Below are 56332 nucleotides of genomic sequence, written 5' to 3' on the forward strand. Positions count from 1 at the left end.
AAGGCGATATCCCAACGCAGGTAGTCCGGCGCCTTGAGTGTCAGGCGCACCACCCCCGGCCGCACCAGGCCGCGGGCCACCACGCTGGGCAGCAACACCACGCCTTGTCCCGCGGCCACCAGCGCCGCGAGAAAATCCGCCTGACCACTGCGCCCGCCCTCCTTGGGGGTGAAGCCCACCTGCTGGCAGGCCTGGAGCAAGCGGTCGTTGAGCACAAAGCTGCGCTGATAGAGGAGGAAGGGGGTATCCGCCAGTTCCTCCAGGCGCACCTGGGCGTTCATCGCCAGGGGATGATCGGCGGGCAGCAGGGCATCCAGCGGTTCATCGCAAAAGGGCTGATAGGCAAACGCCGGGTCCTTGGGGGTCAGGCTGCCGCCCAGTTCCAGTTCGCCATTGCGCACCGCCTGCTCGACATTCAGGCTGCCGCCTTCGAGCAGGTGCACCTGAATGTTCGGATAGCGCCGGCGGTACTCGGCAATGCGGCTGGCGAACAGCGCGTCGCTGCCCAGCAACGGCAGGCCCAGGCGCAGTTCGCCCCGGGCCAGTTGACTCAGGTCGTCCAGTTCGCTGAGCAGTTCATGGCGCAGGCGCAGCATGCCCTCGGCCCGTTGCAGCACCACCTGGCCGGCGGCGGTGAGGTGAATGTGCGAGCCCTGGCGCTCCAGCAGGGGCGTGCCCAGGCTCTGTTCCAGCTGAGCGATCTGTTTGCTGACGGCGGACTGGCTGATGTGCAGGGTCTTGGCCGCCTGGGTGAAACCGCCCTGGCGCATCACTTCGACGAAGCTGCGCAGTTGTTTGAAATCCATGGTGGTGATTCCAGATTGGAATGGTTTCGAGTCTAACAATTCGCTTCGGTGATGCGGGGGCTTTTCATAAAATAGCCCCCTGAGAGGACCTGACCCCATGAACATTTCCACCTGTAAACGCCTGAGCCGCCTGATTTACGAACTGGCAGTGCTGCTGGCCATCTATTTTCTCGGTTGCCAACTGGCCACCTGGCTGCCCTGGCCGATTCCCGGCGGGGTCATCGGCCTTGGCCTGTTGCTGCTGGCCTTCGCCCTGGGCTGGGTCAAGCCGGCGGCGCTGCAACTGGGGGCTGGCCTGCTGATGGCAGAGATGCTGCTGTTTTTCATCCCGGCGCTGATGAGCCTGCTGGATTACGGCAGCCTGCTGCGTGAGGACGGTTGGCGGATCCTGCTGGTGATCGGCGTCAGCACCTTGCTGGTGATGCTGGTGACCGCACTGACCGTGGAGTGGGTGTGCCGCTGGAGAATGCGCCATGAGGCTTGAGCTGATGCCGATGTTCTGGCTGGCCCTGACCCTGGGGGCCTATCTGTTCAGCCGCTGGATCTATCGGCGCACCGGGCGCTACCTGCTGTCGCCGCTGATCCTGGTGCCGGCCCTGTTGCTGGCGATCGCCGTACCGCTGCACACCGCCTACGCCGAATACGCCGCCAACACCCATTGGCTGATGCTGGTGCTGGGGCCGGTGACCGTGGCCTTTGCGATTCCCATCTGGCAGCAGCGGCAACTGCTGATGCGCCACTGGTCGGCCCTGCTGCTGGGCATGCTGGCGGGCAGCGCCGCGTCCATCGGCAGTTCCTTCGGTCTGGCGAGGATGCTGGCCCTGGACAGCTCGGTGACGCTGTCCCTGGTGCCACGTTCCATTACCACGCCGTTCGCCATGCCCCTGGCCCATGACCTGGGCGGCGTGCCCGAACTGACGGCGGTGTTCGTGATGTTCACCGGGGTGTTCGGCGCCATGCTTGGCGGTGTGCTGCTGCGCTGGCTGCCCTTGCGCAGTGCCCTGGCCCGGGGCGCCCTGTTTGGGGTGGGGGCCCACGGTGCCGGGGTCAGCCGGGCCCATGAAGTCGGCGGCGAGGAGGGCTCCGTGGCCGGGCTGGTGATGGTGCTGACCGGGCTGTTGAACCTGTTCGCCGCCCCTTTGCTGGCGTCGGTGCTTTGACGTGAAAACCGCGGGCCAGAGCCTTTTTTCTGGCTGACCCGCTCGGTCATCAAGCTGGCTGGCAATGCAACTCCGCCAGCGCTCCGGGCTGTCTAGACTCTGAGGGTCCTCTTCCTCCAATAAGAACTGTCACCGAGGTCCTTGCCGTGAGCCCAGCCCCCGTTCAATCGACAGCGAGTGTGAAAAACCAGGTCAGCGCTATCGAGTGGCAAACCCGCCTGGACCTGGCCGCCTGCTACCGCCTGGTGGCGATGCATGGCTGGGACGACCTGATCTTCACCCACATTTCCGCCAAGGTGCCGGGCACCGAAGATTTTCTGATCAACCCGTTCGGCATGATGTTCCACGAGATCACCGCCTCCAGCCTGGTGAAGGTCGATCAGGCCGGCAACAAGTTGATGGACAGCCCCTACGAGATCAACCCGGCCGGCTACACCATTCACAGTGCCGTGCATGCGGTGCGCCACGATGCGCTCTGTGTGCTGCATACCCATACCGCTGCCGGGGTCGCCGTGTCGGCGCAGAAGCAGGGCGTGCTGCCCATCAGTCAGCAGTCGCTGTTTGTCCTGTCGAGCCTGGGCCATCACCCCTATGAAGGGGTGGCCCTGAACCCCGAGGAAAAGGTCCGGCTGCAGGCCGATCTGGGAGACAACAACTTTCTGCTGCTGCACAACCATGGCTTGCTGACCTGCGGCGCCAGCATCGCCGACACCTTTCTGATGATGTTCATCTTCCAGCGTGCCTGTGAGATCCAGGTGCTGGCGCAAAGTGGCGGCGCCGAGCTGATGGTCATTTCCCCAGCGATCCTGAGCGGTGCCAAGGCGATGATCGCCGGGGTCACCCGCAGTGCCCAGGGCATGGGCGGGGTGCTGGCCTGGCCGGCCCTGCTGCGCAAACTCGATCAACTCGACCCGGGTTATAACGTCTGATGCCTATTGCCGAGATTCCTCTTTCTGTCTGGCGCAAGCACGGCAAGGACTTCGAGTTCCGCGGCCAGCGCATTCGCTACTGGGTGGCGGGGCATGGCGAGCCGCTGCTGTTGATCCATGGTTTTCCAACGGCCAGCTGGGACTGGCATTACCTGTGGCAACCCCTGGCGCGGCGTTATCAGCTGATCGCCTGCGACATGCTCGGCTTCGGCGACTCGGACAAGCCCCTGGAGCATGAGTACAGCCTGCTGGAACAGGCGGACTTGCAGCAGGCGCTGCTGGCTCATTTGCAGGTTCGCCAGGCGGTGCACCTGCTGGCCCATGACTATGGCGACAGCGTCGCCCAGGAACTGCTGGCCCGGCACTATGAACAGCGAATCGCCATTGCCAGCTGCGTGTTTCTCAATGGCGGCCTGTTTCCGGAAACCCATCGCCCGGTGCTGACCCAGAAGCTCCTGCTCAGCCCACTGGGCTGGATGCTTGGGCGGGCCTTCAGCCGTCATGGCCTGGCGAACAGCTTCCGGCAGATCTTCGGCCCCCAGACCCGGCCCAGCGAGTCGGTCCTGGACGACTTCTGGAGCCTGGTGCACAGCAACAACGGGCCGCGCATCCTGCACAAGTTGATCGCCTATATCCCCGAGCGGCGGCTGCAGCGCGAGCGTTGGGTCAGTGCCATGCAACGCGGCGAGGTGCCGCTGCGGGTGATCGACGGCGCCCAGGACCCGATTTCCGGCGCGCACATGGTGGAGCGCTATTGCCAGCTGATCCCCGAGCCGGACACCGTGCTGCTGCCAGGCATCGGCCATTACCCGCAGATCGAGGCGCCGCTGCCGGTGCTCAAGCATTACCTGGGCTTTCGCGACAGGCTGCCTTCACCATCGCGTCAGGCCGTGGGCTCCTGAGCGCCAGGGCCGCGCCGTGGTCCCTTGGCGCAGCCCGCTCTTGAGCGCTCGGGGCAATTATCCCGCTGTCTTATTGCGCACCATTCAGGTCCGGACGCTTTTATTGTGACCGCCGCCCGGCTGCCTGACACTCGACCCATAGTCCATTGGCCCAGCTGGAGTTCGGTATGAGTGAATCTGTGCGCTTGCAAGACAAAGTAGTGATCATTACCGGAGCCGGCGGCGGCCTGGGTCGGGCCCATGCATTGCTGTTCGCCAGGCACGGGGCCAAGGTGCTGGTCAACGACCTGGGAGGCTCGGCCCAGGGAGAAGGCGCCAGCGCCTCGGCGGCCGATAAGGTGGTGGCGCAGATCCGCGAGGCCGGGGGCATCGCCGAGGCCAACCACGACTCGGTCACCGATGGCGACAAGATCGTGCAGAACGCTCTGGATGTGTTCGGCCGGGTCGATGTGCTGGTCAACAACGCCGGCATCCTGCGGGACAAGACCTTCCACAAGATGGACGACAGCGATTGGGACCTGGTGTACCGGGTGCATGTCGAAGGGGCCTACAAGGTCACCCGTGCCGCCTGGCCGCACCTGCGGGACCAGGCCTACGGGCGGGTGATCTTCACCAGCTCCACATCGGGCATCTACGGCAACTTCGGCCAGTCCAACTACGGCATGGCCAAGCTCGGCCTGTACGGCCTGACCCGGACCCTGGCCATCGAAGGGCGCAAGAACAACATCCTGGTCAACGCCATTGCCCCCACCGGTGGCACGCGGATGACCGAGGGGCTGATCCCGCCGCAAGTGTTCGAGCAGCTCAAGCCGGAACTGGTGAGCCCGCTGGTGGTGTACCTGGGCAGCGAGCAATGCCAGGAAACCTCCGGCCTGTTCGAAGTGGGCGGCGGCTGGATCGGCAAGGTGCGTTGGGAGCGCAGCCTGGGCGTCGGTTTCGATCCGCGCCAGGGTTTTTCGCCCGACGATGTGGCGGCGCACTGGCAGCAGATCTGCGATTTCGAAGGGGCGGCCCATCCCAACGACAACATCGAGGCGCTTAAGCAGATGATGCAGAATCTGCAAAAGTACGCCCTCTGACGCTGCGCGAAGCTGGGTGGTCCGGCGGGCACTCTTTCCAGGCTTGAAAGCAGCCATTCAATGATCCGCCGGAGCCTGGGCTGCGGCGGTTTTACTCCTGTGGCGTTCGTCTCTATGCTCGACGGTTGGCGAACGCACAAGGAGCGCTTGAGATGTATGAATCAAAGGATCAGCCGGTACTGTCGCGACTGCTGTTCATCCGCCGGCTGTGTGTTCACGGCCTGGTGGTTCTGGCCCTGATCAGCTTTTCGGTGTTGCTGGGCATCAGCGGCCTGCTGTACTTCGAGCAGGACATTTCCTTTCACGACGCCCTGTATGACGCGGCCATGATCCTCGGCGGCATCGGGCCCATCAACATGCCGCAAACCCCTGGCGGCAAGCTGTTTTTTGCTACCTACGGGCTTTACACCAACCTGGTTTTCGCCGCCACGCTGGGCTTGATCCTGTCACCGGTGGCGCATCGCCTGTTGCACAAATTTCATTACGACGAAGGTGATGACGACAGGTTGTAAGTTCCGCCTGGCCGTTGTCTTGCGCGCATAAAAAAGGCCGCTGCAAGCGCAGCGGCCAAAGCAAGACGTTAGATCAAGGAGCTACAAAATCAACGTCGGTGAACCTGGTGTCGCGACCTGAATTCAAACCCTTCAAGCCGCCTGGAAACTGATTCGGGGAACCCGGGTGCCGGGCACTTCCCATGGCAGTGGCGTGGCGCTGTTTGCCGTGACTGCGAAGCAAGAATAAGCCCTGGCCCGCCTGGGAAAAATAGCGATTCAGGACAAGGACTGTTACAGCCTGAGCAACAGTTCGAAGTGGTCGCCCGGGAACTGGATCGACGCCCCTGATGAGGCCGTATCCAGCCCATGGATAGGCCGCTGAAGCGCCCCTGAGGCAAGGGCATTCATCCTTTCGAGCGACAACGCGAATACCTCCTTGGTGCGCTTATCGGCCGAGGTACCCCGGCAGTAGGGTGACTTCTCCTGTCATTCACCGGGGAAGACGCATGACAAAAATAACAATGCGCGCCATCTTCACACCGCAGGCGTTGGCCGCCGCGGTGGCGCTGGGCTGCTGCAGCCAGGTGCAAGCGGTTTCGTTCAACATCGGGGAAATCGAAGGGCAGTTCGACTCGTCGCTATCGGTCGGCGCCAGCTGGGGCATGCGTGATGCCGACCGGGCGTTCGTCGGTACGGTCAACGGCGGCACCGCGCAGTCTTCAACCGGCGACGATGGCCGCCTGAACTTCAAGAAGGGCGAAACCTTCTCGAAGATCTTCAAGGGCCTGCATGACCTGGAGCTCAAGTACGGCGACACCGGGGTCTTCGTGCGCGGCAAGTACTGGTACGACTTCGAACTCAAGGACGAAGACCGCGAGTTCAAGCCCATCAGCGACCACAACCGCAAGGAAGGCGCCAAGTCCTCGGGGGCGCAGATTCTCGACGCCTTCGTCTACCACAACTATTCCATCGCCGACCTGCCAGGCACCGTGCGCGCCGGCAAGCAGGTGGTCAGCTGGGGCGAGAGCACCTTCATCGGCAACTCCATCAACAGCATCAACCCGGTGGACGTCTCGGCCTTTCGCCGCCCTGGCGCCGAGATCAAGGAAGGCCTAGTGCCGGTGAACATGCTGTTCGCTTCCCAGAGCCTGACCAACCAGCTGACCGTCGAGGGCTTCTATCAGCTGGAGTGGGACCAGACCGTGGTGGACAACTGCGGCACCTTCTTCGGCAACGATGTGGTAGCCGATGGCTGCACCACCGGCTACACCGTCGGCAACCCGGCGATCGCGCCCCTGCAACCGGTCGCCGCGGCGTTTGGCCAGGGCTTCCAGGTGTCCCGCGAGGGGGTGATCCTGCCCCGCGGCGGCGACCGCGATGCCCGTGATTCCGGGCAGTGGGGCGCCGCCTTGCGCTGGCTCGGCGACGACACCGAGTACGGCCTGTACTTCATGAACTACCACGCTCGCAGCCCGGTGGTCAGCACCACCACGGCCAATGTGCGTCCGGCGACCCTGGGCGCCATTGCCGGGGCTGCCAACGGCATCGTTCCCGGCTCTGGCAGCGGCCTGGTGCAAAGCGTGATGCTCGGCCGTGGCCAGTACTACCTCGAATACCCCGAAGACATCCGCCTGTATGGCGCCAGCTTCTCCACCACGCTGCCCACCGGCACCGCCTGGACCGGCGAGATCAGCTACCGTCCCAACGCCCCGGTGCAGGTCAACACCAACGACCTGACCCTGGCCCTGCTCAATCCGATTGCCGGCGGCGCGGCGTCGCCGATCAAGACCGCCCTGGGCGCCGACAACACCGGCTACCGGCGCAAGGAAATCACCCAGATCCAGAGCACCATGACCCAGTTCTTCGATCAGGTGCTGGGGGCCGATCGCCTGACCCTGGTGGGCGAAGCGGCGGTCGTCCACGTCGGCGGCCTGGAAGACAAGAGCAAGCTGCGCTACGGCCGTGACTCGGTCTACGGCCAGTACGGCTATGGCGGCGATACCGGCGGTTTCGTCACCGCCACCTCCTGGGGCTATCGGGCCCGGGCGATCCTCGACTACAGCAACCTGATCGGCGGGATCAACTTCAAGCCCAACCTGTCCTGGTCCCATGACGTCAACGGCTACGGTCCCAATGGCCTGTTCAACCAGGGGGCCAAGGCCCTGAGCGTCGGGGTCGATGCCGACTACCGCAATACCTACACCGCCAGCCTCAGCTACACCGACTTCTTTGGCGGGCGCTACAACACCCTCACCGACCGGGATTTCCTCGCGTTGAGCTTTGGCGTGAACTTCTGAACCGGCACAAGAAGGAGCACTTGAATGCGCAACATGATTCTGCAATGCAGCGCCCTGGCACTGGGCCTGTGGGCGGCCAACCTGATGGCCGCGGTGAGCCCGGAAGAAGCCGCCCAACTGGGCACCAGCCTGACTCCCATAGGGGCGCAAAAGGCCGGTAATGCCGATGGCTCGATCCCGGCCTGGAACGGAGGCATCCCGAAGAACGCCGGAGCGGTGGACAGCAAGGGCTTTCTCGCCGACCCGTTCGCCAATGAAAAGCCGCTGTTCATTATCACCGCGGCCACGGCGGACAAGTACAAGGACAAGCTATCTGCAGGGCAGTTGGCGATGTTCAAGCGTTACCCCGACAGTTACCGGATCCCGGTCTACCCGACCCATCGCAGCGTCGGCCTGCCGCCGGAGATCTACGAGTCGGCCAAGCGCAGCGCGCTGAACGTGACCACCACCAATGACGGCAACGGCCTGGCCAACTTCACCGGCAACCGCTACTACGCCTTCCCGATTCCGAAGAACGGCATCGAGGTGCTGTGGAACCACCTGACCCGCTATCACGGCGGCAACCAGAAACGCATCATCACCCAGGTCACCCCGCAGACCAACGGCAGCTACACCTCGATCCGTTTCGAGGAAGAGATCGCGGCGCCGCCGATGATCCCCGATCTGGATCCGGCCAAAGCCGCCAACGTGCTGAACTTCTTCAAGCAGTCGGTGACCGCCCCGGCGCGGCTGGCGGGCAACGTGCTGCTGGTCCACGAGACTCTGGACCAGGTCAAGGAGCCACGTTCGGCGTGGATCTACAACGCCGGCCAGCGCCGCGTGCGGCGGGCTCCGCAAGTCGCCTACGACGGTCCGGGCACCGCCTCCGATGGGATGCGCACCTCGGACAACTTCGACATGTTCTCCGGCGCGCCCGATCGTTACGACTGGAAGCTGGTGGGCAAGAAGGAGATGTACATCCCCTACAACAGCTACAAGCTGGACTCCCCGAGCCTCAAGTACGACGACATCGTCAAGGCCGGGCATATCAACCAGGACCTGACCCGTTACGAGCTGCACCGGGTCTGGGAAGTGGTGGGCACGGTCAAGCCGAACCAGAGGCATATCTACGCCACCCGGCACATGTACATCGACGAGGACAGCTGGCAGGTGGCCCTGGTGGATCACTACGACGGTCGTGGCCAACTGTGGCGGGTCGCCGAAGGGCACGCGCAGTACTACTACGACCACCAGGTTCCGGCCTACACCCTGGAAGCCCTGTATGACCTCAACGCCGGTCGCTACCTGGCCCTGGGCATGAAGAACGAGGAAAAGCACAGCCTGGAATTCGGCTTCGCCGCCAAGGCCGCCGACTACACCCCGGCCGCCTTGCGCGCCAGCGGGGTACGCTAGGCACGGGTGACGCACGAGGTTGAAAGGCGACCGCCCGGTCGCCTTTTTTATGGCAGGGGATCAGCCCGCTGAATACTTCTTCAACAGGTCGGGAGCTCGGGGCTAGGGTGGGGGCACGCTGGCTAAAACTATAAAAAGGCTCGCCGCAATGACTGCCATGACTCGTTGTCCAGAGCGTCCCGGGTTCATGCCCCGTTTGTCTTCCCATCATTCTCCACGCCGCCATTTGAGTGCGCCCCTGCTGCTCTCCAGCGCGCGGGTCAAGTTGTTGTGCGCCCCCGCCGGCAGCGGCAAGACCGCGCTGCTCAGCGAATGCCTGCAGCAGGCCCCGGAGGGCTGCCGAGTCATCTGGTTGCCCCTGGGCGGCGCGCGGCAGACGCCCGAGGAGTTGTGTCGCGCCCTGGCCTCGGCCCTGGGCCTGGCCGCGGCCGAGCCGGCTGCGCTGCTGGCTCATCTGGCCCATTTGCCGGCCTCGACCTGGCTGTGCATCGATGACTATTGCCGGTTGCCGGCGGCCGATCTGGACCTGCTGCTGGACCGTTTGCTGAGCGTCGACAACCCCGGGCTCACCTGGTGGATCGGCAGCCGCCGCCGGCCTCAATGCAACTGGCCACGACTGTTGCTGGACGACCAGCTCTACGAATTGGACGGCGGCGCCCTGGCGTTCAGCCAGGACGATATCGAGCGCTTGCTGCAACGCCTGCCGCAGCCTTTGTGCGCCCAGACCGCCAGCCGCGTCCTGCAGCGCAGCGGTGGCTGGTGCGCGGGGGTACGTATCGCCTTGCTCGACGGCAGCGAGTGGGTCAGCCAACCCTGCAAGCCCGGGCGCCCCAACACCTTGCTCGAATACCTGGAGCACGAGCTGTTCAGCGTGCTGCCGGCGGAACTGGCGGAAGTCTGGCAAGTGCTGGCCCATATGCCGCGGTTCAATGCCGAGCTGTGCGAGCACCTGTTTGGCGCCGGAGAAGGGGCCCAGTACCTGCGTACCCTGCAGGACCTGGGCTGCTTTATCGAACCCTGGGAAGGCGGTGGCGACTGGCTGCAGGTGTTCGCGCCCCTGGCCCGGCTGATGCGCGACGAGGCCTGGCCCACGGCACGCTCCTGGCATCGCCGGGCCTGCCAGTGGTTTACCGTGCAGGAGGATTGGCAGTCGGCCTTTGAGCAGGCGCTGTTGGCGCAGGAGTTTGAAGTGGCGGTCAGCCTGCTGGAGCACTTCAACTTCGAGTTTCTGTTCCAGCGCCACAATGGCTTGCTGTTGTTGCAACTGCACGAGCGCCAGGGCGCCGAGCTGTTGCTGGGCAGTCCGCAGTTACTGGGGCTCTTGGCGGCGGCCATGCTGTTTGCCGGGCGTTTCGAGCAGGCCGGGCAGTGCATGGCGCAGATGGCTCGTTTCACGCCGCAAGCGTCGGCGGCCGAACAGCGGCAGTTGCTGGCCCGCTGGCAAGCGCAGCAGGGCTGGCTGTTGCATCTGGGCGGGCGCATGGAGGCTGCGCGGCAGCACTTTCGCGAAGCCTTGAACGAATTGGACGACAGCGCCTGGACCATCCGCTTGCTGTGTCTGTCCGGCCTGACCCAGCAAGCGTTGCTGTGTGGCGAGCTGGACGTGGCTCAGTCCCTCAATCGGCAAGCCCTGTGCCTGGCTCGGGCCCAGGATGCGCTGTTGTTCGAGGGCCTGCTGGAACTCGACCATGCCCAACTGCTGGAACAGCGCGGCGCGCCGCATCGGGCGCAGAGCCTGCTGGAGCAGGTGCTCGAGCGCTTGTCCGGGCAAGCGCTGCGGGCCACGCCCTTGCTGGGGCGCCTGGCCTTGCGCCTGGGGCGTCTGGCCTTGCGCCAGGGACAGGACCCGCAAGCGGCCGGGTATTTTCGCCGGGGTCTTGAGGATTGCCTGGTCAGTCATGACAAGTGCGCCTTGTATGGCTTTCTCGGTGAGGCGCAGTTGGCGGCCAATCAGGGCGACTACGCCCAGGCCTTCGTGCGCCTGCGAGACGCCGAGCGGCTGATGCAGCAACGGCAGATCCCGGACAGCGTCTACCGTGGTGTGCTGTTGCAGGTCAGCAGTCAACTCTGGCTGCAGCAGGGGCGGGCGGATCTGGCGCACGAAGCCCTGAGTCGGGTGCTCCGGCATTATCGCGGTCCCCAGGCACTGCAGGCGCCACCGGCCAGTCTGGAGCTGATCCCGAGTATCGAATGCCTGCTGGTGCTGGCCGAGGTGCATCTGGGACGGCCCCAGGCAGCGGTGGCCACGTTGCAGGAGCTGCTGGCCCGGGCCCGGCGCCACGGCATGCTGGGCCTGGAGGTCCAGGTGCAGCTGGTTTTGGCCGAGGTGGCCTTCAGGCTCGGCGATCAGGTTCTGGCGGCCCAGGCCCTGCAGGCCGGGCAGGCATTGGCGGCGCGCTGCAATCTGCCTCATGCGCTGCACGAGTTGCGCCTGCGGCAGCCCGGCTTGTTGCCGCCAGCCGACAGCCCGCCGGCCATGGCGGCCCAGGCGCCGCCTGAAAGTCACGAGAACCTGCTCAGCCTGCGGGAGCTGCAGGTGCTGCAATTGATTGCCCAGGGCTGCTCCAACCAACAGATTGCCGAGCAGTTGTTCATCTCTCTGCACACGGTGAAGACCCACGGTCGCAGGATCCACAGCAAGCTGGGGGTGGAGCGGCGCACCCAGGCCGTGGCCAAGGCCCAGGCCCTGGGGCTGATGAGCTGAGGGAGCCGCTTACTCGGGCTGGGCCTGATAACCCATGCGCCAGCTCACGGCGGCGCTGGCCGCCAGCAGGCGCTGGGCCGCCGGTCCATGTTCATCGGCGTGAAACAGCGAAGTCGGTCCCACCACGGTCAGCACGGCGGCGATCTTGCCGGTGGCATCGAATACCGGGGCCGACAGCGCATCGACCCCGGGCATGAGCAGGCCGTGGACATGGTGCAGGCCGCGCTGGCGAATCTGTTGTGCCAGTGCATCGTGAACCTGGGGATCGGCCAGTGCATGGGGCCCGCCGCTGGCCAGTTCCTGCTGACGCAGATCGAGGGTTTCCCGTTGTGGCAGGTAGGCGTTGAACACCAGGCCGGTGGATGAACTGAGCAGCGGCAGCACTGAACCCAGTTGAGTGACCACGGTCACCGCCCGTACTGCCGGTTCGATGTGCACCACGGTCGCACCCTGATTGCCCCACACCGCGAGGAAACAGGTTTCGTTCAGTTCATCGCGCAGTTCCGCCAGGGGCAGGGCGCCGACCTTCAGCACATCCATGCTGCCCAGGGCCGCCAGGCCGACCCGCAGGGCCTCGCGACCCAGGCCGTAATGATTGGTGGCGGTGTTCTGCTCGGCAAAACCGCTGGCGATCAACGCCTGCAGATAACGGTGGACCTTGCTCGCCGGCATCTGCACATGTTCGGCCAGGCGCGAAAGAGAAGTGGCCGGTGACAGTTCCGCCAGGGCCTTGAGGATGTCGGTGCCGACTTCGGCCGAGCGGACTTTCTGTTTACCGGTGCTGTCGCTGGTGCTGCGCGGCTTTTCCATGGAGGTGTCGGGGTCCCGTGACAAGTGGCGGTCTTTATAGCTTGACGCTCATAGGCAATCAAATTACGTTATGCGTAATTGGATTACGATAAAAACAACCCAGGCGTGCCGATAACTCTTGCGAAGGAGTGGTGGGCCCCTGCCTATTCCAACTTCCAGGAGGCTCCATGAACCTCGATTCTTCGGCGTCGGCCCTTCGCTACCAATCGGGCTTCGGCAATGAATTTGCCAGCGAGGCCCTGCCGGGCGCACTGCCCGTTGGCCAGAACTCCCCGCAAAAAGCCCCTTATGGCCTGTACGCCGAACTGTTTTCCGGCACCGCCTTCACCATGACCCGCAGCGAAGCCCGACGCACCTGGATGTACCGCATCCAGCCTTCGGCCAAGCACCCGGCTTTCGCCAAGCTGGCGCGGCAACTGGCAGGCGGCCCGCTGGGTGAGGTCACGCCGAACCGCCTGCGCTGGAGCCCCCTGCAGATTCCAGGCGAGCCCACCGACTTCATCGACGGCCTGGTGGCCATGGTGGCCAACTCGGCGGCGCAGCATCCGGCCGGTATCAGCGTCTATCACTATCGCGCCAACCGCTCGATGGAACGGGTGTTCTTCAACGCCGATGGCGAACTGCTGCTGGTGCCGGAACTGGGCCGCCTGCGCATCGTCACCGAGTTGGGCGTGCTGGAGCTGGAACCGCTGGAAATCGCCGTGCTGCCTCGCGGCCTGAAATTCCGCGTCGAGCTGCTGGATCCGCAAGCCCGTGGCTACGTCGCCGAGAACCATGGCGCGCCACTGCGCTTGCCGGACCTCGGGCCGATTGGCAGCAACGGCCTGGCCAACCCCCGCGACTTCCTGACGCCAGTGGCTCATTACGAAGACCTGCGCCAGCCCACTACGCTGGTCCAGAAGTACCTGGGCGAGCTCTGGGGCTGCGAGCTCGACCACTCGCCGCTGAACGTTGTCGCCTGGCACGGCAACAACGTGCCGTACAAATACGACCTGCGTCGTTTCAACACCATCGGCACGGTCAGCTTCGACCACCCGGACCCGTCGATCTTCACCGTATTGACCTCGCCCACCAGCGTACCGGGCCTGGCCAACCTGGATTTCGTGATCTTCCCGCCGCGCTGGATGGTGGCCGAGAACACCTTCCGTCCACCATGGTTCCACCGCAACCTGATGAACGAGTTCATGGGCCTGATCCAGGGTGCCTACGATGCCAAGGCCGAAGGCTTCCTGCCTGGCGGCGCGTCGCTGCACAGCTGCATGAGCGCCCACGGCCCAGACGGCGAAACCTGCACCAAGGCGATCAACGTCGAGCTGCAGCCGGCAAAGATCGACAACACCATGGCCTTCATGTTCGAAACCAGCCAGGTGCTGCGCCCGAGCCAGTTCGCCCTGGAATGCCCGGAACTGCAGAACGACTACGATGCTTGCTGGGCCTCGCTGCCCGTCACCTTCAACCCGAATCGGAGATAACCCATGACCTTGCCCACCATCACCCGTAGCTGGGTCGAGTCCGCCAACGGTCACCCCGACTTCCCGTTGCAGAACCTGCCGCTGGGCGTCTTCAGCACCCAGGGCTCGGCGCCCCGCTGCGGTGTGGCCATCGGCGAACAGATTTTCGACCTGGAAGCGGCGCTGGATGCCGGGCTGTTCGAGGGCCCGGCCAAGGCCGCGGCGCAAGCCACCCGCGGTGGCCAGTTGAACGCGTTCTTCGAACTCGGCCGCCCGGCTCGTGTAGCTCTGCGTGAACGCCTGCTGGAACTGCTGGGCGAAGGCAGCAGCCTGCGCGCCAAGGTCGAAGCCCTGGGCTCGAAGCTGCTGCCGCTGGCGGCCGATTGCCAGATGCACCTGCCGGCCAAGATCAGCGACTACACCGACTTCTATGTGGGCATCGAGCATGCGCAGAACGTCGGCAAGCTGTTCCGCCCGGACAACCCCCTGCTGCCCAACTACAAGTACGTGCCCATCGGTTATCACGGCCGGGCCTCGACCATTCGGGTTTCCGGTGCCGACGTGCGTCGGCCCAAGGGCCAGACCCTGCCGGCCGGGCAGACCGAGCCGAGCTTCGGCCCCTGCGCCCGTCTGGACTACGAGCTGGAGCTGGGGATCTGGATCGGCCAGGGCAACCAGATGGGCGAACCGATCGCGATTGGCGATGCCGCCGAGCACATCGCCGGTTTCTGCCTGCTCAACGACTGGTCGGCGCGGGATATCCAGGCCTGGGAATACCAGCCGCTGGGCCCGTTCCTGTCGAAAAGCTTCATCACCAGCATTTCGCCCTGGGTGGTGACCGCTGAAGCCCTGGAGCCGTTCCGCCAGGCCCAGGCGCCGCGTCCGGAAGGCGACCCGCAACCGCTGCCATACCTGCTGGACAAGCGCGATCAGGCTGCTGGCGGCTTCGATATCGAACTGGAAGTGCTGCTGATCACTCAGGCCATGCGCGAGCAAGGCTTGCCGGCCCACCGCCTGACCCTGAGCAACACCCAGTACATGTACTGGACCGTGGCGCAGATGGTCGCGCACCACAGCGTCAACGGCTGCCAGTTGCAGGCGGGCGACCTGTTTGGTTCGGGCACCTTGTCCGGTCCGCAGAGCGGTCAGTTCGGCAGCCTGCTGGAGATCACCGAAGGCGGCAAGAAACCCATCGAGCTGGCCTCCGGCGAGGTGCGCAAGTTCCTCGAAGACGGCGATGAAATCATCCTGCGCGGGCGCTGCCGCCGCGAGGGCTTCGCCTCCATCGGCTTCGGCGAATGCCGGGGCACGGTCCAACCGGCGCGCTAAGGGAGAGCCCCATGCAGCTCTATACCTACTACCGTTCCACCGCGTCCTACCGGGTGCGCATTGCCCTGGCCCTCAAGGGCCTGGAGTTCCAGGCGATTCCGGTCAACCTGCTGGTACCCAAGGGCGGCGCCAACCGCCAGCCGGAATACCTGGAGATCAACCCCCAGGGGCGGGTGCCGGCCCTGCGCACCGACGACGGCGACCTGCTGATCCAGTCCCTGGCGATCATCGAGTACCTGGAAGAGCGTTATCCACAGGTGCCGCTGCTGTCCGAGGACCTGGCCAGTCGTGCCCGGGAACGGGCGGTGGCGGCGATCATCGGTTGCGACGTCCATCCGCTGCACAACTCCAGCACCCTCAACCTGCTGCGCGAATGGGGGCATGAGGAAGAGCAGTTGCTGGTGTGGATCGACCACTGGATCAGCCAGGGCCTGGCGGCTCTGGAACAGCTGATCGGCGATCAGGGCTTCTGCTTTGGCGAGCAGCCGGGGCTGGCCGATGTGTTCCTGATTCCCCAGCTGTACGCGGCGGAGCGTTTCAAGGTGTCCCTGGAGAACTACCCGCGGATTCTCCGGGTCGCGGCCCTGGCTGCCGAACACCCGGCGTTCCAGGCCGCGCACCCGGCCAACCAGCCGGACACCCCGGCCTGAGCCTGCGCGCGGCCCCGGCATACGGGGCCGCGCGGCATCTGCATCACCCAGGCCCCGCAATGAGGCCTGAGCGGTCACCACCGGTGACCTGGGCAACACCGCAGTCCATAACCATAAAAAACCGAACAGGTACCTTGCGATGCAAAATCAGCTTGCCAGCTTTCGTGCTGCACTCGACGCCCGCCCGGTGTCCCGCTACCAGTGGTTGCTCCTGTTGCTGCTCGCCTTGCTGTTGGTCACCGACGGCTACGATGCCCAGGTCCTGGGGTATGTGGTGCCGGCTCTGGCCCAGGACTGGGGCCTGGAAAAGGCCGCCTTCGGCCCGGTATTCAGCGCCAACCTGCTGGGCCTGACCCTGGGCTCCCTGGCGGTAACGCCCCTGGCGGACCGTTTTGGCGTGCGCCGCATCCTGCTCTGTTGCGTGCTGATCTACGCCAGCCTGACGGTGCTGATGGTGTTCACCCGTTCCCTGGAAAGCCTGATGGCGGCGCGTTTTATCTGCGGCATCGGCATGGGCGGGGCGATGCCCAGCGCCATGGCGCTGATGTCGGAATATTCACCGCCACGCCTGCGCACCCTGATGGTCACCCTGGCGGCTTGCGGTTTCTCCTTTGGCGGTGCTGCCGGTGGTTTTGTGGCCGCCGGCTTTATCGAACGCTTCGGTTGGCAGGCGGTGTTCCTCGCCGGTGGCATCACGCCTTTGCTGTTGTTTCCTTTCCTGCTCTGGCGCTTGCCCGAATCGCTGCCGCGCCTGCTGCGGGATGCGCCGCCCTATGCGCGCCTGCGCAAGCTCACCGCGCAAATGCTTCCGGGCTGGCAGCCGCCGGCTGCCGAGTTGGGCCGCGACGAAGCGCAGGCGGACAGCCAGCTCACGGTGTTGGAACTGTTTCGCCACGGCTATGCGCGGCCGACCCTGCTGATCTGGTCGACCTTTTTCGTCAGCCTGATCCTGCTGTACTTCATGATCAGCTGGCTGCCGACGCTGCTGCTGGAGAGTGGCCTGGCCCTGAAGCAGGCCAACCTGGTGACCTCGATGTTCCTCTTCGCAGGCACCCTCGGCGCGATCTGCATGGCCTGGGTCGCCGACCGCCTGAAACGCAAGGTGCGCCTGCTGGCGGCGGTGCTCGCGGCGGCTGCGCTGTGCACCGTGCTGTTGGGGCTGAACCACGACAATCCGCGCTACCTGGTGCTGTTCGTGTTTGCTGCGGGCTTTTGCATCATTGGCGGCCAGCTGACCCTGAACGCCTTTGCCAGCAACTTCTACCCGGCCCAGGTGCGCGCTACCGGCACCGGCTGGGCCTTGGGCGTCGGGCGTTTCGGGTCGATCCTCGGCCCGCTGTTCGGCAGCATGCTGCTGGCGATGCAGGTTCCGGTGCAGCAGATTTTCTTCTTCTGTGGGATTCCGGCGCTGCTCGCGGCGCTGCTGATCATGCAGGTGCGTTCGCCGCAGGCGCCGGACTCTGGCGAAGCGGGGCCGGCCGCGCCACGCTCTGCGCCACTCAAGTCCTGAAGCCGCTCAGCGTGCCAGATGCTTGATCATCGGCACGCACGCCAGGGTCAGGCCCCGGGGCGATTGGTACTGGGCGATGCGCTCGCCGACGAAACCGCAGCGACGATAGAAGTCGGCGGCATTGAGGGTCGAGTCCAGGATCAGGTGCGACAGGCCGGCTTGCAGGGCCTGTTGTTCGAGGTAGTCCATCATCCGGCGGCCGATTCCGCGGCCCATGCAGGCCGGGTCGACGAACACCGCGTCGACCTGTCCGGTCTCCAGGTCGAGCAGGCCGCTGGCGGTCACCTGGTTGTCGATGACCGCGACATGGCCGGTGTTCGCCACCACCTCGATGAAGTAGTCCGACAGTTCGCCACGGGTCCAGACCGCCAGGTCCGCTTCGGGATAGTGGCCGACGCACTGGTGGTTGATGGCCTGGTTGCGAATGTCGAAGACCCGCTGCGCGTCGCCGCTGTGAGCTTTTCTGATGAGCATGCTGATTCCGTTCCTTGGTGTGAGCCGCCCATCCTGCCAGAGAGCGGTCCGGGACACGATCAGTGGACCACGGTATTGGGCGGCAGGTGCCCCAGGCGTTCGGTCAGGCGCAGGCGCTGGATCGGGTCGTCGCTGAGCAGCAGGGCGTGTTCCAGGTCGAAGCGTTCGGCATTCGGGCATTCCAGGCGCTGGTAGAGGCTGGCCCGGGCCAGGTAGTCGGCGGCGCTGCCATTGCCCAGCTCCAGCACGCGCTCGGCGTTGATCAGGGCTCCCAGGTGGTCGTCGTAGGACAGGTGCAACTGGCGCAGGTTGCGCGACAGGCGCTGGAACATCTGCGTGGGCTCGGCGCTGACCAGGTGTTCGGCACTGAGCTTGATGTGGGCACCGTATTGGCGTTGCAGCAGTTCCCGGCAGTCGGCGGGGTACAAGCGGCGTCCGCCGCAAGGGTCCAGCAAATGATCGGCGCCGGGCACCCGCAGCAGGAAGTGCCCGGGGAAGTTCACCCCCACCATGGGAATCTGCAGCCGTTGCGCCAGCTCCAGGGCGATCAGCGCCAGGGCCAGGGGCTGCCCGCGGCGCGACTCCAGGACCTTGTCCATCAGCGCCGCCTGGGGCCGCAGGGGCAGGTGTTCGTCTTGCTGGAAGCCCAGGTCGTTCATCCGGCGCAACAGCGGCTGGCCCAGTTCGTTCGCGGGTAGCGGAGGCAGGCTATGGCCGATCTGCAACTGGATCTCCTTGAAGGCTTCCAGCTGGCGTTCGGGGACCAGCTGCGGTGCATGTTCGGCGGCAATCCACAGCGCCGCTTCCAGCAGAGCGGGCGGCGAGCGATGCAGGCAGGCGAAAAAAGCTTGGCGCGGGTTCATCACGATCTCCGACGGATGCCCCGTTTTAGCCTCGTGACGAAGCTTCGTCCAGTGTTGAAATGCGTGGTAGCAGGTTATTTCCCAAAGCCTGCTAATCCCTCGGGCTTATTCCTGCGTGGCGCAGCAAATTCCAGGCGCAAGCCTATACTGGCGACTACAAGAAGTGATTCGGGAGCCCGTCGATGTTTGCTCTCATGCACAGCACCCGCCTTGAATCGCTGCACCTCAGCGTCGACCCCAGCACCGGGTTGAAGGCAGTGATCGCCATCCACGACAGCCGCCTGGGGCCCGCCCTCGGCGGTTGTCGTTATCTCGCCTATCCCGACGACATCAGTGCCGTGACGGATGCCGCGCGCCTGGCCCAGGGCATGAGCTACAAGGCCGCGCTGGCTGGCCTGCCCCAGGGCGGCGGCACCGCGGTGATCATCCGTCCGGCCCATGTGGAAAGCCGCGCCGCGCTATTCGAAGCATTCGGCCGTTGCGTCGAGCAACTGGACGGGCGCTACATCACCGCCATCGACAGCGGCACCTCGGTGGCCGACATGGACTGCATCGCCCAGCAGACCCGCTACGTCACCAGTACCACCGCCGCGGGGGACCCGGCTCCACATGCGGCCATGGGGGTTTTTGCCGGCATCCGCAGCACCGCCATGGCGCGCCTGGGCAGTGACAATCTGGAGGGCTTGCGGGTCGCGATCCAGGGCCTGGGCAATGTCGGTTATGCCCTGGCCGAACAGTTGCACGCCGCCGGTGCTGAATTGCTGGTCAGCGATATCGATGCCGGCAAGGTGCAACTGGCCATGGAGCAACTGGGCGCGCATCCGATCGCCAACGATTCACTGCTCAGCACCCCCTGCGACATCCTTGCCCCTTGCGGCCTGGGGGCGGTGCTCAACAGCCTCAGCGTGGCGCAATTGCGCTGCTCGGCAGTGGCCGGTTCGGCCAACAATCAACTGACCAACCTGCAGGTCGCCGATCAACTGGAGCGGCGCGGGATTCTCTATGCGCCAGACTACGTGATCAATTCCGGCGGCCTGATCTATGTGTCGCTCAAGCATCAGCACGTCGAGCTGCCGGTGATCACCGCGCACCTGTCGAAGATCAGCCAGCGGCTGACGGAAATCTTCGCCCACGCCCAGGCGGAAAAGCGCTCTCCGGCGCGAGTGGCCGATGAACTGGCGGAACGGGTGCTGTACCGCTAGGCATGCATGCCTTAACCCTTGGCCAGGCTCTGTGTACCATCCGGCAGCGAAGTGCCCACTGACAAGGAATCTATTGACGATGCGTGAAGCGCTGGAGACCGGGCTGGACGAGCAGTTGTCCTGCCTGTTGCGGGCGGGGGGCGGACATTCAGCAGGTTCGCGATGTTCTTGTGGCGTACCGGGACAAGGGCTTTTGCGCAGAGGCCGTGTACAACCATCTGGCGTCACTCCGGCCTGGCGCATCAGAGGGGGTGGAAGACCGAATTCTGGAAGCCATGGATATCGCATCAGGCTTTTGTTCCGCAGGCTCCAGGGTCTGGGACGTCGCGCAATGACAGCTCCAGATCCAGCCCCACCACTGACTGGCTACTCCATCAGGCAACTGCAGTTGTACGCTGCGGAATGCCTGGCGGTTTATTGCGAACGAAAAGGCATTGCTCACCCCTCCATCGATGACTTGATAAAGCACCTTGAGGGCTACCCGCCAAAGGGTGATCTAACTGCGTGGGAGAGCGCCGGGGCGCGGTTGGCACTCAATGGTCGCGGAGATGATTGGCCCCAGGAACTTGTCGCCTTGATAGCGCCTGAAGAGGTCGAGGCGTTCTCCTGCATCGTTGAAAGCGCAGTTGAGGTGGGAATGGTTGACCTGTATGGCGACTCAACTGATATGCCCCTGACCTTCATGCGCAAGATCACTTCCCTGCTGCGTCGCAACGCTATCGAATTGCCTGATCCGCCAGGGGCGACAGCGCTTCAACCGGCCACCGCACAAGTGCCACTCTTGCCTTCGCAGGCATGAAAAAAGCCCTGTGCCACGGGGCGCAGGGCTTATTCAATTCGCGTGAAGCCTATTTCGCGGCCTTGGCCGCTTTCGCCGGTTTGGATGGCGCCTCGGCTTCGGCAGGTTGCTGCACTTCAGCGGTTTCAACTGTTTCCACTGCGGGCGCGGGGGCGCTGAGCAACTCGGACAATGCATCCGGCTGGCTCTTGAACGCCTTGGCGAACACATCGCGGTTCTTCGCCATGTAGATCCCGGCTTCTTCCACCTGCTGCTCGCTCAACGACGGCACGGCTTTTTGCAACACTTCAGCCAGCAATTCAGCCAGTTCGAGCATTTTGTCATGACGGTCAGCTTCGGCTTTATCCATGAACAAGCGCTCCAGATCTCGGCTGCTGCGGTATACCACTTCGACGGCCATTCACCACCTCACATGCCTTCACGATAATGGGTCTGTACAAGTACTGTATCTATATACAGGTCGAGAGGATAGGCGAATCCTTTTCCCTTGGATAGTGGCTTTTTAATGTAGACGGAATTTTTTTCCCGGGGTCGATTGTTACCGGGCCGTGCCTCGTTGCGGGCGGCCACCATCTCATTGACGGCTCCTGGCCTTTTTTCTGCATGCAGAACAACCGTCACGTCCAATCCGCATCATCCGGTCGAACCGACCTAAGGAAGTACCATCGTGAAAATCAATTGGGCCGAGAACCTGCGGCAGAACGTCCATCAGTTGGCCGAATCCCTGGGCAACCTGTTCGTCGAGACATTCCATTACCTGGCGCTGTTCGCCATCGGAGCGGTGACCGCCTGGGCGGCGGTGATGGAATTTTTGCAGATGATCGAGGCGGGGCACATCAAGATCGATGACATCCTGCTGTTGTTCATCTACCTGGAATTGGGGGCGATGGTCGGTATCTACTTCAAGACCAACCACATGCCGGTGCGCTTCCTGATCTACGTGGCGATCACCGCGTTGACCCGGCTGTTGATCTCCAACGTTTCCCACCACAACCCGCCGGATCTGGGGATCATCTACCTGTGCGGCGGCATCCTGCTCCTGGCCTTCGCCATCCTGGTGGTGCGCTACGCCTCGTCGCAATTTCCCTCGGTGAAGATCGAGCACCCGCAACGCAAGCTCGGCGCCGGCTCCGGCGAGCACCCGGAAGTGGAGAAGGGCGAGCTTTAAATCCTCAGGGCCTGGGGCGCGGGCCTGTGGCCGGCGGGTGGCAACTGCGCCAGGTTGTCGCCGTTGGTCATGGCTTCGAGGATGGCCACGGCGCTGTGGCCCTGCTCGATGGCTATGCCGAACTGGATGCTCTGCACCAGGCGCTTGATGCGTTGCGGGTCATTGCGCTGGGCCGCGCTGATCATGCGTTTGGCCACCACCCGACCGGCCTGGGACAGAGTCAGCATGATGCTGCCGTCCAGGCCCTGGATGCTCAGGTTGACCTGATAGTCCGGGGTGAAGGTGTCGGTAATCAGTTGGAAGGGGTTGTCCATGATGCCTCACCGCTTGATTGGATCGTGCAGTCATTGACCGGCAGGGCGCGCAATAGGTTCGCGATTCCAGACCGCCGGCCGGTCGTTCGTCGAGGTTTGTCTACGTCCGTGTGGCTCAAGGACGAACGAAGCAAGGGGCATGCCGGGAACCGCGCGAGGCAATGATTGCGGGGATAAAAAAGCGGACCGTAAGGTCCGCTTTTTTCATTCCGGTCCGTTTCAGGGCAGGAACGAGTAAATGATCGCAGACAGTGCGATCAGGCCGATCAGCACCACGAACAGGTTCGACAGCTGGCCTGAATACTGGCGCAGTGAAGGCACCCGCTGGATCGCGTACATCGGCATCAGGAACAGCAGGCAGGCGATCACCGGGCCGCCCAGTGTCTCGATCATGCCGAGGATGCTCGGGTTGAAAGTGGCCACGGCCCAGCAGGTGAGGACCATGAACAGGGCGGTGATCTTTTCCAGCTTGCCGGCCGAGAGGACACGGCCGCGGCTGCGCAGGCTTTTCACGATCAGCCCCTGGAAGCCCTCGCTGGCGCCGATGTAGTGGCCCAGGAACGACTTGGTAATGGCTACCAGCGCGATCAGCGGCGCGGCGTAGGCAATCACCGGGGTCTGGAAGTGGTTGGCCAGGTACGACAGGATCGAGATGTTCTGTTGCTTGGCCGCCACCAGGTCCGCCGGCGACAGGGCCAGCACACAGCTGAAGCAGAAGAACATCACCGTCAGTACCATCATGCCGTGGGCCGTGGCCAGGATGCCGCTGCTCTTGCGCTCGGCCAGGGCACCGTACTGGCGCTTCTGATCCACCGCGAAGGCCGAGATGATCGGCGAGTGGTTGAAGGAAAACACCATCACCGGAATCGCCAGCCACAGGGTCTTGAAGAACAGCGGCAGGGCCATGCCTTCGCTGGCCGAGGCGAAGAACGCGCCGTTCCAGTTGGGGATCAGGCTCAGGGCCAGGAGCAGCAAGGCGGCGACGAACGGATAGACCAGCAGGCTCATGGCCCGCACGATCACGCCCTGGCCGCAGCGCACGATGGTCATCAGGCCAAGGATCAGCAGCAGCGACAGCAGCGCCCGAGGCGGTGGCGTCATGTGCAACTGGTGCTCCATGAAGCTGCCCAGGGTATTGGTCAGGGCCACGCTGTACACCAGCAGGATCGGAAAGATGGCAAAGAAGTACAGCAGGGTGATCAGCTTGCCGGCGCCGATCCCGAAATGTTCCTCGACCACTTCGGTGATGTCCCCGGAGCGTCCGGAGAGGACGAAACGGGTCAGGCCGCGGTGGGCGAAGAAGGTCATGGGGAAGGCCAGCAGCGCCAGCACGATCAGCGGCCAGAAGCCACCGACCCCGGCGTTGATCGGCAGGAACAGGGTGCCGGCACCGATGGCGGTGCCATACAGGCCGAGCATCCAGGTGGTGTCGTGCTTGCTCCAGCCCTGATGGGCTGTCGCGGTGTCGCGGGGTGTGGCTACAGCAGGGTGTTCGGCAGCAGGTGTGGGTACATCGGTCATCGGTATCGCCTCGTTATTATTTTTGCTCGGGCTCACGTTTTACGGACGGTCAGGCAAGGCTCCTCAGCATTCCACCCAGCTCACTGCCAGGCCGCCCCGTGAAGTTTCTTTGTATTTGTCGTGCATATCGGCACCGGTATCGCGCATGGTGCGGATCACCCGGTCCAGGGAAATGAAATGCTGGCCGTCGCCGCGCAGGGCCATCTGAGTGGCGTTGATCGCCTTCACCGCGGCAATTGCATTGCGCTCGATGCACGGCACTTGCACCAGGCCGCCCACCGGGTCGCAGGTCAGGCCGAGGTTGTGTTCCAGGCCGATCTCGGCGGCGTTCTCCAGTTGCTCGGGCGTGGCGCCGAGCACTTCCGCCAGACCGGCGGCGGCCATGGCGCAGGCTGAGCCCACTTCACCCTGGCAACCGACTTCGGCACCGGAGATGGAGGCGTTCTTCTTGCACAGGATGCCCACGGCCGCGGCGCCGAGGAAAAAGCTCACGACGTCGTCGTCACAGGCCTGGGGATTGAACTTCATGTAGTAGTGCAGCACTGCCGGGATGATCCCCGCCGCACCGTTGGTGGGGGCAGTGACCATGCGGCCGCCGGCGGCGTTTTCCTCGTTTACCGCCAGGGCGTAGAGGTTGACCCACTCCATGGCCGAGAGGGTCGAGGTGATGACATTCGGCTTGCCGATCTCCAGCAGGCTGCGGTGCAGCCTGGCGGCGCGCCGCGGCACGTCGAGGCCGCCGGGCAGGGTGCCTTCGTGGCGCAGGCCCTGTTCCACGCACTCGCGCATCACCGACCAGATATGCAGCAGGCCGCTGCGGATTTCGGCATCGCTGCGCCAGGCCCGTTCGTTGGCCAGCATCAGTTCGCCGACCCGCAGCTTGTGGGTCTTGCACAGGGCCAGCAGTTCGGCGGCGCTGTTGAAGTCGTAAGGCAACTGGACGCTGGCAGCGGCGTCGACACCGGCCTCGACCTGGGCGGCCTCGATGATGAAACCACCACCCACCGAGTAGTAGGTCTGCTCCAGCAGCATGCCCTGCTCGCCGCAGGCGCTCAGCGACATGGCGTTGGGATGGTAGGGCAGGCTTTCGTCCAGCAGTAGCAAATCCTGCTGCCAGTCAAAGGCAATGGGGGTGCGTCCGCCCAGCAGCAGTTGGCCGCTTTCGCGCAGTTGCTGGATGCAAGGGTCGATGCTGCTGGGGTCGATGCTGTCTGGCCATTGGCCCATCAGGCCCATGACGCTGGCGCGGTCGGTGGCATGGCCGACGCCGGTGGCCGACAGCGAGCCGTAGAGGCGGATTTGCACCCGCTGCACCTGCTGCTCCAGGCCCTGGTCGAACAGCGCCTGGGCGAAGGTGGCGGCGGCGCGCATCGGGCCTACGGTGTGGGAACTGGAGGGGCCGATACCGACTTTGAAAAGATCGAAAACACTGATAGCCATGCTAAAGCCTTACAAGCAATGGAAGGTGGATCGCTGCCATTTTTTGTAGGCCAAGCGCAATGTCGGCGATACTGCCCGGGTCGGTCGCGGCTGACCAACGAAAATTCCTAAGAGATCCTTTAGCAGGACTAAACGATGAGTCGTCAATTTCATGCCCAGACCTATGTCTGGCTGCATGTGTTTTCCTGTGCTGCGCGGCACCTGTCCTTTACTCGCTGTGCCGAAGAACTGCACATCACCCCCGGCGCGGTCAGCCAGCAGATTCGCCAGTTGGAAGAGCGCCTGGGGCTGCGCCTGTTTCATCGCCGGCCCCGGGGCGTCGAGCTGAGTGCCGAGGGCCAGCGGCTGGCGCTGACGGTGAGCGAGGCCTACGGCAGCATCGATGCGGAATTGCGGCGCCTGGACGCGGGGATGATCAGCGGCACCTTGCGCTTGCGGTCGATCCCTTCGTTTCTCGGCAAGTGGCTGACTCCGCGCCTGCCGCGGCTGCAGCAGCGTTATCCGGAGATTCAGCTGCGGCTGGTGGCCGAAGACAGCAGCGTGGCCCTGCACGAAGGCGACTTCGATCTGGCCATCGATCTCAACGACGGCAGTTATCCGGGCTTGCAGTCCACCGCGCTACTGGACGAGCAGATATTTCCCGTGTGCGCGCCGGGCCTGCTGCGGGGCCGACCACCGCTGCATGGCCCGGCGGACCTGGCGCACTTTGCGCTGCTGCACGACATCACCGCCTGGCGTGGCAGCTACGAATACGCCGAATGGGAGTTCTACCTCGATGCCATCGGTTTCGAAGGCGCGGATGTGCGCCGTGGTCATACCTTCAATCGCAATCACCTGACCATCGAGGCGGCGATTGCCGGCATGGGCGTGGCGATTGCCCGACGCACCCTGCTCAACGACGAGCTGGAGCGTGGCACCCTGATCGTGCCTTTCGGCCTGGCGGTGCCCAATCACAAGCGCTATGTGCTGCTCTATGCGCCGGGCGCGCTGAGTCATCCGGGGGTTCGCGCGGTGCATGACTGGCTGGTGGAGGAGGCGGAGATTTTTCGTGGTCTGCACCCCCTGGGAGAGGGGCAATTGTGAGGGTTTGAGCGAGGAAGCCGAATCGAGCTAACTCCCGACATTAACAGCGCTTTTGCGGTTTGTCCGGGTTTATTTGCGTATGAATATTTATCTTTTTTTAGGGGTTGAAATGTTCCTCGCCGTGCCTAATTGTGTAACCAAGAGGTCACGAAAAGCAGGTCCAAACGCCCTGCATTGACCCTCTTACGAGCAAGCTGAAATAAGGGAAGAACTATGCAAATCCAAGTCCATAGCGATAACCATATTCAAAGCAGCCTTCGGATGGAGGAGTGGGTGCGCAGCACCGTTGAAAGCACGCTCGAACGCTACGAAGAAGATTTGACCCGGGTCGTGGTCCACCTGCGGGACGAGAACGGCGGCAAGTCCGGTCCAGACGATATGCGCTGCCAGCTGGAAGCCCGTCCGAAAGGTCACCAACCGATTTCCGTGACCCACAAGGCCGACACCCTGGAACAGGCCATTGATGGTGCCACCATCAAGTTGGAAAGCGCCCTGGAGCACATGTTCGGCAAACTGCGCGGCAAACGTGTAGCGGCCGTGCCCAGCAGCGATGGCAGCGAGGCTGATGCCCTGCTTGAAGAAGAATTCCTGGAAAACCAACAGGCCGCGCTCAATAGCTGACGGCTGAGCTTCACTCCCAACGACGGGCCTGCATTGCAGGCCCGTTTTGTTTTGTGGCGAAAAAGCATCAGAGCCCGACTGAAGTCGGCACGTGGAGAGCGTGCGGTTCAGCCACGTGCTTGCCCTTGTTCGAACCGGACCGTCCTCACGAATGGTGGTGCCGATACGGGCCGCAAGCGACTGTAGCTGCGCTTTTTTGCATATGAGAATATTTATCATTATTATCGTGCGCCTGTTGGCTCCGGGCGCTTGTACTGCATCCGGGCTTCTCCCCTCGTTCCCAGGTCCAAACATGAAAAGCAAGACCGGCGGGCTCCCCGCTTACTATCGTCTGGCGGTCGCCTCGCGGGTCTGTGCCGCCGTCCTGGGGGGCTATCTGCTGGCGGCTACCGGCTGGTGCCTGGGCCTGGTGCCGTCGACGGCGGGGGCAGGCCCCCGCGCCGCCCTGGCCCGATTCTGAAGGAGCGGCCCATGATGAGCGCCCTGCCACCGGAACCCTCCGATCTGGATCACCCCGATCTGCGGGGCAGTCGCGCGCATTTTCTCCAGGTGTTCCTGTCCCAGCGGGCGCAGATGGAAGCCCTGGTCAGCCGCCGGGTCGGTTGCCGGGCCACCGCCGCGGACCTGGTGCAGGACCTGTTCCTGCGTTTCTGGCGCCGGCCGCTGGTGCAGGTCGAAGAACTCAGCACCTACCTGCTGCGCTGTGCCGGCAACATCGCCATCGATCATCTGCGTAGCGAGGGCGCGCGGGTGCGGGTCAGCGAAGGCTGGCTGCCGGAGCAACAGGACAATCAGGGCTGCGAGCCCCAGGCCGCCCTGGAAGCCGGCAACGATCTGCGCCATGTCGAGGCCGCCCTGCGCAGCCTGCCGCAGCGTACCCGGCAGATCTTCCTGCTCAACCGCATCCACGGGCGCAAGTACGCCGAGATCGCCAAGGTCATGGGCCTGTCCCAAAGCGCCGTGGAAAAACACATGATGCGCGCCCTCGAAGCCTGCAAGGCCAGCCTGCGGGCCCCCTCGACCCCGCGCACGCCAAGGAATGCACCGTGAACCACCGCTCCCGCGTTATCCCGACGCCCGCCCAGGAACAGGCGGCCCTGGCCTGGCTGAGCCTGCTCCACGATCAGCCCAGCAGCGGTGATCAGGCGACCTTCAGCCAGTGGCTGCAGGCCGACCCCGCGCACATCGAGGCCTATGCCCAGGCCCAGGTGCTGTGGGAGTTGAGCGAACAGCCGGCGCGGACCCTGGCCGATGAGGACGCTTTTGCCCTGCAAGGCCTGCTGCGCTCCATGGACGCGGCCAAGGGCCGAGCGCGACGACGCTGGTCGGCGGGCCTGGCCATGGCCGCCAGCCTGGTGCTGGCGGTGGCCCTGGGCACCGGTTGGCAGCCTGGGCGCTGGGTCGATGACCTGGGGGCCGACTACGTTTCCGCGCCGGGCCAGGTGCACACCGTGACCCTGGCCGACCAGAGCCAGGTGACCCTGGACGCCGACAGCGCGATTGCCGTGGACTTCAGCGGCGGCGAGCGGCATGTGCAACTGCGCCGCGGCGCCGGATTCTTCAGTGTCAGCCACACCGGCGCGCCCTTCGTGGTGGCGGCCGGGGAGGGCGAGACACGGGTCCTGGGTACCCAGTTCGAAGTACGCCTGCAACCGGCGGGCGCGCAGGTCACGGTGCTGTCCGGGCGGGTCGCGGTCACGGCGGCCCAAGGCGCGGCGCAACAGGTCCTCGGCGCCGGCCAGCAAGTGGCCTACGGGCACGCTGTAGCGACCCCGTTGCACGGCGTCGACAGCGAGGCGCAACTGGCCTGGCGCCAGGGTTGGCTGAACTATTACCACGCGCCCCTGGGCGAGGTGGTGGCCGACCTGCGGCGCTATTTCCCCGGACGCATTGTGCTGCTCAACGACGAGTTGGCGGCGCGCCGGGTCAGCGGCAGTTTCTCCAGCAAGGACCCGCAAGCGGTCCTCGATTCCCTGCAGGCCGTCTTGGGCTTCGAGCAGCACCAGCTTTTTGGCCGACTCCTGGTTCTGCGCTGAAAAGCCCGTCCCAGAGCTCCCGAACATTCATCGAGATCACACCGTTCTGTCACCAAACCGTTATCTCGGAGGCGGATGATCTGCGCATTCCTGAGCACATGGTCAGGATTGGCGAGGGTTGAGATTCAGCTCTCACAAGGGAGGGAAGGCTGAAGCGGGAGCAAGACGATGCGCAGCTGGGATGTCGCTAAAAAGAAGAAGGCCCACATCGAAATCATTCCGATGATCGACGTGATGATGTTTTTGCTGGTGTTCTTCGTACTCATCAGCCTCAACGTGATCCCGGCCGTAGGGATCAAGACGCAGTTGCCGGTCGCCAGCACCGCGCAACAGTTGAAGCCGCAAAACAAGGCGGTGATTACCCTGGGTCTGCAGGAACGTCTGCAACTGGACGGACAGGATCTGGATGAAGGGGCACTGTTGGCCCAACTCAAAGTGCTGAACAACGGCAGTGAAAAGTTGGTGATCATTATCAATAGCGATCAGGGCGTGGAAGTTAAGCGCCTGGTGTCGGTGATGGACTTGCTCAAGGGCAATGGCTTCTCTTCCGTCTCCATCGCTACACGCAAGTCCTGACGCCATGTTCGCCTTATATAAAACACGCAAGTGGCTGGCGTGCCTGCTGCCGGCTGGCCTGTTGTTGCTGGTGATCTATACCAGCCAGTTGCAGCAGTTGCAGATCAAGCCGGTGTACGACGAAAGCACCGTGGAAATTGCCCTGGTCGATGCCGCCGAACTGCTGGCCGCTGCCGAGCCACCGCCGCCGCCCGAGCCCGAGCCGTTGCCCATCGAGCCCGAGCCGCCGCAGGTGGTGCCGGAGGAAGACCCGCTGGTGATCGAGCCGCCCAAGCCCAAGCCGGTGGTCAAGCCCAAGCCGCCCGTGCCCAAGCCCATGGTGGCCAAGCCCTCGCCACCCAAGCCGGCTCCGGCCGTGGCCCAGAGCGCCCCAGCAACACCGCAACCCGCCGCGGTGGCCGCCGCCCAACCGGTGGCGCCAGCGGCCGCCGTACCTGCTCCGGCCCCCGCCCCCGCGGCGCCCAGCAGTGCCATCAAGGAAAGCCTGTACACCGCCGCTTTGCGCAAGGAACTGGAAAAGCACAAGCAATACCCCAGCGGCCGCGAGGCCTCGTTGCAACGTCCCCAGGGCGATGTGGTGATCTGGCTGGAAGTCGATCGGGCCGGCAACGTGCTCGACAGTGGCATCGAAAACAAGGCGCCGAACATGTTGCTCAATCGCGCCGCGCAAACCAGTTTGCGCCGCGTGGAGAAAGTTTCACCGTTTCCCTCGGACGCGTTCTCCGGCAAGACCAAGCAACGTTTTACCGCGACCTTTAGTTACAACGTGGAATAAACCCATCACCTATTAACGAAAGTTGTAAGCAAGGGATTGACCCGTGAAGATCAATAAACTTTATGCCCTGCTTCTGGCATCGGGCCTGGGCAGTTTTGCGCCATTGGTTCTGGCCGACGACAGCGTCGACGTCGGTGCGGTGAACGTTGCCGGTAAACAGACCCTGGGCAACGGCCACATGATCAAGGAAGAAAGCGCCAAGGGGCGCTCCACCGTGACCAAGGAGGCCATGGACCAGATGGCCCCCACCGCCAACGCCGTGGACAAGCTCAAGTACACCCCGGGGATCAACGTCTCCAGCACCGACGCCACGGGCCTTAGCGGCACCAACTTCACCATGCGCGGGATGAACTCCGACCAGGTCGGGCTGTCTTCCGACGGTTTCCCGATCAACGATTCGGGGGACTACAGCATCTACCCCAACCTGATGGGCGACCCGGAGAACTTAAGCGAAGTCTTCGTCACCCAGGGTTCATCCGAGGCCGACGGCCCGCACATCGGCTCCAGCGGTGGCAACATCGGCCTGGTGACCATCCGCCCGACCAAGGATTTTGGCGTGTTCGCCAAGCAGTCCATCGGCTCGAACAACGTGCGCAAGAGCTTCGCCCGCTTGAACACCGGCGACCTGGGCGGCTTCAAGACCTGGGTTTCGGCGTCCCACACCGAGGGCGACAAGTGGCGTGGCAAGGGCACCCTGCGCGCCGACAAGGTCGAGTGGAACACCCTGTTCGAAGACGGTAACGGCAACTCCACCAACGCCATCGTCAAGTACAACCTGCAGGAAAACTACAACTACAACAGCCTGAGCAAGGCCCAGTTCCAGAACCAGGGCCGGCGCCTGGACTACTCGGAAAACACCGTGTTCAAGAACGGCAGCGTGTCCCAGTCCTACAAGCTCAACCGCAATCCCTTCGAAAGCGTGACTGCTTCGCTGACCCAGCGCTTCCAGCTGCGCGACGACCTGAGCCTGACCTTCAACCCGTACTACGTGTGGTCCAACGGCGGCAGCTTCAGCGGCCAGACTGCCAACAGCCTGTCCGCCAGCTCGAACAAGGCAGGCAACTACGACCTCACCGGCTTGCCCAGCGGCACCTACTACCGGCCGTCGTGGACCGAAACCTGGCGCCCCGGCATGAGTACCAAGCTCAAGTGGGACCTCAACGACGCCCACAGCCTGGATGTCGGCTACTGGTACGAGCGCGCCCGTCACCGTCAGACCCAGCCCTTCATCGGCATCAAGGGCAACGGTGCTCCGGAAAATGTCTGGGGCGACTACAACGGCTCCGACCAACTGGTGGACCGCAACGGCGTCACGGTCCAGGGCCGGCACCAGTACACCGTGACCCCGGCGCAGAAACTCTGGGTGCAGGACACCTGGCAGGCGACCCCGGACCTGACCCTCACCGGGGTCCTGGCCTACCAGCACGTGGAACGTGACGGCAACAACCTCGGCAGCCTCACCGACAAGCCGGAAAAACGCGACACCAAGTACCACGAGTTCTTGCCGGGCTTCAACGCCAAGTACCAGATCGACCCGAACAACCAGGCGTTCTACAACGTCACCCGCAACATGCGCACGCCGCCCAACTACGTGCTCTACAACAAGGGTGATTCCATCAGCCTGAAACCCGAGCTGAGCTGGAACCAGGAGCTGGGCTGGCGCTACAGCGAAGAGAACATGGCCCTGAGCGCGACCCTGTTCTACATCAGCTTCAAGGACCGGCAGATCTCCACCACCGACCTCAACGGCGACTACGTCGTGGCCAACGTCGGCGAAGTGAAGAACCGCGGCCTGGAGCTGGAGTGGAGCGGCAAGTTGCCCCACGACTTCAACTACTACGCCTCCTACACCTACACCAAGTCCGAGCAGATGAACGACCTGACCAACAAGAACGTGCTGCTGCCGACCTCCGGCAAGCAACTGGCCAACGTGCCGGAAAACATGTTCAACCTGAGCCTGGGCTACGACGACTCGCGCTACTACGGCAACGTGGTCGGCAAGTACGTCGGCGCCTTCTATGGCGACCTGACCAACGACGAGAAGATCGCCGGGCGCACCGTGGTCGACCTCAACGCCGGTATCTACCTGCCGGTGGACAAGAAGGTGCTGAAGTCCGCGACCCTGCGCTTCTCCATGCTCAACGTGTTCGACAAGGAATACCTGGCCTCGACCCGCACCGTGTCGTTCAACAGTCAGAGCACCAACGGCCTGGCGCCGAGCACCGCCTACTACAACGTCGGTGAGGAACGCACCGCGATGGTCTCCCTGGAAGCCGGGTTCTGATGCCCTTCGGGGCCAAGAGGAAATGACGATGGACATGAATCTGCTGCACGACATCACCTTCTACACCATGTACGGCGCCGCCGCGATTGCCGCCTTTATCGCCGTGGAGCGGGGCATCTACTTCAGTTTCAGCCTGCGCCAGGCGAAGAAACTGGAGAGCGTGCTCAACCCGAAAATGCACAGCGTCGACGACCTGCCCGCCGAGCTGCGCCAGCGCAACAGCCTGCCCCTGGAGATGGTCGCCGAGCTGTTTGCCCACAAGCAGGGGCTGGCCAGCCACAAGGACCTGGAAGACTTGAGCGAGTCGATCTACATCGCCACCCGCAGCAAGCTGATGCATGGCCTGTGGCTGTTGGAAACCGTGGTTACCGCCGCGCCCTTGCTGGGCCTTCTGGGCACCATCCTGGGGATCATCGACACCTTCAAGGCCCTGGCCGAAACCGGCGTCAGCGACCCGGGCGAAGTGTCCAAGGGCATCGGCACCGCGCTCTATGCCACGGCCCTGGGCATCGCCATCGCCCTGGGCAGCATGATCTTCCACAACCACTTCCAGGACCGGGTCGAGCGCATCACCGACCACCTGAAGATCCTCCTGCTGCGCGCCGGCATGGGCACCGCGCTGAAGGCCCCCGCGCCCGCAGCCACGATCCAGGGCAACCTGCAACCGGCCTGATGACCTGAAGTGACCTGTGGCCGCTGCCCCAGGCTGCGATCGACGACGAAGCCGGCGCTGTTCCCCAGCGCTCTTCTGCGCCTGATCCAGGCCTGTGCCAGCGGCTTTTTTTCGCTGATCTGCCAAGGATGTCTTTCATGTCCCGTCTTCGTCCCATGCCCCGGCTGCTGGGTGCACTGACCCTGGCCCTGGTCGCCCTGGCCGGTTGCAGCTCGCTGACCCGCGAGCCGCAACCGGTGGCGGTGAACATCGTCGCCATCAACGATTTGCACGGCTACCTGCAAGCCAACCCCTTCAGCTACAAGGACCCGCAGGCCCCGGGCGGGGTGCGCAAGCTTGCGGCTGGCGGCATCGCCACCCTCGGCGGCATGCTCACCCAGCTGCGCCAACAGGACCCGCAGCTGCTGTTCATCGGCGCTGGCGATCTGGTGGGCGGCAGCCCGCCGCTGTCGGCGATGTGGGCCGACGAGCCGACCCTGGAGGCCCTGCGCCAGATGGGCATGAAGCTCAGCGCCATCGGCAACCACGAACTGGACAACGGCAAGGCCGAGTTCCTGCGCCAGCTCAACGGCGGCTGCCAGTCGTCGCGGCCGGACAAGGCCTGCCAGTTCCGCCCGAACTACCCCGGCAGCGGTTTCCCCTACCTGGCGGCCAACCTGCTGGACAGCGACACCGGCCAGCCGCTGTTGCCGGCCTATCGCATCGAGGAAGTGCGCGGGGTCAAGGTGGCCTTCGTCGGCGCGGTGTTGCGGGATGTGGCCTCGGTGGTCAGCGCCAAGGGCATGCGTGGTTTGCAGGTGACCGATGAAGCCGATGCCATCAACCGGCTGATCCCCGAGCTCAACGCCCAGGGGGTCAACGCCATCGTCGCCGTGGTGCATCAGGGCGGCGCGACCCCGGAGCCGTTCGACCAGCCGGACTGTTCGCAACTGAGCGGCGATATCGTCGAGGTGGCCAAGCGCCTGGACCCGGCGGTGGACGTGCTGGTCAGCGCCCACTCGCACCAGGGCTACTTGTGCAAGGTCGGCCCGCTGCTGGTGACCCAGGGCAATGCCTACGGCCATCTGCTGACCCACCTGACCCTGCAAGTGACACCGGGCCAGCACCGGGTGGCGAGCATCCAGGCGGCCAACCTGCTGGCCGATCCGGCGCGTTATCCACAGGACTCGGCTCTGGCGCAGTTGCAACAACAGGTCGAGGCCCGCAGCAATCAGGTGTTGCTCAAGCCGGTGGGGGCCATTGCCGCCTCGCCGATTGCCCGGCGCGCCGATGCCGCCGGGGAAATGCCGATTGGCGACCTGATCGCCGACGCCCATCTGGCCGGCGGCCGGGCGGGCGGTGCGCAGATCGCCTTCATGAACACTGGCGGGATTCGCAGCGACCTGGCCCTGGAACCCGGGCAGACTCAGGTCAACTACGGGCAACTGGCGACCCTGCAGCCGTTCAACAACAACCTGATTGCCTTCGACCTCACCGGCCGACAGATCGAACAGGTGCTCAACCAGCAGTGGAAGGGCGCGGACGATGCCAACATCCTGCAAGTGTCCCAGGGCTTCAGCTATCGCTGGGATGCCAAGCGTCCGCCGGACAGCCGCGTGGTGCCCGGCAGCCTGCGCCTCAATGGCCAGCCGCTGCGTGCCGAGGCGAACTACCGGGTGGTGATGAACGGTTTCCTGGCCGATGGCGGCGACCGCTTCAGCCTGTTCAAGAGCGGCCGCAACCGCAGCGACCTCGGGCTCAGTGACCTCGACGCAATGCTCCAGTACCTCAAGGCCATGGACCAGCAGGGCCGGCCAGTGGGCTCCAGCACCAGCGCCGGGCGTATCCAGCGATCCCTGTAGCCGCAGGGGGGGATGCCGCGAGGCACAGGCGTGGTGTTTGCCGTCATGAAAATATTTTCAAAAAACAGGTGAGGTCTTTGCGTTCGAGCTACGTGTAGTGCTTGAAAGTGCGACTAATTCGCATTCACGACTTTTTTACACGCGAGTCTCAAGCATGAAGTCCAGGGCACATTCGGCGGCAAACGCTTCGGTCAAACGGTGGTTCGGCGCTTCGGCGCTGGTGGTTTCAGGGGCGGCGCTGCTGCCTCTGAGTGTTGCATTGGCAGCCCAGGTCGGTGCCGAGCAACACAGCGCGCTGTTCAACTTTTCCATCGCGGCCAAGCCGTTGCCCCAAGCCCTGAGCGATTTCACCCGGGTCACCGGGATCAGCGTGGTCTACACCGACGACGCGCCCTACAGCCTCCAGGCACCTGCGATCAGCGGCCAGCTCAGCGCCGACCAGGCGCTGCAGCAGCTGTTGGGCAATTCCGGTTTCACCTACCGGCACAGCGATGCCCGCACCCTGGTTCTCGAACCCTTGCCGAAAAGCGCCGGGTTGAACCTGGCGCCCACCAGCATCACCGCCCAGGGGCCTGACGACAGCACCAGCTACCAGCCGCCGGCCACCACCTCGGTGGCCCGTAGCCAGGCGCTGAACCAGGAAATCCCGCAGATCATCAACGTGGTCCCGGCCCAGGTGCTGAAGGACCAGACCCCGCGCAACCTGGATGACGCCCTGAAGAACGTCAGTGGCATCACCCAGACCAACACCCTGGGCGGCACCCAGGACGCGGTGTTGCTGCGCGGTTTTGGCGACAACCGCAACGGTTCGATCATGCGCGACAGCATGCCGGTGGTGCAGGGCCGGGCGCTGAATGCCACGGCGGAGCGGGTTGAAGTGCTCAAGGGGCCGTCGTCGCTGCTGTACGGCATCCAGGACCCGGGCGGGGTGATCAACGTCGTCAGCAAGAAGCCTGAGTTGCAACAGTCCACTTCCTTGACCGTGCGCGGCTCGACCTACGGCTCGGGCAAGAACGGCAGCGGTGGCAGCCTGGACACCACCGGTCCGCTCGGCGACTCCGGGTTGGCCTACCGCTTGATCGTCGATCACGAAGACGAAGATTACTGGCGCAACTTCGGCACCCACCGCGAATCCCTGGTGGCGCCGTCCCTGGCCTGGTATGGCGAGAGCACCAAGGTGCTGCTGGCCTATGAACACCGCGAATTTCTGACCCCGTTCGACCGCGGCACGGCCATCGACCCCAAGACCAATCACCCGCTGGACATTCCCGCCACCCGGCGCCTGGACGAGCCGTTCAACAACATGGAAGGGCGCTCGGACCTGTATCGCTTCGAAGTCGACCACGAGCTCAGCGACGACTGGAAAGCCCACTTCGGCTACAGCTGGAACCGCGAAACCTACGACGCCAGCCAGGTGCGCCTGACCGCGGTGAATGCCAACGGCACCCTGACTCGAAGCATGGACGGCACCCAGGGCGCCCTGACCACCGACCGCTATGCCACCGCCAGCCTGGAAGGCAAGGTGCAACTGGGCGGCATGCAGCACGACCTGGTGTTCGGCCTGGACGACGAGTACCGCAAGATCTACCGCGCCGACCTGATCCGGCAGAAAAGCCGGACCACCTTCAACTACCTGAACCCGGTCTACGGTCGGGAAGTGGCCGGCACCACGGTCAGCGCCCCGGACAGCGACCAGACCGACCTGCTGCGCAGCGACTCGCTGTTCTTCCAGGACGCCATCCACCTCACCGACCAGTGGATCCTGGTGGGCGGCGGGCGCTTCCAGGAATACGACCAGTACGCCGGCAAGGGCCGGCCGTTCCACGCCAACACCGACAGCAACGGGCAGAAGTTCGTGCCCCGTGCCGGGCTGGTGTATCGCTACACCGACCAGCTGTCGTTCTACGGCAGCTACACCGAGTCGTTCAAACCCAACTCCAGCATCGCCCAGCTGGCTGGCGGCACCGCGGTGCTGGACGGCTCCATCGCCCCGGAAGAGGCCAAGTCCTGGGAGCTGGGCGCCAAACTCGACATCCCCGGGCGCATCACCGCCAGCGCGGCGCTGTTCGACATCACCAAGCGCAATGTGCTGGTGTCCACGGCCACCGCCACCGAGACCGTCACCAGCGTCGCCGGTGAAGTGCACTCCCAGGGCCTGGAGCTGGACCTGACCGGGCAGCTCACGGATCAGTGGAGCCTGATCGGCAGCTATGCCTACACCGACACCGAGGTGACCAAGGACACCCAGTACAAGGGCAAGCAACTGCAGAACGTGGCCAAGAACAGCGGCTCGCTGTCGGCGGTCTACGACTTCGGCAGCCTGATCGGCGGCGACCGCCTGCGGGTCGGCGCCGGGGCTCGTTATGTCGGCCAGCGCGCCGGGGACGCGCCCAACAGCTTCGACCTGCCGGGCTACACCGTGGCCGATGCCTTCGCCACCTACGACACCCGGCTCGAAGGGCAGAAGGTCAAGTTCCAGCTCAACGTGAAGAACCTGTTCGACAAGACCTACTACACCTCGTCGGCCAGCAAGTTCTTCGTGTCCATGGGTGATGCTCGCCAAGTATCGCTGTCCAGCACCCTGGAGTTCTGATGAAGGCCCTGACCCTGAGTGCGTTCCTGGCGTTTTGCGGCGTGGCCCAGGCCGCCTCGCCAACGGATGAGCGCCTGTACCACCGCGAGCAGCAAGTGCAGTTGCCGGGTGCCGGCAGCAGCTGGGGCTTTATCTCCCTGGACCCGACCCGGCCCTACCTTTACGTGGCCCGGCGCGAGAACGGCCTGAGCGTGTTCGATGTGGACAAGCAGCGTCTGCTGCGCACCGTCGAGCAATCACAGGGAGCCAACGGCGTGGTGGCGCTGCCCGAACTGAACCGTCTGCTGGTGCTCAACACCGACGGCAGCCTGGGGCTGGTGGAGTTATCCACACTCAAGCCGCTCAAGCGCATCGCCGTGACCCAGAGCAACCTCAATAGCGCGGTGTACGAGCCGCGCACCGGGCAGGTGATCATCGTCAGCGGGCGCCGGGCCGATCGTTCGACCCTGTTCGTGTTCGATCCCAAGGAGGAACGGATCACTGCGGCCCATGAGCTGGCGGTGAAGAAGATCGACCCCTTGCTGCTCAAGGGCGATGGCAGTTTCTTTTTGCCGATGCGCGACGAAGGCATCGTCGCGCGGTTGTCCTCCAGCAGCTTCAAGGTCCTGGATCGCTGGCAGTATCCCGACTGTCAGCGGCCCAGTGCCCTGGCCCAGGATGAACAGCGTGGGCGGCTGTTCGTCGCCTGCCGCGGTGAGCGGCCGCTGCTGCTGGTGCTCGACCGCGACAGCGGCGCGCTGAAGGCCAGCCTGCCGATCACCCGCGACGTCAACGCCCTGGCCTACGACCCCCAGGCCCGGCGCTTGCTGATTGCCAGCGGGGTGGACGCCAACCTCAGCGTCATCGCCCAGCTCGACGCCGACCGCTACCAGGCCCTGGGCAGCGTCAGCACCCAGCCCATGGCCTACAACATGGCATTCGACCCCCGCAGTCAGCGGGTCTATCTGGCGGCGATGGACTTCACCCAGCCGGCCGCCAGCCCGGCCGACCCCAAGCCGGATCCGCTGTTTCACGCCAATACCTTCAAGGTCATCACCCTGGCGCCCTAGTCGGCGCCCAGTGCCAGGGCTTGCGCTTGTGCCGCGCAGTCGCCGCTGGCGGTCAGGCCCTTGGCGCGGACGGCCAGTAACTCTTGCCGGGCGACGGCGAAGTCGGCCTGGAAGGTCGGGTCGGCGTGCAAGCGTGCCACGGTGGTCGCGCCGATCTCGCGGCCTTCGCGCACATCGCTGTACCAATGCACGTTGCACACCATGCGACTTTCCGAATAGGCCCGGCCACGGGCCCAGAGCGCGTTGCCGTGCTCGGGGGCCAGTTCGCTCAACAGCAGCGCCCAGGCCCAGCCGATGGCGCTGTGGCCCGATGGGTAGGAACCGTCCGCGGCCAGCTTGGCCTCATCTTCCGGGGTGCAGCTGGGCTGCTGGTTGTAGACGAAGGGCCGGCTGCGCTGGTAGCGCTTCTTGGCGCTGTAGGTGGCCAGCCCGGCGTCGGTCAGGGTCCGGCGCAAGACTCTGTACAACACTGGTGTGTGCTGTTCGCTGATTGGCGCATCCAAGGCACAGGAAAACGTCTCTGCGGCGGCGGGGAACTTCAGGTTGGCATCGCTGATAGCCAGCTCCCAGCGTTTTCCGCCGCGCAAGGCCTGGCTTTTTTCAGCCATGCGCTGGTCCAGAGCGAAGGCCGGAGTGCCCGGCGCAGGAGGTGGCGGCAACAGCGACAGACTATTGGGCAGATCCTGCTGTTTCAGATAACCGATCAAGTAACCCGGCCGGAACTCCGGGATATTTTCCACTGTACCGGTTTGTTTGGCTGCGACAGGGTTGAACAGGCTTATAAACAACAGGCTGGATAAACTTTTCAATAATAGGCGTTGCATGGAAATGGCACCTCCAGGTATTCGAATTGTTACATCGGCTCTGTGTATTGAGTTACTTGATGTTCCAGGAATAGTTGAACATCAAGCGGGTGTCGTCAGTGTCGCGAATGAAGTTCTTGGCGTAATTGGAACGATAGAGTGCACTGCGCAGGCGCACACTCAAGTTTTTCAGTGGGCCTTGTTGCACGACATAGCGCAGTTCATTATCCAGCTCCCATGATTTGCCAATAGTGCGGGTGCCGGTGATCTCGGCATGGCTGCCGGATATATAGCGACTATTGAGGCTCAGGCCCGGCAAGCCCAGGCTGGCGAAGTCATAGCCATAACGCAGGGCCCAGGAGCGCTCCTTGGCATTGGCGAAGTCGCCCAATATGGACAAGTTGATCAGGTTGGCATCGGCCCCCAGGATGTTGGCATACCCGGTGTCGCCCAACATTCGCTGGTAGGTCAGGCCAAGGCTGTGGCCCTTGTAGGCGTAGCCGAGCAACCCCTGCAATGCGCGGTTATCGATCTTGCCGCCCTTGGCATCGCCGTAGTCGTTCATCAGGCTCAGGCGCAGATCGCCGCTGAACGTTCCCGGTCCCCAGGGGCTCTTGCCGACCAGGGTGAAGACCTGCTGGCGGTAGATGTCCTCCAACTGGGCGACATGCACGCGAGCCAGCCATTGCTTGTGGAATCGGTAGTCGATGCCTGCCATGTCGAAGTGTTCCGCGGTTGCCCCCTGGCCTTGAAAGCGCCGGTTCAAGGGGCTCAGGGTCAGCGGGGTGTACTCCGTGGCGTTGCGCTGCATGACCCGGCTCAGGCGCCCGGCGGTCAATTCCAGGTCGTCGATTTCATTCGAGGTCAGCAGCCCGCCTTCGAAAACCTGCGGAAACAGGCGGCCGTCGTTGGGTTTCAGCGTCGGCAGTGTCGGTGGCACCAGGGCGCCGAACTTGAACTGGGTCTTGCTGGCCTTGAGCTTCCCGGCCAGGGCGAGTTTCCAATAGTCATCCTCGGCCCGGCCATTGCGCGCCACCTTCAGCAGCCCGGTGCCGCTTCGGCCGGGGGCGGAATCCAGCTTGATCCCGAGCATGCCGATGGCGTCGGCACCGACACCGATGCGGCCCTCGGTAAACCCCGAGTCCAGGTGCAGGAGGAAGCCTTGCGCCCATTCTTCTCGGGGCGGGGCGGTGCCTTCGCGATAGTCCCGGTTGAAGTAGTAGTTGCGCAGTTCCAGGCGAGCGCTGCTGTCGTCCAGCAGTTTGGCGTTCACCGGAACGGCCAGTATCGAGGCACACATTAGGGTCGAGCACTTGACCCATTGTCGTGGCAAGTTTCTTGAACGCATTGCATCGTCCTCTGTTCTTGTTGTTTTTGGAGTAAGGCGATTGACGACTGAGGTGTTGAGTTATTGCCGGTTCATTTAATTAATGAAGGTTTCGGGTGTTTGGTTGTGGGTGTGATGTTGCTGGGTGTTTCAATTGGTTGGCTTAAATGGTGTGTGGTTGTGTGTTGGACTTTTGCCTAATGCCAGGGGGTTCACGGTCTAAAGACTAAGTTAGGATTGAGGTTAAACAAGAATCATCACCTCTGTGAATGAAGTGGTAACTGAAGTTTTAAAATAATTACTTGTTTATGTTTTTGAGTGTCATATAAGAGCTTGTTGGAAGTGCTCTTTTATGGAAGGGCGTGTGGGATTTGTTTAATTGGTTTGTAAGAATCGTCTTGTTTAAGTAAGGAACTTGAGTCAATTACTGATTCAGGCGTACCCGCGTGGGTCTGGGCACAAGAAGGGGGCCGGCAGAGGTGGCTTATCGGTCGTCCGAACCTTGGCCCAGGAATGCCAGGCGATAGTCCCCCGGTGTTCCCCCCAGGGCCTGACGGAAGCGATTGCTGAAGTGGCTGGCGCTGGCAAAACCACAGGCCAGGGCGATCTCGCCCAGGGGCAGGGCCGTGCGGCTTAGCAACTGCCGGGCCCGGCTCAGGCGCCGGGCCAGGACGTATTGATGGGGTGGCAGGCCGAAGCTTGCGCGAAACATGCGGGCGAAGTGGTATTCGGAGAGGGCGCACAATCCCGCCAGTTGGCCCAGGCTCAGGGGCGCGTCCAGCTGGCTGTCGATGTAGTCCACCAGCAGGCGGCGCTGGTGCGCGGCCAGGCCGCCCTTGAGCCGGGCTCCCTGGTGCGGGCCCGCTTGATTGAGCAGGGCGTGGCTGAGCATCTCGTGGGCCAGGCTGCTGGTCAGCAGGCGCTCGCCGGGCTCGTCCCAGTTCAGGCGGACCAACTGCGCAAAGCGCCGGGTCTGCTCGGGGTCGTCGACGAAGGTGCTTTCGCGTAGGTGCATTTCCCGGGGTTCGCGGTCCAGCAGAGTGACGCAGCCCAGGGCGAATTGTTCGGGGCTGAAATACACGTGGGCCAGGCGGATATCGCCGTTGATCACCCAGGCCGACTGGTGCTCGGCGGGCAGGATGCACAGCTTGCCCGGGGCGCCCTTGCTGCCCGGCTGATCGCGGCGAAAGGTGCCGGTGCCGCCGGCCAGATAGCAGGACAGGGTGTGGTGACCGGGCGCCTGATATTCCTGGGCGTCGTGATGGTTGCTCCACAAGGCCGCGGACAAGCCGTCACCGAGCTCGGCGCTGTGCTCAAGGCGAGCATGGGGCGAGCGGTTGAGGGCTTGGAAGACTTGCAGAGTATCCAGTGCGGGCATGGTGGGGGCGTCAATCAACGGTCCGTTTACCGGTGTTTCGCATGCTACTCCGTCGTCCCTGCGCTGCCAGCCCCGGCCTGATAAAAAGCGCAAGTTTGTGCAAGCGCGCGAGGTCCGAGGGGCAGGACACTGCACACCTTGCCAAGGAGTCGCGCCATGAACCTATCGCTGTACCTATTGACCGTGCTGATCTGGGGCACCACCTGGATCGCCCTGAAACTGCAACTGGGGGTGGTGGCGATTCCGGTGTCCATCGTCTATCGCTTCGCCCTGGCGGCCCTGGTGCTGTTCGTCCTGCTGCTGCTCAGTCGCAAGCTGCAGCCGATGAACCGTCGTGGCCACCTGATCTGCCTGGCCCAGGGCCTGTGCCTGTTCTGCATCAACTTCATGTGCTTTCTGCACGCCAGCCAATGGATTCCCAGCGGCCTGGTGGCGGTGGTGTTTTCCACCGCGACCTTGTGGAACGCCCTCAATGCGCGGGTGTTCTTCGGCCAGAAGATCGCCCGCAACGTGTTGCTCGGCGGCGGCCTGGGGCTATTCGGGCTGGGGCTGCTGTTCTGGCCCGAGCTGGCGGGCCACAGCGCCAGCCCGCAGACCTTGCTGGGACTGGGCCTGGCCCTGCTCGGCACCCTGTGTTTCTCGGCGGGCAACATGCTCTCCAGCCTGCAGCAGAAAGCCGGGCTCAAGCCGCTGACCACCAATGCCTGGGGCATGGCCTACGGCGCGACGATGCTGGCGGTGTATTGCCTGGCCCAGGGCATTGCCTTCGACGTGGAGTGGAGCACCCGCTACATCGGCTCGCTGCTGTACCTGGTGATACCGGGTTCGGTGATCGGCTTTACCGCCTACCTGACCCTGGTGGGGCGCATGGGCCCGGAGCGGGCGGCGTACTGCACCGTGCTGTTTCCGGTGGTGGCGCTGAACGTCTCGGCCTTTGCCGAAGGCTACCAATGGACCGCCCCGGCGCTGGCCGGGCTGGTGCTGGTGATGCTGGGCAACGTCCTGGTGTTCCGCAAACCCAAGGCGCTGTTGACAGCCAAGGCCGCTACCGCCTGAGCAGGCGCTGGCTTGTGTAGGAGCTGGCTTGCCAGCGAACTCGGTTTCCGGATTTGCGCAGAACTTGCGGGCCCCTTCGCTGGCAAGCCGGCTCCTACGGGGCGGTGGTTGTGCAGGTGTTGGTTGTAGGAGCTGGCTTGCCAGCGAATTCGGTTTCCGGATTTGCGCAGAACTTGCGGGCCTCTTCGCCGGCAAGCCGGCTCCTACGGGGCGGTGGTGGCGCAGGCACTGGTTGTAGGAGCTGGCTTGCCAGCGAAGGGGCCATCGAGGCTATTGCGTCAGCCCTTCCACACCTGCGGGTTGACCAGGTCCTGCGGGCGTTCGCCCAGCAGGGCGCTGCGCAGGTTGGCCATGGCGCGGTTGGCCATGGCGTCGCGGGTCTCGGTGGTGGCCGAGCCGATATGCGGCAAGGTCACGGCGTTCTTCAGCTGGAACAGCGGCGATTCTGCCAACGGCTCCTTCTCGTACACATCCAGGCCGGCGCCACGGATCTGGCCTTTCTGCAAGGCGTCGATCAGCGCCGGTTCATCCACCACCGGACCACGGGAAATGTTCACCAGGATCGCGCTGGGCTTCATCAGCGCCAGTTCGCGATGGCTGATCAAATGCCGGGTCTGCTCGCTCAACGGCACCACCAGGCAGACGAAATCCGCCTCGGCCAAGAGTTGCTCCAGGCTGCGAAACTGCGCCCCCAGCTCCTGCTCCAGGGCCTCCTTGCGGCTGTTGCCGCTGTAGAGAATCGGCATGCCGAAGCCCAAACGCCCGCGGCGGGCGATGGCCGCGCCAATGTTGCCCATGCCGACGATGCCCAGGGTCTTGCCGTGCACATCGCAACCGAACAGCGCCGGGCCGACGCTGGCCTGCCATTGTCCGGCCTTGGTCCAGGCATCCAGCTCGGCCACCCGGCGAGCGCTGCCCATGAGCAGGGCGAAGGCCAGGTCGGCGGTGCTTTCGGTGAGCACGTCCGGGGTGTTGGTGAGCATCAGCCCGCGTTCGTTGAAATAGCCCAGGTCATAGTTGTCGTAACCCACCGAGATGCTCGACACCACTTCCAGCTGCGCGGCGTTTTCCAACTGCGCGCGCCCCAGCTTGCGGCCGACGCCGATCAGGCCGTGGGCCCGGGGCAGGGCCTCATTGAACTGCGCGGCGATGTCCCCGAGCTTGGGGTTGGGGACGATGACCTCGAAGTCCTGTTGCAGGCGTTCGGTCATCTCGGGGGTGATGCGGCTGAAGGCAAGTACAGTCTTTTTCATCGCGGGAAGGCTCGTCAGGCGGGTGGGAATGCCAAGCAAGCTAACATTTTTGCCGCCGCCGCCAAAGCGCCCGCCACGGGCCGGCTTGTTGTAGGAGCTGGCTTGTTGTAGGAGCTGGCTTGCCAGCGAAGGCGGCCCCCGGGTTTGCGCCGGACGTGCGGCCCTCTTCGCCGGCAAGCCGGCTCCTGCGGGTGGGGCGGTGGTTTGGGCGGGCGCCCTGGCAGTCAATTGGCCAGGCGGGCACCGGTGAGGCTGCTGCTCAGTTCGTAAGCCGCCAGTTCCGCCTGGTGCGCAGCGAGGATCTCCGGCAGGGAGCCGCGCAGGTATTCGACCCAGGTCTTGATCTTGGCGTCCAGGTACTGGCGCGACGGGTAGATGGCGTACAGGTTCAGCTCCTGGGAGCGGTACTTGGGCATCACCCGCACCAGGGTGCCGTTGCGCAGGCCTTCGATGGCGGCATACACCGGCAGCACGCCAATGCCCATGCCGCTGATGATCGCAGTCTTCATCGCGTCGGCGGAGTTCACCAGGAACGGCGAGCTGTTGATGGTGACCATTTCCTGGCCTTCCGGGCCGTCGAAGGCCCACTTCTCCAGGGGAATCACCGGGCTCACCAGGCGCAGGCAGGCGTGGTTCAGCAGGTCGCTGGGCTTTAGCGGGCAGCCATTGGCTTTCACATAGGCCGGGGAGGCGCAGACGATGCTGTAGGTGATCCCCAGGCGCTGGGAGACGAACCCCGAGTCCGGCAGCTCGCTGGCCAGGACGATGGACACATCGTAGCCCTCGTCCAGAAGGTCCGGCACGCGGTTGGCCAGGGTCAGGTCGAAGGTCACGTCCGGGTGCGACTTGCGGTAGCGGGCGATGGCGTCGATCACGAAGTGCTGGCCGATGCCGGTCATGGTGTGCACTTTCAACTGGCCGGCGGGGCGGGCGTGGGCGTCGCTGGCCTCGGCCTCGGCTTCTTCGACGTAGGCCAGGATCTGCTCGCAACGCAGCAGGTAGCGTTTGCCGGCTTCGGTCAGGGCGATACGGCGGGTGGTGCGGTTGAGCAGGCGGGTTTGCAGGTGAGCCTCTAGATTGGAGACTGCGCGCGAGACGTTGGCCGTGGTGGTATCCAGCTGCACCGCGGCGGCGGTGAAACTGCCGGCTTCGGCCACACAACTGAAGGCACGCATGTTTTGCAAAGTGTCCATGGGGTGCTCTCTGGGGAGATGGCAAATTGTGACACGAAGTTACGGGGGCTTGGATAGGCGACCAAGGGATTATCGCGTTTACGGTAACAAAGAATCACAGGAATCCCTGCTTATCGCCGCCCCAGACGCCCCCTAGAATTGCCCCGATCCGTAGGAGTCGGCATGCCGGCGGTCCGCGCAACGCGGTGTAGCAGGCGTCTCGCTGCGCTGGCCGGCCGACTTCCACGAGAGAAATACTCCCCCCCGATCTTCAGGAATTCGCAGCAGTGCCGCGTCGCATCAGCAGAGGGTTCAAGACCCTCAGTGTTTGGGCTTTATCGTTAGCAATCAGCGGCTGCATCGGAACCGGAGGCATTGCCCCACAAGGCAAGACACTTCCCGCTAATACCTTGGCCACCGACGAGGCGATCAAGAGCGCCGCGCAAGATGCCCACTGGCCCAGTGCCCAGTGGTGGCAGGCCTACGGCGACCCGCAGTTGAACCGCTGGATCAGCCTCGCCGTGCAAGGCAGCCCGAGCCTGGCCATGGCCGCCGCCCGGGTGCGCCAGGCCAAGGCCCTGGCCGGTATCGCCGAGTCGGCCGAGTCGCTGCAGATCAACGGCGACGCCACCCTCAAGCGCCACAACTGGCCCACCGATCAGTTCTACGGCCCCGGCGCCCTGGCCAACACCACCACCTGGGACAACAACGCGGCCCTGGGCTTGAGTTATGCCCTGGACCTCTGGGGCCGCGAAAGCAACAACACCGAGCGCGCCGTCGACCTGGCCCACATGAGCGTGGCCGAAGCCCGCCAGGCCCAGCTGGAGCTGGTGAACAACGTGGTGCGCAGCTATATCCAGCTGTCCTTGCACTTCGCCCAGCGCGATATCGTCGCCGCCACCCTCAAGCAGCAGCAACAGATCCTGGCCCTGGCGCAACGGCGCCTGGACGGCGGCCTGGGCACCCATTTCGAAGTCAGCCAGGCCGAGGCGCCGCTGCCGGAAACCCATCGCCAACTGGACGCCCTGGACGAAGCAATCGCCCTGACCCGCAACCAACTGGCGGCCCTGGCCGGCAAGGGCCCGGGGGAGGGCGCGCAGTTGCAGCGGCCGAGCCTGTCCCTGGGCGCCGCGCTGAAACTGCCCTCGGCCCTGCCCGCCGAACTGCTGGGGCAACGCCCGGACGTGGTCGCCAGCCGCTGGCAGGTGGCGGCCCAGGCTCGCGGCATCGATGTGGCTCACGCCGGCTTCTACCCCAACGTCGACCTGGTGGGCAGCATCGGCTTCATGGCCACTGGCGGTGGCGCCCTGGAGTTCCTCACTGGCAAGAAGCTCAACTACAGCGTCGGCCCGGCCATCAGCCTGCCGATTTTCGACGGCGGCCGCCTGCGCTCGCAGCTGGGTGAAGCCGCGGCCGGCTACGACCTGGCCGTGGCCAAGTACAACCAGACCCTGGTGGACGCGCTGAAAAGCATCTCCGACCAGCTGATCCGCCGCGAGTCCATGGACAAGCAGCAAGTCTTCGCCGCCGAGTCGGTGGCTGCGGCGCAGAAGACCTACGACATCGCCACCGTGGCCTTCCAGCGCGGCCTGACCGACTACCTGAATGTGCTCAACGCCCAGAGCCTGCTGTTTCACCAGCAGCAGATCCAGCAACAGGTGCAGGCCGCGCGCCTGACCGTCCAGGCGGACCTGGTGACGGCCCTGGGCGGCGGGCTTGAAGCCGGCCGCGACGTACCCGCGGACAATCGCACCCAGGCACCCAAGACCCCCGCGGCCCTGGCCGTGTTCGACCACTGAAGCAGGCTCCCATGACTTCCTTGCCCGCCCCTTTGCGCTGGCTGTACTCCCTTGAATGGCGCCGGGGTTTCTTCGACTGGGCGCGCAGCGACGGCGTGACCTGGGTCTACATCTTCAAGGTGCTGGCCGCCGCGTTCCTCACCCTGTGGCTGGCCATGCGCCTGGAACTGCCGCAACCGCGCACGGCGATGATCACCGTGTTCATCGTCATGCAGCCGCAAAGCGGCCAGGTGTTCGCCAAGAGCTTCTACCGCTTTCTCGGCACCCTGACCGGCTCGGCGGTGATGGTGGCGCTGATCGCCCTGTTCGCCCAGAACACCGAGCTGTTCCTCGGTTCCCTGGCGATCTGGGTCGGCATCTGTTCGGCCGGTGCCGCGCGCTGTCGCAACTTCCGCGCCTACGGTTTCGTCCTCGCCGGCTACACCGCGGCGATGGTCGGACTGCCGGCCCTGGCCCATCCGGAAGGCGCCTTCATGGCGGCGGTGTGGCGGGTGCTGGAGATCTCCCTGGGGATTCTCTGCTCGACCCTGGTCAGCGCCGCGATCCTGCCGCAGACCGCCAGCGCCGCGATGCGCAACGCCCTGTACCAGCGCTTCGGAGTGTTCGCCCTGTTCGTCACCGACGGCCTGCGCGGGCGTAGCCAGCGCGACAGTTTTGAAAGCAGCAACGTGCGCTTCATCGCCGAGGCCGTGGGCCTGGAAGGGCTGCGCAGCGTCACCGTGTTCGAAGACCCGCACATGCGTCGGCGCAACGGCCGCCTGAGCCGCCTGAACAGCGAGTTCATGGGCATCACCACGCGCTTCAACGCCCTGCACCAGTTGCTCGAACGCCTGCGCAGCAGCGGTGCCGATCACGTGGTGGCGGCGATCAAACCCGGGCTCTACGACCTGGCGGAGTTGCTCGACGGCTTTTCCGGCCGGGCTCTCACCAGCCCTGATGCGGCGCGCCTGGCCACCGCCCTGGCGACCTACAAGAGCGAGCTGCCGGCGCGGGTGCGCAGTCTGCGCGCGGCGTTCCAGGAGACTGGCCCGAGCGACGCCGAGCAGTTGGATTTCCACACCGCCTACGAGCTGCTCTACCGCTTCGTCGACGAGATGCACAGCTATGCCCAGACCCACGCCTCCCTGGCCGACCACAGCCACGAACGCGAGCGCTGGGACGAGCCCTACACGCCGCAAACCAACTGGTTGGCCAGTGCCGCTTCGGGCATTCGCGCGGCCTTCGTGCTGCTGGTACTGGGCAGCTATTGGGTGGCCACGGCCTGGCCCAGCGGCGCCACCATGACCCTGATCGCCGCCGCCACCATCGGCCTTTCCGCCGCCACGCCGAACCCCAAGCGCATGGCCTTCCAGATGGCCTGCGGGACCTTTGTCGGCGCCCTGGTGGGCTTCGTTGAAATGTTCTTCGTGTTCCCCTGGATCGACGGCTTCCCGCTGCTGTGCCTGATGCTGGCGCCGGTGATCGTGCTCGGTTCGTTCCTCGCTTCCAGGCCCAAGTACGCCGGGGTCGGCCTGGGCCTGCTGATCTTTTTCAGCACCGGTTCGGTGCCGGACAACCTGACCGTGTACAACCCCTACACCTTCATCAACGACTACATCGCCATGGTCATGGGCATGCTGGTCTGCGCTGCCGCCGGGGCGATCATCCTGCCGCCCAACAGCCGTTGGCTGTGGCGGCGCCTGGAGCAGGACCTGCGCGGCCAGGTGGTGTACGCCATCAGCGGCAAGCTCAAGGGCCTGGCGTCGAGCTTCGAGAGCCGCACCCGCGACCTGCTGCACCAGGCCTATGGCCTGGCGGTGGGCCAGCCCAAGGTGCAGAGCGAACTGCTGCGCTGGATGTTCGTGGTGCTGGAAGTCGGTCACGCCATCATCGAGTTACGCAAGGAGCAGGCGATCCTCCCGGTGCACCCGGCCTATGCCGAATCCCAGCCCTGGCGCCAGGCGATCCGGGTCATGGGCCGCTCCCTGGTGCGGCTGTTTTTGCAACCGAGCCAGAGCAACCTGGAGCGCGGCCTGATCGCCGTGGACCACGCTATCAGCCGGGTCCAGGCCACTGACGAGCCCTTCGCCCCGCACTTCGACACCTCGGCCCTGCGCCGGGTCAAGAGCTACCTGCACTTCATTCGTACTTCACTGCTCGATCCGCAATCGCCGCTGGCGGCCTATGCCGTGGCCAAGCCGGCGGCGCCTGCACCCCAAGGACTTGACCATGCCTCGTGAAATCGCCTTCCACGGCGTTTACATGCCCACCATGACCCTGATGTTCTTCATCGCCGCGGCCCTGGCCTGGGCCCTGGACCGGTTCATCTCCGGCTATGACCTGTATCGCTTCTTCTGGCACCCGGCGCTGCTGCGCCTGAGCCTGTTCTGCTGTCTGTTCGGCGCCATGGCGCTCACTGTCTACCGTTGAGATCCCCGCAATGAAAAAGTTTTTCAGCCTGCTCGCCACCCTGCTCGTGCTGGCCCTGGCCCTGTGGATCGGCTGCACCCTGTGGGAGCACTACATGTACACCCCCTGGACCCGTGACGGCCGGGTGCGGGCGGACATCATCAACGTCGCCGCCGACGTCACCGGCGAAGTGGTGGACGTGCCGGTCAAGGACAACCAACTGGTGCACAAGGGCGACCTGCTGATGCAGATCGACCCCGAGCACTACCAGATCGCGGTCAAGCAGGCGCAGTCGCTGGTGGCGTCGAAGAAGGCCACCTGGGAGATGCGCAAGGTCAACGCCAAGCGCCGCGCCGACATGGACAACCTGGTGATCTCCAAGGAAAACCGCGACGACGCCGGCAACATCGCCGACTCGGCCCTGGCCGACTACCAGCACGCCCAGGCCCAGCTGGAAGCGGCGGAGCTCAACCTCAAGCGCACCCAGGTGCGGGCGGCGGTGGACGGCTACGTGACCAACCTCAACGTGCACCGCGGCGACTACGCGCGCATCGGCGAGGCGAAAATGGCCGTGGTCGACATGAACTCGTTCTGGGTTTACGGCTTCTTCGAGGAAACCAAGCTGCCCCACGTGCGCGTCGGGGATAAAGCGGACATGCAATTGATGAGCGGTCAGGTGCTCAAGGGCCACGTGGAAAGCATTTCCCGCGGCATCTACGACCGCGACAACCCGGAAAGCCGCGAACTGATCGCCGACGTCAACCCGACCTTCAACTGGGTGCGCCTGGCCCAGCGGGTGCCGGTACGCATCCACATTGATGAAGTGCCGGAGGGCGTGCTGCTGGCGGCGGGCATCACCTGCACCGTCATCGTCAACCCCGAGCCGTTGTAGGAACAGGGGCGGAAACCCTAGGAACTGCACGGTCTGCCTGACTGCTGTAGGAGCTGGCTTGCCAGCGAAGGCGTCCGCCCAGGCGATGCAAGACTCAAGGGCCTCTTCGCCGGCAAGCCGGCTCCTACAGGGAACTGCACGGTCTGCCTGACTGCTGTAGGAGCTGGCTTGCCAGCGAAGGCGTCCGCTCGGGCGATGCAAGGCTCAAGGGCCTCTTCGCCGGCAAGCCGGCTCCTACAGGGAAATGCACGGTCTGCCTGACTGCTGTAGGAGCTGGCTTGCCAGCGAAGGCGTCCGCTCAGGCAATGCAGGGCTCAAGGGCCCCTTCGCCGGCAAGCCGGCTCCTACGATGGAGGGGGGGCCGTTATTTGTAGCTTTTCTGCATGATCGCCAGGGACTTCTTCGCCGCCGCTTCCAGGCCGTCGTCGACGTGGTTGATGACCGCCACCAGCTTCGGGTTCTGCAGCACGTCGACACCGGGGTAACGTTGCTGGGCCAGGCGCGAGACGATGATGTACTGGGTCACCGCGTAATGCAGCTTGAACTGGCCGCTGTCCCGGGCCTTGGCGATGGCCGCTTTGACAAAGGCCTGGCGCTGGGCCGTGGTCATGCCCTGGAACAGGTCGGGGAGATCGAAATGGATCTCGGCGGAGAAAATCGCCACCTCCTCATCCCGCGCTTCGTCATACATCACCTGTTTGCTGGTCACGCGCTGCTTGAGGTCGGCAAAGCGCTGTTCACCTGCGGCCAGTTGCTCCGGACTCATCTTGCCTTTCAGGGCGTCCAGCTGGCTGGTGTCTTCGGTGTTGTCGATGATCTTCAGCCAGGCGTAGGCCTTGACCAGGTCGCCGGATTCTTCGGCGGCGTCGGCCAGGCTCTGCTGCGGTTCCGGGTTGCCGTGCAGCGCCGAGCGCTCCAGCCAGCGCAGCGCCAGGTCGCGGTCCTTGGGAATGTCCTTGTCGCCGAACCAGTAGGTGGCGTACATGCCGTACTCGGCGCACCAGTCGTTCTGCGACGCCGAGTAGGCGATGTAGTTGAAGGACTCGCGGCCATGGCGAAGCAGCCCTTGGCGTTCTTGTAGTCCTCGATCTCGTTCAGCTTGTAACCGATGCCGTACAGCAGATCGGCCTCCATGGCCGGGTTGCAGTATTCGTTGGCGCTGACCTTGGGCAAGACGCTGTCCAGCGTCAGCTTGGGCAGGGTGTCATTCAGGTCGGGGACTTTCGGTTCGGTGTTTTCCGCAGGCGTGGAGGCGCAGGCCGCCAGCAAGACAGCTAATGCCAGTGGCAGCGCGTTGAACAATTTCAATGGGTATTCCCTGATCGGCGAATGAAAAAAGCGCGCATGAAATCAGGCAGTGACAGGACGGGAGAGGGTGGAGCGTTAGCCATTCCGTGCTTGGGTGTCGATAGCAGCGATTCCATGCGGCGAGCGCATTCTACTGGGAATGCGCGGGGGCACAATCCGCACCGCGCCGCTGCTGTAGGAGCTGGCTTGCCAGCGAAGGCGCCGACATGGGCGATGCAAGGCTTGCGGGCCCTTTCGCCGGCAAGCCGGCTCCTACGAGGGGAGGTGTTGGCTGTGTAGGAGCTGGCTTGCCAGCGAAGGCGCCGGCATGGGCGATGCAAGGCTTGCGGGTCCTTTCGCCGGCAAGCCGGCTCCTACGGGAGGTCAGAGTTTGGCGCTCAATCCGAAGCGCTTCATCAGCACCTTCTCCAGCAAACCCTTGGGCAGCAGGTTGGCCAGCAGCGGCAGGGCGCGGCTGCCATTGCCCAGGCGCACCAGGCGCGGCGGATTGTGCTGTTGCACGGCCTTGAGCAAGCCGGCGGCAAATTCGCTGGCGGGGGTGGGTTTGTCCTGGGAGGCCTTGGCCCGGGCGCGGATGCCCTCGCGCAGCGGCCACCAGGGCGATTGTTCGTTGAGCAGTTGCTCGGCTTCATGCCCGGCGTTCTTGGCAAAGCTCGACGCAATGGCCCCGGGCTGCACTTCCATGACCCGAATGCCGAACGGCGCCAGCTCCATGCGCAGGGCGTCGCTCAAGGCATGCACCGCGGCCTTCGAGGCACAGTAGGCGCCGGCAAACGGCGTCACCAGCACCCCGGATACGCTGCCGATATTCACCACCAGGCCACGGCTGCGGCGCAGCACCGGGAACATCGCCCGGGTCACCCCGACCAGGGAAAACACATTGGTTTCGAATTGACGCTGCATGGCGTCCACACCGCCATCCAGCAGCGGGCCCATGGCGCCGTAACCGGCGTTGTTGATCAGCACATCCAGGCCGCCGTACTGCTGGTTGATCTTCTCGCCCAAGGCGCCGAGCGCCGGGCCGTCATTCACGTCCAGTTGGATGGCGGTAAAACCGGCGGCTTGCAGGGTGGCAACGTCCTCGGCCTTGCGAGCGGTGGCGAGCACGGTGAAACCGGCGTTCTTGAAGGCGTCCGCCAGGGCGCGGCCGATGCCGCTGGAACAACCGGTGATCAAGGCTACAGGCATGGCGCGGTCCTTGTGCTGGGTAAGGGGAAGGGCGAATCAGTCGGAGAAACTACCCTGCAGACGCTCGGCGCGAAACTCCAGGGTTTGCGGGCGATAGCCCGGGCGCAGCGGTGGCAGCGGCAGACAATCCTGCCAACTGGCGCCGGCCTGCAACTCGCCGGGGCCACGGTAGCGTGGGGCGCTGTATTGGTTGTCGGCGAGGTTGACCGTATCCCCCGGAGCATAGGCGGCGACCCGCCAGCGCAGCTCGACCAGGGGCACCTTGTTGCCGTTGTTGAGCTTGACCTGCAATGGCCGGTCGGCGGGGCAGTGGTCCGGCGCATAGATCAGGCGCAGTTCCAGACGCGCCAGTTGCTGGGCTTCGCGGTTATCCAGCCAGACCACCCAGCAGGCCACCAGGGCCAGGCCGAACGCGGCGGCCAGGGACACGGGCAGGGCTTTGGCGGGATAGCGCAGAAGCAGGATCAGCCAGGTGATGACCAGCAGAACGCCGATGAACATGACGCGAGCCTCGGGGAAAAGGAAGGGACATCCTACCTAAGCGTAGGTGGGGTTGGCGATGGAGGAAGGCTGTGAAACAGACTTAAAACCTGCACCCGCGATTGAGCTGATGCCCCGCAGTGCCCCAGGCAAGGATGTTCCCAACACCCGTGGCTTGGACATAAACTGCGACGCCTTTGTCGTTGCTCCGTATCGAACCCGGGACTAGCCTTTGAGCGTCGCTGCCAACTCAGCGGCCGGGCTTGGTAACCCGTGTTGATACAGGCGCAACAGCGCCCCATTTCATAATTGCAGGCGCTTTTTTTGTGTCTGCACACTCGTGCAATGGCGGCTGTGCGTGGGAGGGCTTGTCCCTGCCGGGTTCCTGTATCTCCGGTTTACCAACCTGCGCACGGCTGCCACCCATTCGCTTGGTAACGAACGTGGCAGCTCTCACTTCGATATGGGGGTTCAACCATGTGCGCTATCAAGACCTCGGGCTTCGTCACCTTTGGTTCCTGTGGTGATGCCGATCAGTCCCTGTTCCGCGTCAATGCCGATGTGCCTCTGTTGCAGGCGCTGGAGCACGCGTCGACCCTGCTGTACTACGCCAAGAAACTCGCCCTGGATGCGGCCATGGAAGACCAGGGCGAGCGTTACGCCTGGGCCGCGCATTTCCTGGCGGAGATGGGCAAGGCGGTGATCGATGACGTGGGATTGGGAATGAAGGAAGAGGTGTTGCAGGCCTGATCGCAGCTTCTTGATCAGGACGTCGAAAGGGCGCTACGTCTTCGTGGGAGGGGGTAGCGCTTTTTCTTGGCGCTTGAAGCTCGCCCCTTGCCCCTTGCCCCTGCTTCAAAAAAAATCCCCCTGTCCAACCGCCTGCGGATAGGGGACGCAGGCACCTGGAAAGGGGGAGCACAAAGGTCTTACCAACACGACTCCCTGCTTTTTCTTGCAGCTTGCCGCTCGAAGCTAACGGCTGCTTCTACTTGCAGCTTGCCGCTTGAAACTTGCCGCTGCGCTTACTGCGCTATGGTTTTCACCGAAACGCCCCGCTCCACCGGCGTCGAGCGCCCGTAGATATCCTCAAACCGCTCGATATCGTCCTCACCCAAATAACTGCCCGATTGCACCTCGATGATCTCCAGCGGGATCTTCCCTGGGTTGCGCAAACGGTGCACCGAGGCAATCGGGATGTAGGTGGACTGGTTCTCGGTGAGCAGGAACACGTTCTCGTCACAGGTGACTTCGGCGGTGCCGCTGACCACGATCCAGTGTTCGGCGCGGTGGTGGTGCATCTGCAGCGACAGGCAGGCCCCCGGCTTGACCGAGATGTGCTTGACCTGGAAGCGTCCGCCCATGTCCACCGAGTCGTAGGAGCCCCACGGGCGGTAGACCTCGCAGTGGTTCTGGGTTTCGCTGCGGCCCTGTTGGTTGAGGGTGTTGACCATCTGTTTCACCCCTTGGACCTTGTCCTTGTGGGCAATCATCATGGCGTCCTTGGTTTCCACCACCACGATGTTTTCCAGGCCGATCACCGACACCAGTTTGCCGTTGCCGTGGATCATGCAGTTCTTGCTGTCCTGGATCACCACGTCGCCTTTGCTGACGTTGCCGTTGGCGTCCTTTTCATGCACGTCCCACAGCGACGACCAGCAGCCGACGTCGCTCCAGCCGGCGCTCAGGGGCACCACGCAGGCGCGCTGGGTCTTTTCCATCACCGCGTAGTCGATGGAGTTGTCCGGGCAGCAGGCGAAGGTGGCTTCGTCGATGCTTACGCTGTCCGGGTCCTGTTGGCTGCGCTCCAGGGTCAACAGGCAGGTGTCGTAGATGTCCGGATCGTGTTTCTTCAGCTCTTCGAGGAAGCGGCTGGCGCGGAACAGGAACATGCCGCTGTTCCAGAAGTAGCCGCCGGCCTGGACGAACTCGTTGGCGCGTTTTTCATCAGGCTTCTCGACGAATTGCGCGACCCGGCTGATGCCTTCCGGCAGCAGGGCATCGTTGGCCGATTTGATGTAGCCGTAGCCGGTTTCCGGTTTGCTCGCCGGCACGCCGAACAGCACCATTTCGCCGCGCTCGGCGGCCACGGTGGCCAGGGCCAGGGCCCGCTGCAGGGCTTTCTGGTCGTCGAGCACGTGGTCGGCGGGCAGCACCAGCATCAGTTCGTCGCGGCCTTCGTTGACCAGCATCATCGCGGTCAGGGCCACGGCCGGGGCGGTGTTGCGGCCGAAGGGCTCCATGAGGATGCGTTGGGCTTCCAGATTACGGTTGGCCAACTGTTCGTTGACGATGAAGCGGTGGTCCTTGTTGCAGACCACGATCGGGGTGTCCATGCCTTCGAACACCAGGCGCTCCAGGGTTTGCTGGAACAACGTGTGTTCGCCGGTCAGGGCGAGGAATTGCTTGGGGAACTGCTTGCGCGAAAGCGGCCAAAGACGTGAGCCGCTACCACCTGACAAG

At 64.1% G+C, this 56332-nt stretch carries 51 protein-coding genes and 1 pseudogene (2 of these 52 cut by a window edge); 34 read left to right on the top strand and 18 right to left on the bottom strand.

Going from position 1 to position 56332, the window contains the following annotated elements:
- Positions 1–806, bottom strand: the 5' portion of a protein-coding gene (locus BLV47_RS28355) for a LysR family transcriptional regulator (protein ID WP_092319690.1). It extends 91 nt beyond the left edge of the window; the window shows 806 of its 897 coding nt (coding positions 1–806); its start codon is at positions 804–806; the stop codon falls past the left edge of the window.
- Between the two features lie 97 nt (positions 807–903).
- On the opposite strand from BLV47_RS28355, the gene BLV47_RS28360 reads away from it, so the two are divergent.
- The 9 genes from BLV47_RS28360 (at position 904) to BLV47_RS28400 (ending at position 11763) form a co-directional block, all read left to right on the top strand.
- A complete protein-coding gene (locus tag BLV47_RS28360) occupies positions 904–1290 on the top strand; it encodes a CidA/LrgA family protein (protein ID WP_092319692.1) in 387 nt (128 codons plus the stop codon).
- Entirely contained in the window at positions 1280–1966 is a 687-nt protein-coding gene (locus BLV47_RS28365; protein ID WP_092319694.1) for an LrgB family protein, read from the top strand. The genes BLV47_RS28360 and BLV47_RS28365 overlap by 11 nt, the downstream gene beginning before the upstream one ends.
- A gap of 146 nt (positions 1967–2112) precedes the next feature.
- Positions 2113–2895 (top strand): class II aldolase/adducin family protein, encoded by a 783-nt coding sequence (locus tag BLV47_RS28370; RefSeq protein ID WP_092319696.1) that lies wholly within the window; start codon positions 2113–2115, stop codon positions 2893–2895.
- On the top strand, positions 2895–3797 hold the full coding sequence (locus tag BLV47_RS28375) for an alpha/beta fold hydrolase (RefSeq protein WP_092319698.1): 903 nt from the start codon (positions 2895–2897) through the stop codon (positions 3795–3797). The genes BLV47_RS28370 and BLV47_RS28375 overlap by 1 nt, the downstream gene beginning before the upstream one ends.
- A gap of 167 nt (positions 3798–3964) precedes the next feature.
- A complete protein-coding gene (locus BLV47_RS28380; RefSeq protein ID WP_092319700.1) occupies positions 3965–4876 on the top strand; it encodes an SDR family oxidoreductase in 912 nt (303 codons plus the stop codon).
- A 152-nt stretch (positions 4877–5028) separates the two neighbouring features.
- A complete protein-coding gene (locus BLV47_RS28385) occupies positions 5029–5388 on the top strand; it encodes a hypothetical protein (RefSeq protein WP_060837582.1) in 360 nt (119 codons plus the stop codon).
- 488 nt (positions 5389–5876) lie between these two features.
- Positions 5877–7667 (top strand): DUF1302 domain-containing protein, encoded by a 1791-nt coding sequence (locus BLV47_RS28390; RefSeq protein WP_092319702.1) that lies wholly within the window; start codon positions 5877–5879, stop codon positions 7665–7667.
- A 24-nt stretch (positions 7668–7691) separates the two neighbouring features.
- Positions 7692–9059: a DUF1329 domain-containing protein gene (locus BLV47_RS28395; protein WP_092319704.1), complete on the top strand. Its 1368-nt coding sequence runs from the start codon at positions 7692–7694 to the stop codon at positions 9057–9059.
- A 148-nt stretch (positions 9060–9207) separates the two neighbouring features.
- On the top strand, positions 9208–11763 hold the full coding sequence (locus tag BLV47_RS28400) for a helix-turn-helix transcriptional regulator (RefSeq protein WP_092319706.1): 2556 nt from the start codon (positions 9208–9210) through the stop codon (positions 11761–11763).
- A 9-nt stretch (positions 11764–11772) separates the two neighbouring features.
- On the opposite strand, the gene BLV47_RS28405 is transcribed toward BLV47_RS28400, so the two are convergent.
- Entirely contained in the window at positions 11773–12573 is an 801-nt protein-coding gene (locus tag BLV47_RS28405; RefSeq protein WP_092319708.1) for an IclR family transcriptional regulator, read from the bottom strand.
- Positions 12574–12740: 167 nt separating this feature from the next.
- Here BLV47_RS28405 and hmgA point away from each other — a divergent pair, with 167 nt between their 5' ends.
- The 4 genes from hmgA to BLV47_RS28425 all read left to right on the top strand — a co-directional run bounded on the left by hmgA (position 12741) and on the right by BLV47_RS28425 (position 17513).
- On the top strand, positions 12741–14045 hold the full coding sequence (gene hmgA / locus BLV47_RS28410; RefSeq protein WP_092319711.1) for a homogentisate 1,2-dioxygenase: 1305 nt from the start codon (positions 12741–12743) through the stop codon (positions 14043–14045).
- A gap of 3 nt (positions 14046–14048) precedes the next feature.
- Positions 14049–15353 carry a fumarylacetoacetase gene (gene fahA / locus BLV47_RS28415; protein ID WP_092319713.1) on the top strand — a complete coding sequence of 435 codons (1305 nt, stop codon included), beginning with the start codon at positions 14049–14051 and terminating at the stop codon, positions 15351–15353.
- A gap of 11 nt (positions 15354–15364) precedes the next feature.
- Positions 15365–16003, top strand: a complete 639-nt coding sequence (gene maiA, locus BLV47_RS28420; RefSeq protein WP_092319715.1) for a maleylacetoacetate isomerase — start codon at positions 15365–15367, stop codon at positions 16001–16003.
- A gap of 139 nt (positions 16004–16142) precedes the next feature.
- On the top strand, positions 16143–17513 hold the full coding sequence (locus BLV47_RS28425) for an MFS transporter (protein WP_092319717.1): 1371 nt from the start codon (positions 16143–16145) through the stop codon (positions 17511–17513).
- A 6-nt stretch (positions 17514–17519) separates the two neighbouring features.
- Here the strand turns inward: BLV47_RS28425 and BLV47_RS28430 are convergent, their stop codons facing one another.
- Both BLV47_RS28430 and BLV47_RS28435 read right to left on the bottom strand, forming a co-directional pair.
- Complete coding sequence (locus BLV47_RS28430) at positions 17520–17987, bottom strand: GNAT family N-acetyltransferase (protein ID WP_092319719.1); 468 nt, start codon at positions 17985–17987, stop codon at positions 17520–17522.
- A gap of 59 nt (positions 17988–18046) precedes the next feature.
- Positions 18047–18850: a SirB1 family protein gene (locus BLV47_RS28435; RefSeq protein ID WP_092319721.1), complete on the bottom strand. Its 804-nt coding sequence runs from the start codon at positions 18848–18850 to the stop codon at positions 18047–18049.
- A gap of 182 nt (positions 18851–19032) precedes the next feature.
- Between BLV47_RS28435 and BLV47_RS28440 the strand changes: the two genes are divergently transcribed.
- Both BLV47_RS28440 and BLV47_RS28450 read left to right on the top strand, forming a co-directional pair.
- Entirely contained in the window at positions 19033–20052 is a 1020-nt protein-coding gene (locus BLV47_RS28440) for a Leu/Phe/Val dehydrogenase (RefSeq protein ID WP_092319723.1), read from the top strand.
- Positions 20053–20440: 388 nt separating this feature from the next.
- Complete coding sequence (locus tag BLV47_RS28450; protein ID WP_244168961.1) at positions 20441–20851, top strand: hypothetical protein; 411 nt, start codon at positions 20441–20443, stop codon at positions 20849–20851.
- Positions 20852–20996: 145 nt separating this feature from the next.
- Here BLV47_RS28450 and BLV47_RS28455 read toward each other — a convergent pair.
- Both BLV47_RS28455 and BLV47_RS35795 read right to left on the bottom strand, forming a co-directional pair.
- Positions 20997–21251, bottom strand: a pseudogene (locus tag BLV47_RS28455) (YebG family protein); the annotation flags it as partial.
- Between the two features lie 8 nt (positions 21252–21259).
- A complete protein-coding gene (locus BLV47_RS35795; RefSeq protein ID WP_143038321.1) occupies positions 21260–21478 on the bottom strand; it encodes a hypothetical protein in 219 nt (72 codons plus the stop codon).
- Between the two features lie 40 nt (positions 21479–21518).
- Here BLV47_RS35795 and BLV47_RS28460 point away from each other — a divergent pair, with 40 nt between their 5' ends.
- Positions 21519–22019, top strand: coding sequence for a phosphate-starvation-inducible protein PsiE (locus tag BLV47_RS28460; RefSeq protein WP_016968029.1), 501 nt, complete (start codon positions 21519–21521; stop codon positions 22017–22019).
- Here the strand turns inward: BLV47_RS28460 and BLV47_RS28465 are convergent.
- The 3 genes from BLV47_RS28465 to BLV47_RS28475 all read right to left on the bottom strand — a co-directional run bounded on the left by BLV47_RS28465 (position 22016) and on the right by BLV47_RS28475 (position 25294).
- On the bottom strand, positions 22016–22333 hold the full coding sequence (locus tag BLV47_RS28465; protein ID WP_092319729.1) for a DUF3509 domain-containing protein: 318 nt from the start codon (positions 22331–22333) through the stop codon (positions 22016–22018). The genes BLV47_RS28460 and BLV47_RS28465 overlap by 4 nt on opposite strands.
- Positions 22334–22552: 219 nt before the next feature.
- Positions 22553–23854 (bottom strand): serine/threonine transporter, encoded by a 1302-nt coding sequence (locus tag BLV47_RS28470; RefSeq protein ID WP_092319731.1) that lies wholly within the window; start codon positions 23852–23854, stop codon positions 22553–22555.
- 63 nt (positions 23855–23917) lie between these two features.
- Complete coding sequence (locus tag BLV47_RS28475; RefSeq protein ID WP_092319733.1) at positions 23918–25294, bottom strand: L-serine ammonia-lyase; 1377 nt, start codon at positions 25292–25294, stop codon at positions 23918–23920.
- Positions 25295–25429: 135 nt separating this feature from the next.
- On the opposite strand from BLV47_RS28475, the gene BLV47_RS28480 reads away from it, so the two are divergent.
- The 11 genes from BLV47_RS28480 to BLV47_RS28530 all read left to right on the top strand — a co-directional run bounded on the left by BLV47_RS28480 (position 25430) and on the right by BLV47_RS28530 (position 38825).
- Positions 25430–26377: a LysR substrate-binding domain-containing protein gene (locus BLV47_RS28480; protein ID WP_092319735.1), complete on the top strand. Its 948-nt coding sequence runs from the start codon at positions 25430–25432 to the stop codon at positions 26375–26377.
- 213 nt (positions 26378–26590) lie between these two features.
- A complete protein-coding gene (locus BLV47_RS28485; protein WP_092319737.1) occupies positions 26591–26998 on the top strand; it encodes an HPF/RaiA family ribosome-associated protein in 408 nt (135 codons plus the stop codon).
- 471 nt (positions 26999–27469) lie between these two features.
- Positions 27470–28048 carry an RNA polymerase sigma factor gene (locus BLV47_RS28490; RefSeq protein WP_092319739.1) on the top strand — a complete coding sequence of 193 codons (579 nt, stop codon included), beginning with the start codon at positions 27470–27472 and terminating at the stop codon, positions 28046–28048.
- A complete protein-coding gene (locus BLV47_RS28495; protein ID WP_092319741.1) occupies positions 28045–29034 on the top strand; it encodes a FecR family protein in 990 nt (329 codons plus the stop codon). Before BLV47_RS28490 ends, BLV47_RS28495 begins: the two co-directional genes overlap by 4 nt.
- A gap of 168 nt (positions 29035–29202) precedes the next feature.
- Positions 29203–29610 (top strand): ExbD/TolR family protein, encoded by a 408-nt coding sequence (locus tag BLV47_RS28500; RefSeq protein WP_060837609.1) that lies wholly within the window; start codon positions 29203–29205, stop codon positions 29608–29610.
- A gap of 4 nt (positions 29611–29614) precedes the next feature.
- The gene (locus BLV47_RS28505) at positions 29615–30385 is read left to right on the top strand and encodes an energy transducer TonB family protein (RefSeq protein WP_092319743.1); all 771 of its coding nucleotides are present in this window, start codon (positions 29615–29617) and stop codon (positions 30383–30385) included.
- Positions 30386–30428: 43 nt separating this feature from the next.
- Positions 30429–32669: a TonB-dependent receptor family protein gene (locus BLV47_RS28510; protein WP_092319745.1), complete on the top strand. Its 2241-nt coding sequence runs from the start codon at positions 30429–30431 to the stop codon at positions 32667–32669.
- A 28-nt stretch (positions 32670–32697) separates the two neighbouring features.
- Complete coding sequence (locus BLV47_RS28515; protein ID WP_092319747.1) at positions 32698–33342, top strand: MotA/TolQ/ExbB proton channel family protein; 645 nt, start codon at positions 32698–32700, stop codon at positions 33340–33342.
- Positions 33343–33479: 137 nt separating this feature from the next.
- Complete coding sequence (locus BLV47_RS28520; RefSeq protein WP_092319749.1) at positions 33480–35183, top strand: bifunctional metallophosphatase/5'-nucleotidase; 1704 nt, start codon at positions 33480–33482, stop codon at positions 35181–35183.
- Positions 35184–35337: 154 nt separating this feature from the next.
- Complete coding sequence (locus BLV47_RS28525; RefSeq protein ID WP_092319751.1) at positions 35338–37776, top strand: TonB-dependent siderophore receptor; 2439 nt, start codon at positions 35338–35340, stop codon at positions 37774–37776.
- The gene (locus BLV47_RS28530; RefSeq protein ID WP_092319753.1) at positions 37776–38825 is read left to right on the top strand and encodes a YncE family protein; all 1050 of its coding nucleotides are present in this window, start codon (positions 37776–37778) and stop codon (positions 38823–38825) included. The genes BLV47_RS28525 and BLV47_RS28530 overlap by 1 nt, the downstream gene beginning before the upstream one ends.
- Here BLV47_RS28530 and BLV47_RS28535 read toward each other — a convergent pair.
- The 3 genes from BLV47_RS28535 to BLV47_RS28545 all read right to left on the bottom strand — a co-directional run bounded on the left by BLV47_RS28535 (position 38822) and on the right by BLV47_RS28545 (position 42333).
- A complete protein-coding gene (locus tag BLV47_RS28535) occupies positions 38822–39565 on the bottom strand; it encodes an acid phosphatase (RefSeq protein WP_244168962.1) in 744 nt (247 codons plus the stop codon). The two genes, BLV47_RS28530 and BLV47_RS28535, sit on opposite strands and share 4 nt — an antisense overlap.
- A 136-nt stretch (positions 39566–39701) precedes the next feature.
- Positions 39702–40976 (bottom strand): OprD family porin, encoded by a 1275-nt coding sequence (locus BLV47_RS28540; RefSeq protein WP_092319757.1) that lies wholly within the window; start codon positions 40974–40976, stop codon positions 39702–39704.
- A gap of 463 nt (positions 40977–41439) precedes the next feature.
- Complete coding sequence (locus tag BLV47_RS28545; RefSeq protein ID WP_092319759.1) at positions 41440–42333, bottom strand: helix-turn-helix transcriptional regulator; 894 nt, start codon at positions 42331–42333, stop codon at positions 41440–41442.
- 156 nt (positions 42334–42489) lie between these two features.
- Between BLV47_RS28545 and BLV47_RS28550 the strand changes: the two genes are divergently transcribed.
- Entirely contained in the window at positions 42490–43389 is a 900-nt protein-coding gene (locus BLV47_RS28550) for a DMT family transporter (protein WP_092319761.1), read from the top strand.
- 278 nt (positions 43390–43667) lie between these two features.
- Here BLV47_RS28550 and BLV47_RS28555 read toward each other — a convergent pair whose 3' ends face one another.
- Positions 43668–44642, bottom strand: coding sequence for a 2-hydroxyacid dehydrogenase (locus BLV47_RS28555; protein WP_092320582.1), 975 nt, complete (start codon positions 44640–44642; stop codon positions 43668–43670).
- A 224-nt stretch (positions 44643–44866) separates the two neighbouring features.
- A complete protein-coding gene (locus BLV47_RS28560; protein WP_092319763.1) occupies positions 44867–45835 on the bottom strand; it encodes a LysR family transcriptional regulator in 969 nt (322 codons plus the stop codon).
- A gap of 266 nt (positions 45836–46101) precedes the next feature.
- Here BLV47_RS28560 and BLV47_RS28565 point away from each other — a divergent pair, with 266 nt between their 5' ends.
- The 4 genes from BLV47_RS28565 to BLV47_RS28580 are packed head-to-tail and all read left to right on the top strand — an operon-like array spanning position 46102 to position 50893.
- Positions 46102–47613 carry an efflux transporter outer membrane subunit gene (locus tag BLV47_RS28565; protein ID WP_092319765.1) on the top strand — a complete coding sequence of 504 codons (1512 nt, stop codon included), beginning with the start codon at positions 46102–46104 and terminating at the stop codon, positions 47611–47613.
- An 11-nt stretch (positions 47614–47624) separates the two neighbouring features.
- Complete coding sequence (locus tag BLV47_RS28570) at positions 47625–49832, top strand: FUSC family protein (RefSeq protein ID WP_092319767.1); 2208 nt, start codon at positions 47625–47627, stop codon at positions 49830–49832.
- On the top strand, positions 49822–50022 hold the full coding sequence (locus BLV47_RS28575) for a DUF1656 domain-containing protein (RefSeq protein ID WP_007930063.1): 201 nt from the start codon (positions 49822–49824) through the stop codon (positions 50020–50022). Before BLV47_RS28570 ends, BLV47_RS28575 begins: the two co-directional genes overlap by 11 nt.
- 10 nt (positions 50023–50032) lie before the next feature.
- Positions 50033–50893, top strand: a complete 861-nt coding sequence (locus BLV47_RS28580) for an efflux RND transporter periplasmic adaptor subunit (protein WP_092319769.1) — start codon at positions 50033–50035, stop codon at positions 50891–50893.
- A 364-nt stretch (positions 50894–51257) separates the two neighbouring features.
- Here BLV47_RS28580 and BLV47_RS36615 read toward each other — a convergent pair whose 3' ends face one another.
- Positions 51258–51878: a hypothetical protein gene (locus tag BLV47_RS36615; RefSeq protein ID WP_244168963.1), complete on the bottom strand. Its 621-nt coding sequence runs from the start codon at positions 51876–51878 to the stop codon at positions 51258–51260.
- 147 nt (positions 51879–52025) lie between these two features.
- On the opposite strand from BLV47_RS36615, the gene BLV47_RS36620 reads away from it, so the two are divergent.
- Complete coding sequence (locus BLV47_RS36620; protein ID WP_244168964.1) at positions 52026–52226, top strand: hypothetical protein; 201 nt, start codon at positions 52026–52028, stop codon at positions 52224–52226.
- A gap of 338 nt (positions 52227–52564) precedes the next feature.
- Here the strand turns inward: BLV47_RS36620 and BLV47_RS28590 are convergent, their stop codons facing one another.
- Together BLV47_RS28590 and BLV47_RS28595 are read right to left on the bottom strand one after the other, a co-directional pair.
- Positions 52565–53389: an SDR family oxidoreductase gene (locus tag BLV47_RS28590; protein ID WP_092319771.1), complete on the bottom strand. Its 825-nt coding sequence runs from the start codon at positions 53387–53389 to the stop codon at positions 52565–52567.
- A gap of 36 nt (positions 53390–53425) precedes the next feature.
- Positions 53426–53890: a multidrug transporter gene (locus tag BLV47_RS28595; protein ID WP_092319773.1), complete on the bottom strand. Its 465-nt coding sequence runs from the start codon at positions 53888–53890 to the stop codon at positions 53426–53428.
- A gap of 456 nt (positions 53891–54346) precedes the next feature.
- Here BLV47_RS28595 and BLV47_RS28600 point away from each other — a divergent pair, with 456 nt between their 5' ends.
- Positions 54347–54619, top strand: coding sequence for a DUF3077 domain-containing protein (locus tag BLV47_RS28600; RefSeq protein ID WP_092319775.1), 273 nt, complete (start codon positions 54347–54349; stop codon positions 54617–54619).
- Between the two features lie 275 nt (positions 54620–54894).
- On the opposite strand, the gene BLV47_RS28605 is transcribed toward BLV47_RS28600, so the two are convergent.
- Positions 54895–56332, bottom strand: partial view of a mannose-1-phosphate guanylyltransferase/mannose-6-phosphate isomerase gene (locus tag BLV47_RS28605; RefSeq protein WP_092319777.1) — the 3' portion only. The gene runs 14 nt beyond the window's last position; the window shows 1438 of its 1452 coding nt (coding positions 15–1452); its start codon lies off the right edge, out of view; its stop codon occupies positions 54895–54897.

Origin of the sequence: Pseudomonas saponiphila (assembly GCF_900105185.1) — a bacterium.
GTDB classification, from domain to species: Bacteria; Pseudomonadota; Gammaproteobacteria; order Pseudomonadales; family Pseudomonadaceae; genus Aquipseudomonas; species Aquipseudomonas saponiphila.

Coding starts and splice junctions, on each gene's coding strand:
- BLV47_RS28360 (WP_092319692.1), top strand. CDS start 904: ATGAACATTTCCACCTGTAAACGCCTGAGCCGCCTGATTTACGAACTG.
- BLV47_RS28365 (WP_092319694.1), top strand. CDS start 1,280: ATGAGGCTTGAGCTGATGCCGATGTTCTGGCTGGCCCTGACCCTGGGG.
- BLV47_RS28375 (WP_092319698.1), top strand. CDS start 2,895: ATGCCTATTGCCGAGATTCCTCTTTCTGTCTGGCGCAAGCACGGCAAG.
- BLV47_RS28380 (WP_092319700.1), top strand. CDS start 3,965: ATGAGTGAATCTGTGCGCTTGCAAGACAAAGTAGTGATCATTACCGGA.
- BLV47_RS28385 (WP_060837582.1), top strand. CDS start 5,029: ATGTATGAATCAAAGGATCAGCCGGTACTGTCGCGACTGCTGTTCATC.
- BLV47_RS28390 (WP_092319702.1), top strand. CDS start 5,877: ATGACAAAAATAACAATGCGCGCCATCTTCACACCGCAGGCGTTGGCC.
- BLV47_RS28395 (WP_092319704.1), top strand. CDS start 7,692: ATGCGCAACATGATTCTGCAATGCAGCGCCCTGGCACTGGGCCTGTGG.
- BLV47_RS28400 (WP_092319706.1), top strand. CDS start 9,208: ATGACTGCCATGACTCGTTGTCCAGAGCGTCCCGGGTTCATGCCCCGT.
- BLV47_RS28405 (WP_092319708.1), bottom strand. CDS start 12,573: ATGGAAAAGCCGCGCAGCACCAGCGACAGCACCGGTAAACAGAAAGTC.
- hmgA (WP_092319711.1), top strand. CDS start 12,741: ATGAACCTCGATTCTTCGGCGTCGGCCCTTCGCTACCAATCGGGCTTC.
- fahA (WP_092319713.1), top strand. CDS start 14,049: ATGACCTTGCCCACCATCACCCGTAGCTGGGTCGAGTCCGCCAACGGT.
- maiA (WP_092319715.1), top strand. CDS start 15,365: ATGCAGCTCTATACCTACTACCGTTCCACCGCGTCCTACCGGGTGCGC.
- BLV47_RS28425 (WP_092319717.1), top strand. CDS start 16,143: ATGCAAAATCAGCTTGCCAGCTTTCGTGCTGCACTCGACGCCCGCCCG.
- BLV47_RS28430 (WP_092319719.1), bottom strand. CDS start 17,987: ATGCTCATCAGAAAAGCTCACAGCGGCGACGCGCAGCGGGTCTTCGAC.
- BLV47_RS28435 (WP_092319721.1), bottom strand. CDS start 18,850: ATGAACCCGCGCCAAGCTTTTTTCGCCTGCCTGCATCGCTCGCCGCCC.
- BLV47_RS28440 (WP_092319723.1), top strand. CDS start 19,033: ATGTTTGCTCTCATGCACAGCACCCGCCTTGAATCGCTGCACCTCAGC.
- BLV47_RS28465 (WP_092319729.1), bottom strand. CDS start 22,333: ATGGACAACCCCTTCCAACTGATTACCGACACCTTCACCCCGGACTAT.
- BLV47_RS28470 (WP_092319731.1), bottom strand. CDS start 23,854: ATGACCGATGTACCCACACCTGCTGCCGAACACCCTGCTGTAGCCACA.
- BLV47_RS28475 (WP_092319733.1), bottom strand. CDS start 25,294: ATGGCTATCAGTGTTTTCGATCTTTTCAAAGTCGGTATCGGCCCCTCC.
- BLV47_RS28480 (WP_092319735.1), top strand. CDS start 25,430: ATGAGTCGTCAATTTCATGCCCAGACCTATGTCTGGCTGCATGTGTTT.
- BLV47_RS28485 (WP_092319737.1), top strand. CDS start 26,591: ATGCAAATCCAAGTCCATAGCGATAACCATATTCAAAGCAGCCTTCGG.
- BLV47_RS28490 (WP_092319739.1), top strand. CDS start 27,470: ATGATGAGCGCCCTGCCACCGGAACCCTCCGATCTGGATCACCCCGAT.
- BLV47_RS28500 (WP_060837609.1), top strand. CDS start 29,203: ATGCGCAGCTGGGATGTCGCTAAAAAGAAGAAGGCCCACATCGAAATC.
- BLV47_RS28505 (WP_092319743.1), top strand. CDS start 29,615: ATGTTCGCCTTATATAAAACACGCAAGTGGCTGGCGTGCCTGCTGCCG.
- BLV47_RS28515 (WP_092319747.1), top strand. CDS start 32,698: ATGGACATGAATCTGCTGCACGACATCACCTTCTACACCATGTACGGC.
- BLV47_RS28520 (WP_092319749.1), top strand. CDS start 33,480: ATGTCCCGTCTTCGTCCCATGCCCCGGCTGCTGGGTGCACTGACCCTG.
- BLV47_RS28525 (WP_092319751.1), top strand. CDS start 35,338: ATGAAGTCCAGGGCACATTCGGCGGCAAACGCTTCGGTCAAACGGTGG.
- BLV47_RS28530 (WP_092319753.1), top strand. CDS start 37,776: ATGAAGGCCCTGACCCTGAGTGCGTTCCTGGCGTTTTGCGGCGTGGCC.
- BLV47_RS28540 (WP_092319757.1), bottom strand. CDS start 40,976: ATGCGTTCAAGAAACTTGCCACGACAATGGGTCAAGTGCTCGACCCTA.
- BLV47_RS28545 (WP_092319759.1), bottom strand. CDS start 42,333: ATGCCCGCACTGGATACTCTGCAAGTCTTCCAAGCCCTCAACCGCTCG.
- BLV47_RS28550 (WP_092319761.1), top strand. CDS start 42,490: ATGAACCTATCGCTGTACCTATTGACCGTGCTGATCTGGGGCACCACC.
- BLV47_RS28555 (WP_092320582.1), bottom strand. CDS start 44,642: ATGAAAAAGACTGTACTTGCCTTCAGCCGCATCACCCCCGAGATGACC.
- BLV47_RS28560 (WP_092319763.1), bottom strand. CDS start 45,835: ATGGACACTTTGCAAAACATGCGTGCCTTCAGTTGTGTGGCCGAAGCC.
- BLV47_RS28570 (WP_092319767.1), top strand. CDS start 47,625: ATGACTTCCTTGCCCGCCCCTTTGCGCTGGCTGTACTCCCTTGAATGG.
- BLV47_RS28575 (WP_007930063.1), top strand. CDS start 49,822: ATGCCTCGTGAAATCGCCTTCCACGGCGTTTACATGCCCACCATGACC.
- BLV47_RS28580 (WP_092319769.1), top strand. CDS start 50,033: ATGAAAAAGTTTTTCAGCCTGCTCGCCACCCTGCTCGTGCTGGCCCTG.
- BLV47_RS36615 (WP_244168963.1), bottom strand. CDS start 51,878: ATGTACGCCACCTACTGGTTCGGCGACAAGGACATTCCCAAGGACCGC.
- BLV47_RS36620 (WP_244168964.1), top strand. CDS start 52,026: ATGGCCGGGTTGCAGTATTCGTTGGCGCTGACCTTGGGCAAGACGCTG.
- BLV47_RS28590 (WP_092319771.1), bottom strand. CDS start 53,389: ATGCCTGTAGCCTTGATCACCGGTTGTTCCAGCGGCATCGGCCGCGCC.
- BLV47_RS28595 (WP_092319773.1), bottom strand. CDS start 53,890: ATGTTCATCGGCGTTCTGCTGGTCATCACCTGGCTGATCCTGCTTCTG.
- BLV47_RS28600 (WP_092319775.1), top strand. CDS start 54,347: ATGTGCGCTATCAAGACCTCGGGCTTCGTCACCTTTGGTTCCTGTGGT.